Source organism: Streptomyces sp. NPDC093591 (assembly GCF_044764885.1).
Classification (GTDB): domain Bacteria; phylum Actinomycetota; class Actinomycetes; order Streptomycetales; family Streptomycetaceae; genus Streptomyces.
Genome location: NZ_JBIWIY010000009.1, coordinates 168,590 through 226,260 on the forward strand (window position 1 = coordinate 168,590; position 57,671 = coordinate 226,260).

A 57,671-nucleotide genomic window follows, 5' to 3' on the forward strand; every position below is an offset into this window, starting at 1 on the left:
CTCATCCCGCTGTGGGACATCGACCTCGCGGTCGCGGAGATCCACCGCAACGCGGCGCGCGGGGTGCGCGCGGTGACGTTCAGTGAGATCCCGACGTACCTCGGGCTGCCGTCCATCCACTCCGGCTACTGGGACCCGTTCTTCGCGGCCTGCGAGGAGACCGGCACGGTCGTCAACATGCACATCGGGTCCTCCTCCCAGATGCCGGCCGCCTCCCCCGACGCCCCGCCCGCCGTCCAGGCGTCCCTGTCCTTCAACAACGCCATGGCGTCGATGATGGACTTCCTCTTCTCCGGGGTCCTGGTGAAGTTCCCCCGGCTGAAACTCGCCTACAGCGAGGGCCAGATGGGCTGGATCCCGTACGCCCTCGAACGCGCCGACGACGTCTGGGAGGAGCACCGGGCCTGGGGCGGCGTGAAGGACCTGATCCCGGAGCCGCCGTCGACGTACTACTACCGCCAGATCTTCTGCTGCTTCTTCCGCGACAAGCACGGCATCGAGGCCATCGAGACGGTCGGCGTCGACAACGCGACCTTCGAGACGGACTATCCACACGTCGACTCGACCTGGCCGGAGACGAAGAAGGTGGCCGAGGAGCACGTGGGCGGCCTCTCCGACGAGGTGGCCTACAAACTGCTGCGGGGCAACGCGATCCGGATGCTCGACCTGTCCTTCGACCGGTGACTCCGGGGGCCCGACAGGCGGGCCCCAGCCGTCTTCCAGCGCCCCGAGCCGTCTCCGCCGAGCGCGTGCCCAGGACTGCGTCCTCTCCGTCGCCGGGCGGCGGCGGTCACCGGGTCGGCGGGTACTGCCAGTCGAAGGAGGCCAGTGCCCGTGCCCTGGCCTGCGCGACTGCCATGCGAGCCGCTCGTTCCGCGGGGTCCAGGTGGGCCGACTGGCCGGTCGCCTGGCCCTCCCACTTGCGGTAGAGGAGCCCCACCTCGGCCGAGAACCAGCCCCGGCTCACGGAGTTGAGGGCGAGCAGCAGGCCCGTGTCCTCGGAGGCGGGGAGTGCCATCCAGCCGCCGAGGGCGAGCAGGAGGTCCCGGCGGACGCAGAGGGTCGCCGGGTGGACCGGGGCGCGGAAGTCGTTCGCCTTCCAGAAGTCGAGTACGACGCCCCGCTCGACGGGCCCCTCGTCGGGGTCGCCGGGGAAGCCGGCCGTCGTGCCGTCCGGCAGGAGGTCCAGGACCCGGGAGGTCGTCCAGCCGATGGTCCGGTCGGCTTCCAGGACCGCCAGATCCCGGGCGAGAGCACCCGGCGTGAGCTGGTCGTCGGCGTCGAGGATCTTCACGTACTCGCCCTCGGCGTGCGCGAGCGCGATGGTGCGCGCCACGCCGGGGCCCCCTGGCCGGCCCTGGCGGAACGTCACGCGCGCGTCGTCGGGGACGTACGGGCGGACCTGGTCCGTCTTCCCGTCCTCCTGGATCACCCACCGCCACTCCCACCCTGTCGGCAACTCCTGTTCCCGCAACGACTTGTGGGCGTCCGGCAGGAACGCCGCCGAAGGGCCGTGGACGGCCGTGACGATGATGACGCGCCGAGCCACCGCGGCACTCACCACCTTTCCAGGGGAGTGGTGAACACAAGCTCCGCGCGGTCCCCGGGCAGCGTGACCTCGGAGATCTCCACGACGCGGTCGGTGATGTCGTACGACGTCTTGCGCAGCAGGATCACCGGCGCCCCCGGCGGCAGGCCCAGCTCCCACGCCTGCCGAGGCGTCGGCGGCCGCGCGGTGACCCGCTCCTCGACCCGGCCCACCTCGATGCCGACCGTGTGGAGCTGGTTCTGGGTGCCGCCCGGCCAGGGCTCGTGGGCGGCGTCCAGGAGAGCGGGGTTCGCGGCGATCATGGCGCGGACCAGGTAGGAGGTCACGAGGCTGAAGGGGGCGCTCTCGGCCGAGCACCGCGTCCGGTAGGCGCGCTCCAGGAGCGGGGTCCCTTCCGGCACGCCGAACGCGTCCGCCAGTTCCGGGGATGCGGCTACCTCCCGGTACCGCGCGTGGAAGACGAGGTCCCGCATCTGAAGCCCGGTGTCGCGCTCCGTGGCCCCGGTCGCGGCCCGCGTGGCGAGCGGGCGGCGCGCCCGGTCCTTCTCCCACTGGTGCCGGTGGTTGTCGCGGAGCATCGGGGTGCGGGGCCGTCGCAGGTCGTCCACGATCACTTCGTACGCCTTTGGCACAGGATCAGCGTACGACTCCGCGAAGGCCCTCGCCGGGCCGGACAGGCCACCGGGCCGTCGGAACCGCGGACATGAGAAGGCCCGACCGCTGGCGACGGGGGATGCACCAGCGATCGGGCTGAGCCCACAGTAACAAGGCTGTCTGCCTCGCGGGAGCCGCCCGATCGGCTGCGGCCCGAGGTTGTGATCGGGATCACGGAAACCGCTGTCGGTCGCACACCCGTCATGCCACTTGCGTTTCCGCCCGGTCACTGAGCGCATGGAGCGAGGCCGCACCCGCCCTTGCCGGGGTTTGTCGTCTGCTCGGTACCCGGGGGTTCCTCGCCTGCTCGGTCTACCGCGCGCACGGCGGCTCGTACGACAGCCGAGGCAGATACTCATGCCACTTCTCCCGCGTCAGCACGCCCTGTGTGGTCGAGCAGACGCGGCGGATCGCCTGGTCGACGTCGAGATTCCACAGCCGGATGGTGTCGGTACCGCTGGAGACGCCGAGCATGTGGCTCGTCGGGCTGAACGACAGGAAGTTGCCCGTCTTGGCGTTGGGGCTCATCGCCTGGCCGACGGCGGAGGCGCCGGACGGGGAGGTGACGTTCCACAGCCGGACCGTGTTGTCGTTGCCGCCGCTGGCCAGATAGCGCCCGCCCTCGTTGAACGTCAGTGAGACGACCGCTTCGGTGTGGCCGGTGAGGGGGGCACCGTGCGCGGTCGCCTCGCGCGGCTCGGTGACGTCCCAGAGCCGTACGGTGTCGTCGTCGCTGCCGCTGGCCAGCGTTTGGCCGTCGGGGCTGTAGGCGAGCGCGTTGACCGGCCCGGTGTGACCGGTGAGCGGGGAGCCGAGCAGGGTGGGCCGGCGCGGGTCGGTCACCTTCCACAGCCGGATGGTGGCGTCCGCGCTGCCGCTGGCGAGGGTGCGGCCGTCCGGGCTGAAGGCGAGGGAGTTGATGTAGCCGGTGTGCCCGGTGATGGGCGGGCCGAGCGGCACGACATGGGCGGGGTCGCTGACGTCCCACAGCCGGAGGGTGCGTTCGTCCCAGGCGGTGGCCAGCGTGCGCCCGTCCGGGCTGTACGCCAGCGCGTCGGGGCCCATGAACCGGGTGCGCAGCATGATGGGGGAGTCGTAGGCGACCGGGCGTGCCGGGTCGCCCACATTCCACAGGCGCACACTCTGCTCGCCCGTCGTCACCGCGAGCGTGCGGCCGTCGGGCGAGAACACCTGGGAGCGCTGGCCGGTGTCCCCGGGCAGGAACGGCTTGCTCAGCGCCACAGGCCGGGCGGGTTTCCGTACGTCCCACAGCCGGATACGTCCGTCCCGCGCGGCCGTGGCGAGCACCTTGCCGTCCGGGCGGAACGCCCCGTTGCCGCCGATCATGTCCGCCGTCGGTATCGACCACAGCCGGACCTTGCTGTCGCCGCTGCCGGTGGCGAGCGTACGGCCGTCGGGACTGAACCCGAGCGCGTACATCTCCCCACTGGCGCCCGCGAGGGGCTCGCCGACCTGGGAGGGGTACTCCCGGTCGCTGACGTTCCACAGGCTCGCGGTGCTGTCCGCGCTGGCGGCCGCGAGCATGGTGCCGGCGGGGTTGAAGGCCACCGACCAGATGGGGCCGGTGTGTCCGGTGAGCGGGGAGCCCAGCTGGCTGCCGTGACGGGGATCGGAGACGTCCCACAGCCGGATCGTGTCGTCCGAGCTGCCGCTCGCGAGGGTGCGGCCGTCCGGGCTGAAGGCGACGGAGTGCACCAGGGCCGTGTGCCCGGTCAGCGTGGAAAGCGCCTTCGGCCGGGCCGGTTCGGACACGTCCCACAGCCGGATCGTCTTGTCGTCGCCCCCGGCCGCAAGTGTGTCGCCGTCCGGGCTGAACGCCACGGACCGCACGGCGGCCCCGGCCCCGGTCAGCGTGGCCGACACCTCGGGCCGCTCCGGATCCGCCACGTTCCACAACCGCACGGTCCGGTCCTCGCTGACCGAGGCGAGCGTACGGCCGTCCGGGCTGAAGGCGATCAGGTAGATCGTGCCCTCGTGGCCGGTCAGGGGCGCGCCCAGCGGCCGCGGCCGACTCGGATCCCGTACGTCCCACAGCCGGACCGTGCCGTCGTCGCCGGCGCTGGCGAGCGTGCGGCCGTCCGGGCTGAAGACCGCGCTGCTCACCCAGCTCTTGTGCCCGGTCAGGGGCTTGCCCAGCGGTTTGGGCCGCTCCCGGTCGGACACGTCCCACAGCCGTACCGTCCGGTCGTAGCTGGCGGTGGCCAGGAGCTTTCCGTTCGGGCTGAACGTGGTGAGGTAGACGGCGCCGGTGTGGCCGAGCAGGGGCGTGGCCAGCGGGGCGTTCACGATCGAGATCAGCCGGCTGTTGGTGTCCTCGTCGTCCGGGCGCAGCCGGTGGGCGACCAGGTCGAGCTGGGCGGACAGCGACGGGTCCGAGTACTGGAAGCGGTCGGCCTCGGCGAGCACCTGCGCGAACAGGGCGTCGTCCCGCTGCTGCCAGGCGACCACCGCCGAGCCGACGGCCACCATCGCCAGCGCGACCAGCGCAGCCACCGCACCCCGGCTGATCCAGACCGTGCGCCGACGCAGCCGGACCGCGGCGGCCAGGAACTCCATCGCGCTCCGGGTCAGAAAGGTGTCGTCGGCCGACCGCGCCCAGCTGTGCGCCTGACCCAGCCGGGAGCCCCGGTAGAGCAGTGACGAGTCACGCCCGGACTCCTCCCAGGCCCGGCCGTCCTCCTCCAGCCGCTGGCGCAGCAGATTGCCCTGCCGGTCGTCGTCGATCCAGTCCCGCAGCCGGGGCCAGGCGTGGAGCAGCGCCTCGTGCGTGATCTCCACGGTCTCCGCGTCCAGTGTCACGAGCCGGGCCCGCACCAGCGCCTCGAGCGACTCCTCCGTCTTGCCCGGATCCGTCGACTCCGCCGCCAGCTGCCGCCGCGTCCCCCGCCTGCGCGTCGCCTGTGTGTCCTCGCCCAGCCGCACCAGCCTGAGCAGCAGCAGCCGCGCGGCCGTACGCGCCGCCGGATCGAGCCCGGACCAGGCACGCTCGGCGGTGGCGGCGACGGCTCCCTGGATCCCCCCGGCCGCGCGATACCCGGCCAGCGTCAGCCGCCCCGCCTTGCGCCGCTGCCAGGTGGCGAGCAGCGCGTGCGACAGCAACGGCAACACGCCCACGTGATGCGTCCCCCGCGGCCCGTCCGCACTCACCTCCCGCACGATCAGCTCCGCCAGCCCCGGCTCCAACTCCAGCCCCACGGCCTTGGCCGGCCCGGTCACCGCCTCCCGCAACTCCGCGGTGGTGAGCGGCCCGAGCACCATGTGCCGGTGCTGCAAGGCGTCGGCCAGCTCCGGGTGCCCCAGGCACTGCTCGTAGAAGTCGGCGCGTATACCGAGGACGACGAGCGCGGGAGCCGGACCACCGGGTTCGACGGGGGTGCAGGCGGCGTGGAGGAGCTGGATGAAGGTACGGCGGTCCGCTTCGTCGGGGCAGAGGGTGAAGGTCTCTTCGAACTGGTCGACGATGAGGACGGGTGGGGTGGGAGGGGGCGTGGGGGGAGGGGCAGCGGTGGATGTGGGGGTGGATGCCGGGGTGGATGCGGAGCCGGGTGTGAGTGTGAGGGCGGGGGCTTCGCGCCGGGCCCAGGCGAGGACGGCAGCGCGTGTGGCCTGCACGAAGTCGGTGGAGAGCTCTTCGCCGCCGGGTTCCTCGGCCTCCGCCGACTCGCCGTTTCCTTCTTCGGCCCGGGCCACGGACCCGTGTTCCCACCTGCCCTCGTGCTCTGAGGACGCGTCCTCGTCCCCTGGGGAAGTGACGACGTCCGCGAGGTCCGGAATACGACGGGTCAGCTCGGCGAGCGGATCGGCGCCCGGTACGAGCTGGGCCACCGCGCTCGACCGGCCACTCTCACCGCTCAGCGCACCGTTCTGCAGGGCCGGTACCAGGCCGGCGTTCAGCAGCGAGGACTTACCGGCGCCCGAGGCACCGACGAGCATGACCAGGCCGCCGGTCTTCCCCGCCGCGCGGAGCTGGGCGACCAGGGAAGCCGTACTCCGCTCCCGGCCGAAGAACCAGCCGGCGTCCTGCTGCCGGTACGAGGCCAGCCCCCGATACGGACACACCCCACCGGCAACGGCGGGGACCTCGACCGGAGCCTGCTCCTCCTCTTCCCCGGCGGTCGCCCGCTCCCACAGCCGCTGCCACTGGCCCAGGTCGTACAGCCCGGCGGACACGGGCACAGGACGCGCGCGCCGAGCCTGGGGGATCAGGACATGCAGTACGGCTTGGAGAGCGGCGAACTGGGCAGGCACGTTCTTGGCCCGGCGCCAGTCACTGATCCGCTGGGCGGAGACCCGTACGGGCCGCCCGCGCTCATCGACCCGCTGAAGCCGGACGACCGCCTCGGCCACGCTCTTCAGCGGAGGATTGCCGGCCTCCTTGTAGAGCAGCGCGAGCCGTTCCGCGAAGGCTGTACGTGCCCCCGCATCGGAACTCAAGGCCTCCACTCCCTTACCTCCGCCGCACCTGGACATCCGGACCGGAAAACTCACTTTATACGGCTGACCTGCGGCAAAGGTGGGTTCCGGAGACCGGACGCTCCTCCCGGGCACCCTCGACTGGCAGGATCACGACGCAAGTGCGCATCACTCGCGCGTCGCTCAGGCAGGCCACCAGCCCAGAGCTCGGAGAGACCACTCATGGCGCCGCAAGTTCTCGGTCACCTTCGGCAGGATCCGCTTCCGCCGGATCCCCTCCCGCAGGATCCGCGAACACCTCGCGCCTCCCCTGTCCTGCTCGATCCACACTGACCCGCCACGTATCTACACGGCAGGTTCCGCGGATCGACACCGCCCCCGTCTTCCGGCACCGGTCCCCACGAGGGGAGGGACCGGTGCCGGACGACGGGGTATTTCATTGCACGGCGGCGTATTTCACCGCACAGCGGGGTATTACACCGCACAGCGGGGTATTACACCGCACAGCGGGGTATTACACCGCGCTTCGTTGTGCCGGCGAATCTGCGCCGCTTGCGCCGCTCCCCGCAGCCAGGCGGTCGGGCCCGCGTAGGAGGCAGGGCTCGTGGCGAAGCGGGACCATGCTTCGTCGTCGCACGAGACCGTCGCGGGCGTTGCCCGCCGGGGGGCAGGGCCCGTGCCTTCTCCACAGCCATCCGGACCGGCGGAGAGCCCGACCCCGCCTCTGCGACAACGGTACGGAGAAACTCGATGGGCAGGCCGGAGCACGGCTCGTCAGCGGTCATGCAATCCCCCTCACGGATTGGCCGGCGTGCGTAACCCATAGTGACCCATACCTCTGACAACGCAGGTGAAAGGCTGAACAGTGGCCGAACAGGGATCCGCGAACGGGCCCATTCCCCCGCGCGGAACAGCTGCCTCCTGCCAAGCTCGGGTACGTGACGTACGTAGTGACCGTGGACACCTGCATCCCGGAGGGCACTCCGGAGATGGACCCACTTCAACGAGCGGGCGCCGTGGCGCTCATCGAGGACGGATTCGTCTCCGTCAAGTCCGTTGAAGGGCCTGACGGAGTCGAAGTCGATCTCGTCGACAGCATCGTGGCCGTCTACCCGGGCGGCGCTCTGCTCAAGGTCATCGTGGACGCGCCGGCGCTGGAATTCGCCGAGGACGCGGTGCAGGCGCTGGTGGACGAGTTGCTGGAGCGCTCCGAGCTGCTGGCGGACTGGAAGATCGAACGGTGCGAGGTCGAACTCCACCCGGGTCTGGCCAAGGAGAGCCTCGACGCAGCCGACGGCCCCGACGCCCCGCCCGACGACCCGGCCGCCCGCAAGGCCCGGCACACCGAGAGCGCGCGCACCGAGAGCGCGGCCGACAGCTACGCCACCGAGGCGAAAGCCACGGCCGTGCGAAGCCGGATGCTGGGGTTGGCGGACGAACTGCGAGCGTTCTCCCCGGTGATGTTCGGTGCGTTTGACGTCGATGCCGAGGACCAGGAAGACGGGGGCCGGGACGGAGGCGAGGGCGGGGACAGGAAGGTCGCCGTCCCGCCGGAGAGCGCCCGACTCGCTGCCGGCGCCTTGGTCCACGCGATGGGCATCCTGGTGGACGAGCTGTTCGAAGACGTACATGTCCTGACGCAGGAGGACACCAACGTCGCGGAATGCGAGGGCCCGCTGTGGCACCTGGAGCGCCTGCCCGACCGGTACGCCCTCCGCTACGACGCCCGGTTCGCCCGCCGCTTCCTGACGACCGTGATCGCCCTGACCACCCGCTTCACCGACGGCAGCTTCCAGCGGCTCAGCTGCGTGGCCGAGGAACTCGCCCTGAGGTTCCTGCTGGGCGGGGCGACCACGACTCTGGAGCTGTACGGGCTTCTCGACGACGACGTGTCGGCCGCCCTGGAGGCGTTCGCCGACAACGTGTACGAGGACATGGATCACGAGTGGCTCTACGACGACCCGTCGGACGGAGTCGACGAAGGAACTATGGGAGCTACTGGCGCGGCTCTCGGCATCGCGCCCATGGCGTTCGGGTCGTGGTTCACCCCGTTCGACGAAGGCAGATACGTTCACCCGTCGGCGACGGACGACGCCCCCGACGCGCCGCCGCAATAAAGCCCCCCCCGCGGGGAGGCCATGGAACCGGGTTCCAGTCGAACCAGTCCAGGGACTCGGCGCCGAGCTATTCGCGGTCCCCTCGGGACATCCGCATACAGCCCCACGTACCAAACGCCACAAACAGCGTCGAGAGGATGGCGATCATGACTGCGTAGGATCCCGGCTCCCAGGACTCTTCCGGGCTGGCCACCCCCTTGGGATCGTACCGAACCCGCAAGACTTCACCCCGCCCTACTCCGTCCTCGCAGCCATCAGACTCCTTGAGATCAGGCGCGATCTCCTGCCCATTCGGCTTCTGCAAGGTGCACTGACGGGTCTTGTTGGAGTTGTCATTCTCAACCGCCACGACCTTGGCCTCGACCCAACGGCCGCGCTCCTTCAACGCCGCATCCTCACCCGCTGCTTGTGACACAAAACCCAGCACGGACCCGGTGACAAGTGGCAGCAGGAGTTGCCATGCCAACTTCCGCTGTATGTAGGGGGTACGCCGAATTGCGAAGATGGGTACCACAAACGAGGCGAATGGGATGAGGAACCATCCCAGCACAAGAGCTGCACCATCGCTGATCCACGGAGCCAGCGGGACCACGGGTGCCAACCACATGAGCCCGATGATCGCGGCCACACACGCGAGGTAGAACAACAGCCAGCGCAGCAATACCGATCGGCCTTCCTGCGCTTGCTTCTCGGAAGCACCCCCCACGACGACCGCGAACTCGCCTTCCTGGCGCGTCATTTACTAGACCTACTCCCTGTTCGCTGCTCAGAGTTCAGATACAAGCTGCGTGTACGTCCTTCGGCACCCCGAAGTTGTCAGCACGCGAGCCGAAACCGGGATCACCCGCTCCTTCAGGACTCTTCCCTCGCCGTCAATCGACTGCGATCCCGTCCCTATGCACGACGACTTTCAGAAGGCGGGCGAATTCGTCGAACGCGTCGATATTGGCGGACACCCAGCTGAGGTTGTCGCTGACCGTGCGCATGGACAGGTCGATGCCACAGGAGTCGACACGCCATCCGTAGTTGACCGACATGCAGAGAACTTCGCTCTGCTTGTGCACGTACTGCCGGATGGACCGCAGCCCCTTTCCTAGGTTTTCGGTGGTGAAATCCACGATGTGGGGGTCTTGCACGGCTCCGGGCTGGTTACGTTGCACCAGTGTGTCCAGGACCGGCTCCGCCGGCCCTTCAGACCGGAGCGCGTAGAAGAAGAACGGCAAGGGCTCCCTGCGAAGATCCGGGACGTACGCGAACAAGTACTGCATGGGGATCCTCTGCGGAAACCGCTCAGAGATCCCTTCGAGCCAGCGCGCCAGCTCCTTCACCTGCGCCTTGTCGCGAGGGCCACCGTGGTGCAGGTCCCAGTGCAACTCGGCGTACCTCTTCACCCACTTCCGCCGCTGCCGGCCGGCGCCCCTCCCCTCAAGGATGGGGAGGGGAATCCATTCATCCGGGAAGGCTCCGTCGGTGAAGTCGAGTTCGTACCGAATACTAATGCTGCCCTCCAGCGGAAGGTGGTCATGACGTCGTCGAAGAGGTCGGTAAGGTCAGGATCACGAGGTCTGCCAGGCATCCGCTTCCTCATCCGGGCTGATCCGGATCGTGCGGGCGAATTCGTCGACATCGTCGAGCGCCTTGAGGATCCGGCCGGCGTCTGGATCGGCCAGGATGATCAGGACGTCTGCGGCTTCCGTGTCCTTCTCGTAGCGCCAGGCATAACGGAGGCCGACGTGGACCTCGTTGCTGTCCTCGTCCTGGTAGTAGCGCAGCACTCGCAAGCCGGATCCCAGATGCGGGGAGTCGAATTCCTCGACGATGGGGGGCTCGATGGCGTAGCTCGCATCGGCGTGGGTCAGGGCGCGCAGCGCCGTTTCCCGGTCCTCGCCTTCCTCGATCTCCACCAGGTCGACATACGCCGGCAGCGGGATGTCCCTCGGGTGCGGGAGGTGCAGGAGTACTTCGAACCCCGGAAAGGCAGCGGGTGCCCTTTCCGCGTACATCAGGAGGATGTTGGCAACTAGGTCGACTTCGCCCGGTTCCGGCTTCTCAGTCGCGAAATCCTCCCACCAGGCTTCGGCGAAATAGCGTGCCCACGCCTCGGGCGTTTGCGCTTCCGCGATGTCCTCGAGTCCTGGTTCCGGCCACATGAGGGGAATGCGAATCCAAGGGCCCAGGGTCATCGCGTGCTTGACGTTGAGCCAGCTCATTCATAACTCCACTTGAAGGTTCCGACCACCGCGTCGAACAACTCGACCAGCACTCCCGTGAACTCACTGTCGAGGTCGCCGTCGCCGGGTGTGGAGAAGTTGATACTGATCCAGCGACCGGGGTCGTCCGCTACGGAGATCACGTAGTCGACCCGGCGGGCCGGCATGGCGGCCTGCCGTACGGCTTCGGGCGCTGATCGCAGCTGTTCCGCGTCCGGAACGGATTGGTAGGAGCGACGGAGGGCGGGTGCCCCCGCCACTTCGACCCTGGTCACCGATCCGTCAGGGCCGTCCTCACCGGCCAGTTGGGCGAGCACTTCCTCCGGCGGCGCTGCACGGTCCTGGCCGAGCGGCATCTCGGCCACGATGAACGAGGCCATGAGGAAGATCCCTCCGCGCGGGAGCACGGGCACGTAGAGGTCAAGGCCGCCGTTCCTCCTGGCAGCACGGGCCTGCTTCTCGATCTGACGGCGCATGTCCAGACGGAATCGCATGGCGTCGTCCCGGGGGATGCCCTCCGGGACTTGCTCCATGTGCGAGAAAAAGACGTTCTCGAGCGCTTCCTTTGTGCCGTTGCGCAGGGGGATACGAATCCATCCGGGTGGCAGGACCAACTCGTACCCACAGGGAGCGGTCCCCTCGACGGGGGGTGGCTGCCGCTCCAGATCGGACAGGCTCACGTGGCCGCCTGCTTCTTCAGCTGCCGGTCGCCCACCAGGATCGCCAGGCTGCAGAGCATCGAAATCACGGCCAGCCAGCTGTAGCCGAGGGCCCCGATAATGTTCCAGATCAGGTACATGGCGGCAACGATCTTGACCGTCTGGGAGAAGTTGGAGCCCATCCGCGGGTTACGGATCAGTTCGCGGTTCCTGACGAACAGGACCAGCATGAGCACGGGTGAAATCATCAACGGCCATGCGACGTAACCGTAGGTGAGCCAGTCCATGTCGCCGTACTTGCTGCCGAGGTCCTGGAAGGCAAAGCAAAGGATCGGCACCAAAGTACACGCAGCAAGGAATTTCATGGCCCGGGATTCTTCGGGGCTTTTCGCCGGTACTCTTGCCACTGTCTTCGACTCCTTACAAGTTTCACTTCGGATTGCGCACATGTCCGGTTGCTGTCGGCCGCGCCTCACGCAGGTGTGGTCACCAGCGGCTCCCGACTTCAAGTGTCAGGACATCCTTGGCGTTGCCGTACTGCTCGGAGTAGGGGCCCTTTTCTCCGAGTTTGTCTCCCACGTCCACCGTGGTGGCCGCTCCGTAGTTCAGCTTGAATTTCAGTGCGGCCTTTTCCATCGCGTCGGCCGCCTTCGCCACATCGGGATTTCCGCTGAATTCGGCGCGCATGCTCTTGGCGAACTTGCTCGCGCTGGCGACCTCCCCCTCGCCACTCAACAGACGGTCCAGTCGGGTTGTCGTGGGCCGCGTTTCCCTCGACCCGATCTGGCGCAGTGCGTCCTTCGCGCGAACTGCTTTGGCGCCGCGGGCCGAGTCGGCTCCGTACCTCATGATGTTCTTGTCGAGCAGCTTTCGCAGATTCGCATACCGCTGGAATCGCCCTGCCCTGCTGGTGGCCTTGAGTGCCGTATACGCGACCTTCACGCCCTTCATCGCGACTGCGCCGAGCCCCAGCGTCGCCAGCGCGAAGACGTCCATGGCGACGTCTGTCCAGCTCCCTTCACCAGCGAGAGCCAATGCCGTGTGCCCAACACCGACGAGCACGGTGAAACCGATGGCAGCCGCCGTGAGAGCAGTCGCCAGCCATCCGACCGGCGTGAACAGAAGGAGAGCGATCCCGATGAACGTCGCTGCCCAACTCAGCACTTCCACAACAGCTTTGATCGTATCCGCGTTCTCGTGCACCCAGTCCTTGAAGTTCTCCCAGCCACTGTCCTTGATGACATCCGAGATGTCTTCGCCGATGTTCCTGGCGTACCGCTCCGCGCTGGCGTCGCGATCCGAGATGACGTCGTTCAACTGCTTGCGGTACGAAGCCAGGTGGCTGTCGGGGTCGGAGTCTTCCGGCGGCTGCTTGTCGCCGTCGTTCTTCGCCTCGGCTTCCTTCTTCTTCACCTCGGCCGCGTGTTCCTCATCGGCCTGCTTTGCGGCCCTGAGGATCCCGTCAGCGCGCTCCTGGTAACCCTCAAGGTCGTTGGCCCAGTTGCCCAGGTCGCCGACGACGCGTTCGTAACGCCCCGCCGTCTCACGAAAGTGCTTCTCCAGATCGCCGGACTTCTCACGGATTTTGTCGGCGTACTTCCCCTGCAGGGCATCGCCGTCCGCGGCCTTGCGCAGAATGGCTGCCTGGTCGCGGAGGGTCTTGGCAAGGTCCTTCATCCGCGAGACCTCGTGCCGGATGTCCTCCGGATCGCCGGGGACCGGGTCCTTCTCTGCCAGCGGATGCCAGTCGACCGGTCGCCGCCTTCCCCTACCTGTTGCCATCGCTTACTTTCCCCCGCTTTTCCCGTTTTTCTCGGTCGCGTTCTTCAGGTCGAGGTCCTGCTTCTCGAAGCTCTTGAGCGCGGTCTCTACGTGCTTCCCCAAGTCATGGACGTTCTCCAGTAGTTCGCGTCGATAGTTGTCCCAGTTGGTGACGAATTCATCCATTTTTCCGGCGATGCTGTCGTGGCCCCAGATATCGCGTATGTCATCGCGGTGTTTGTCGATGCCCTCCAGGACCTTCCTGATGTCCCGGAGATTGCTCTTCGAAGATCCCAGCAGCGTGTAGTCGACAACCAGCCGGTCGTGGCCGCCCATATGTCCCCTCCCTTTGCCTTACGTGGTCAACAGGCTCACGTTGCGGCTCAACCCATCGGCACAGTCACCGTGAACGCCTCCCCACTCCCCAGATGCAGCAGCCCCTTCCCCGGCGTCACCGGCCCGCCCACCGCGCTCCGGCTCAGGCGTACGCCGATGAGTTCGCCGCTGGAGGTGTCCTGCGGGGACAGGAGCAGGCCGCGCTTGGACTTCTTCAGGTCGACCTGCCAGCCGCTGAAGCCCGAGCAGACGTCGTCCTCGTCGCCGGCGATGACGATGCCGATGCCGCGGTCGGCGCCCGTCGAGATCAGCTTCTTGAACTCGTCCTCCGCGTCGCAGTCCTCCAGCAACTCGCCGTCGTCGATCAGGACGACGATCGGACGCTCCACGGACGCCGTCGCCACGGCCTCCCGCAGCTCGTCCTCCTCGATGTCGCTGCCCGTGAAGACCGCCAGCACACCCTTGTGGCCCTGCAGTTCGCGCAGTGGGGAGGGGCGGGGGGCGGCGATGACCAGGCGTGCGGCGCGGCGGCCCACGTACGTGGCCGCCAGGTTCATCAGCACGGTCGAGCGACCCGACTTCGCCGGGCCCGCGATGACGAAGCCCGGCACGCCCTGCGCCAGGTCCGGGCCGAAGGCCGTCAGATCGTCGCCGCCGACGCCCACCAGGCCCCACATGCGCGAGGCGGCCGCCGCCGGATCGACGTGCTGCCACGCCTGGTTGAAGGTGATGCGGCTGGGAAGCGAGTCCACCCGGAACGGCCGCATGGCCCGCGGCACCGACGCGTCCCGGTGGGCCGCCCACTCTCCGATGGCCACCAGGGCCGCGTTCTGGCCCTGCCCGGTGGCGTCCTCGCTCAGCAGCGCGAACTGGATCTCCGTACCCGTCTCGTTGCGGAACGCGCGCCCCGGCGGGATCTCGTCCGGCACCTTGCGGCTGTTGATGCCCAGCATCGAGAAGTCGGTACGGTCCGCGAGGCGCAGGCCGAACTTGTCCTCCGTCAGCGAGGAGATCCGGCCGGTCAGCAGTTGCCGGTCGCCCGTGATCACCAAGTGGATGCCTACGCTGGCCCCTTCGCGCATCAAGGTCAGCAACTCGTCGGTCAGCTCGCCGTGTTCGAGCTCGCCGAGGGAGGTGACCCAGCCCTCCCAGCGGTCGAGCAGCAGCACGATGTGCGGCAGCCGCCCGCCCTCCGCGGTCCCGGCGCGCTGCTCGCCGATGTCCGCGAAGCCGTACTGGGCCAGCAGCTCCTGCCGCCTGCCCGCCTCCGCCGAAAGACGGCGGACCAGGCGGACCGCCCGCTCGCTCTGGTTGCGGCCCACCACCGCACCGCAGTGCGGCAGCTTGGTCAGGGCGTTCAGCGCGCCGTTGCCGCAGTCGATGCCGTACAGGTGGACGTCGGCGCAGGAGAGGGTGCGGGCCAGGGAGCCCGCGATCGTACGCAGCACCTGGGAGCGGCCGCTGCGGGGCGCACCCGCGATGAGCAGGTGGCCGAAGGTGGCGAAGTCGATCGCGACCGCGCGGCGAGCCTGGCTCGACGGCAGGTCCTCGATGCCGTACGCCGCCGCGGGCAGTACGCCGAGCCCCTGCACCGGCGGCAGGTCCTGCGGCAGCAGGGTCTCCGCGAGGGCCGGCAGCCACGGGCTGTGCTGCTGTGGGATGCGCAGGTGCGCGTTGGCCTCCCGGACGGCGTCGACGAGGACCTTCAGGTCGGTGATCTCCTCTTCCTCGCTCTTCGCGGCCGCGGGCTTCGCCAGCGCCGCACGGCCCAGGCCGGCCCAGTCGAGCTCCCCGGTCCACGGGGCGACGGCCATCGGGTCCGCGGTGCCGGGGCGGCGGCCGCCGACACGGCCGGACTGGAAGGGGATGAGGGAGGCCGCGCCGGTGCGCACGTAGGCGCGGCCCGGGGTGTTCTTGGAGATGTTGCCGGCCTCGGGCGAATCGATGACGTCCGTCGACTCGCCGCCGTCGGTGACCCGCAGGGCGATACGGAGGTTGGTGTTGGCCCGGATCTCCGGCGAGACCACGCCGGACGGCCGCTGGGTGGCCAGCATCAGGTGGATGCCGAGGGAACGGCCGCGCTGGGCGATGTTGACCAGGCCGGTGACGAAGTCCGGCAGATCGCGGACCATGGACGCGAACTCGTCGATGACCAGCAGCAGTCGGGGCAGCGGCGCCATACCCGGATTACGCCGCACCAGGTCCTGGTAGTCCTCGATGTCCTTCGCCCCGACCTGCGCCAGGATGTGCTCGCGGCGGTGCAGCTCGGCGCCGAGCGACTCCAGGGCGCGCTCGACGAGGTGGGCGTCGAGGTCGGTGACCATGCCGACGGTGTGCGGCAGGTGGACGCAGTCCTTGAACGCGCTGCCGCCCTTGTAGTCGACGAGCACGAAGGTCATGTTCTCCGGCGTGTTCGCCACCGCGAGCGCGGCGACGATCGTCTGCAGCAGCTCGGACTTGCCGGAACCCGTCGTACCGGCGATGAGGCCGTGCGGTCCGTCCTTGCGGATGTCGATGCCGAAGGGCCCGTCGTACGACTCACCGACCACCGCCAGCGTGGACTGCCCGCCGGTCTGCCAGCGGGCGACCACCGCGGCGGCCGTCGGCGGCTCCATCCCGATGACGTCGAGGAGTCGGCTGGCGTCCGGCAGTGCGCTGTCCGTCGCCTCGCCGCTGATGTCGCGCAGTGGGGCGAGCGCCCGGGCCACCCGGGCGCACCAGGCCGGCGAGACGAAGTCGGGCCGTACGCCCAGGATCTTGGCCGCGCCCTCCTGCTGCACGCGCAGCCGCAGCACGGAGGGGTCGATCTGCTCCGCGGCCGTCGGCGCCACGGGCGTGTGGGCGCCGCTCTGGTTGTCGAGGGAGAGCAGCACGGCGGCGGTGTTGGTCAGCGCCGCATTGGCGGACACGGCCGACTTCTTCCGCTTCCCCTTCCCCTTACGGCGCGACCGGCCGCCCTCGGCCGCCGCCTTCTTCCGCTCCTCCGCCTCGGCGGCCTGCCGCAGCGCTTCGAGAGCGTCGCTCGCGCCGCCGCCGGCCTTCTGCTCGTGCCGGGCGTGCCGGGCGGTGCGCGGTTCCGCGATCACGATGCCCTTGCACTCACCCGGCAGGAAGCGCTCCTCGGCGTCCAGGCAGATCGCGTACATCGATACGGCCGGGCCTTCCTGCAGCAGCCGTACGACGCCGGGCATCGAGCGCAGCCGACGCGAGCCGTCCCAGACGACGACGATGTCGGGGTCGGAGAAGCCCACCTGACCGCGGTTCTCCTGGGCGGCCTTCTGTCTCGCCTCGAGGATCTGGGTGAGTTCGCCGATCCGGGCGCCGACGGTCTCGGCGTCGTTGCCTATGAGGACGTTGGCGTCCTGCGCGGTCGGACGGGCGTGCGGCAGCCAGCGCACCCAGTCCCAGCCGGCCTGCGCGTTCACCTCGGTGAGTACGTAGAACTGCACGTCCAGCGGGCTGTGCAGGGCGGCCGCCTGCGTCACGGCCCACCGCGCCAGGCTGCGCGCGGTGTCGTCGGGCCCCGCGAAGCCGATGACACCGAGCCGGCCCAGGTGCAGGGCGACGGGGGTGTCGGCGATGTCCCAGGTGACCTGGCGGCGGTGGTCGTCCTGCTCAGGGTCGTCGAGGACTACGGCGGAAGGCAGCCGGCCGGTGCCCACCCGCAGCAGCAGGTGGTCGGCGTCGCTGCGGCGGCGCTCCCACAGACGGGTGCGGGGGCCGGTGGCGTTGGCCCAGATGGTGCCGGGGTCCGGGTGGTCGAGGAGCCGGTCGCCGCGCTCCAGGACCAGCGCCTCCTGCGCGTCGCGCTCGATCCGCGCCTTGTGCTCCTCGTACTCCTTGACCTGCTTGGCGTGGGACTTGCGGCCGTGCTTCTTGTCCCAGAAATAGTTGGCGATCATGATCACCGGGCTGAAGAGCGCGATCAGCAGGTACGTCATGCGCCCCATCACCAACGCCATGGTGACGGCCATGGCGAGCGGTGACAGCGCCATCAGCCAGGGCAGCGGCCGGGCCTCGAACTCCTTCGGGGGCGCCGGCAGGCGGAACTTGGTGGTGCGCTCCGGCGGGCGCAGCCGCGGCGGGCGGTTGTAGTCGAGCCCGGAGCCGTCGTCGGACCACTTGAGGGCCGCGTCCGGTGGCGTGTAATGGGCCACGTCGAGCAGGGTGTTGCCGATGGCGAGCTGGGAGCCGACGCGCAGCTGCTGTCCTTCGAGCGGCTTGCCGTCGACGAGCACCTCGAGACTGGTCTCCTTGCCATGAGGCGCCGCACCCGGCCGGCCCGGCTGGCCGCTCGGCTGCCTGCCCTCGTGCACGGTCAGGCGGAGGTCGTCCGCGGAGACGACGTAGAGCGTCAGCGCGCGCGGCGGGAACTCCGGGTCGTCGATGACCAGTTGGCAGTTCGGGCCGGAGCCCATGTCGTACCGGCCGACACCGAGCCGGTACACGGCGCCGGCGTCGGGCCCGCCGGCAACCCGGATCTCGATGAGACCGGGCTGCTCGCCGGGCAGCGTGCCGGACGGGTCGTCCAGGCTCACCACCGCGCCGTCGCGCAGCGGGGAGGTGGCGACGGTGTGGGCGGGATCCACTTGGTAGTTGTCGACGTAGAGCACCGGACCGGGCTGTCCGGCGAGCGAGCCGTGCCCGACCCCGCCCCGCACGCGGGCTGCCAGCTCTCGGGCGACGGCGTCGATACGGGTCTCCGGGTCGGCATCGAGGACGAGGTCTTTGCTGGCGTTCGCACGGGGGTCGACGACGGTCAGCTTCAAGCGCACTTAGCTCCTCCTCGGAATGCCTCTCTACGAGGGCGAGAATATCGTCTCGGCAAAGTTGGCCGTGCACTCGCGGCATGTCCCAACAACGTTCCACATTAAGGAGATTCGATGACCGTTGTGACTGCGCTTATCTGAGCCTCTGGGGCCCGGCAACTAGGATGCTCAAAGGCGTGTGCCGAACCGGTGCGCGCCTCATGTATGCCGGGAGGGGGACCTCGCGGTCGTCAACGAAAGGGGAGCGCCATGGCCAAGGACCTCGATGTCACATATGAGGACATGCGGGCCGCCGCGAAGAAGATGAACCGCGAGAAGGAGCGCATCGAGGAGAAGCTCCAGGACCTGAAGACCTACATCGACAGCCTGCTTGAGAACGGCTTCGTCACCCGGCAGGCGTCGAAGAAGTTCGGCCAGGACTTCGAGGAGTTCAAGCAGGGCATGTCGAAGACCAACGAGGGTCTCGACGGCTTGGCTCAGTACCTGGAGAAGGCGGCGGATTCCTTCGAGAACCTCGACATGGAGCTCGGCAAGTAATTCGGCGACTGTCGCGGTCGATCCTGCCTGTGCAACAGTGCCGGGCGTGAGGGTGGTGCCGGCCTGGATTGGCCAGCGGCACCCTCATTTTTTTCTTTCACGGCATGGCGTAAGAGGTGTAAAGGACGGCCGGGTCATCGCCCCGAAACCTTGCCAGGAATTTCTCCATTCTCATTACATCCCTTACGGCACGTACACACGGTGTTCACGTGCGCAAAGTGTCGCCGCATGCAGAGCAGCCCGTAGCCCCCGGCCTATGGCTCGCAGTGTGGTGGCCGGGGACCGGCGAGACGGAGGTCCGACAGGAGCTGGTGAGCCAGGTCGAAGGGCTGGTTGCGCGGGCCGTGGGGTACGGCGGCGGCGGATTCGAGGCTGCGCTGTGCCGCGAGAGCTCTCGGCCCGACCAGGCCGGTGAGCCGGTGATGCCGCCACAGAGGAGTGGGCCGGCGAGCGTCGACCACGATGAGGTCGGGCCGACGCCAGATGACCAGCGCCCAGGCTCCGCCGCCCGAGTCCGAGCCGGCCCAGGCTCCGACCAGGGGCGCGTCCTCGGCGGCGCCGACTGCTTCGAGTGCTACCAGCGCGGGGTTGCTGAAGCGGCCGCTGACGTGGAGGAGCAGCTTCCCGTGGCGGTGTACGTCGCGGTTCTTCTCGGTGAGAGTCCATACGGCGTCGGCGAGGGGATCGTCCTGGACGACGTCCGCCGCGACATCGAGAACCGCCGCTTGGTCGACGGACGGGCCGAAGGCCGCGTCGAGCAGCGCCGTGTACTCCGTGACGTACGCGGAATCCACTGCCGGAAGCAGATGGCCGACTGCCTGGGAGGCTTCGTTGAAAGCGAGGGTCTCAGGGGTGATTTCGTAGCGTGGGGCGTGGCTTCGCAGTACGGCGAGGGCCACCGCGGCGAGGCTGCCGACCTGGGGTTCGATCCGCTCGGGAAGATCGTTTCGGTTCAGTGCGCGGACGGCCTTGGAGAGCAGTGGCAGCCAGTCGGTGTCTGCTGGAGGCCAGGCGCCCGCTGCGACGGTCCACAGGGTCAGCCGGACGACGAGCATGCGTTCCGGAGGCCCCAGGTGGGGAGCGAGGGCAACGAGGCGTTCCACCCAGCGGCGGTATCGGCGGCGGACCTCCTGGTCGGCCTGCCGGAGGTCAGGCAGGGTGGCGGTGCCCGCTTCGGAACCCGCTGCTTCGGGGGCCTGCTCCGCCGCCGCCTCGGCGTCGTCCTCGTCAAGGGCGGCTTCGATGTCGTCGGTGAACCGCTCGTCCCAGGAGACGGGCAGCAGGTCCTGAAAGGGCGTAGCGGTGTCGGTGGGCAGGGGGAGCCCCAGTGCGAAGCGCGTGAGCGGGTGCCCGACGCGCCCGGCGCATTCGTCCAGATATTGCTCCCAGCCGTCTTCGTCGCCGTCCAGCCGGGCCGTCGCGGCCGTACCGCCCGTGCTGCTGCCCGCCGATGCGCCCGCTGGGGTGGGGGTCAGTCCCGTGCGGAGGGTTTCCAGGTCGCCCAGAAAGCGTTCGGCGAGCCGGGGGTCCGCGAACAGGTCGGGTGGCCGTGTCGTGGGGGCCTGGGACTGGGCCGGGGTCATGCGGCGCAGCGCGCGGTCAGGGTCGACGACGAACACGATGTTGCCGAACCGCGGTACACCGTCGCTGTCGACGACGACCAGGCGCACTCGGCTGCCCGCATCCGCCGGAGCCGTCACCGTCAGCGTGGTCTGGCCGGGAGGGACGTCGGCTATGCGCTCCCATGCCTCCGGCGGTGCTGCCGCCTGAGACAACTCCAGGTGAGCGGTGGTTGAGAGTTGCCGGGCCATGCTGATCTCCAGGCCGCCCGACACACGTAGGGCACCGAGCAGCATCGGTCCACTCCCGGCGGCGGGGCGGGGGAGGGGCGTTGCCGTGCGCAGCCGGGTGGCGGGTTCTTCGGTGCCGTCCGGAAGGAGGGTGGCGGGGACGGGGGTGATGACGCCGAGTTCGCAGTTGCCGCCCTCACCTTGGGAAAGCAGCAGGGCCGCAGCGGAAAGGTTCGGGCTGCCCGTCAGGGCCCACCGTTGTCCCTCAAAGGCCCACTCGACGAGTTTCCCGTGGCGGTACCGCTGGTCGTTGTCGCTGATGACGCGTCCGTCGTACTCCTTCACCAGGGCGGCGACCGACGGGCCGTCGAGGTCGCTGAGTCCGGGCTGGTAGGCGAGGGTGAACCGGCTCGGACGGAAGCGTTCGAGCAGTTGTCGCAGTGCCTGGGAGCGCTGGTCGTAGAAGGGCGCGAACACGGCCAGTTCGTCGACGGGCCCGTGCGGCAGCTGATCGATGATGGGTGAGTGCAGGCTGCTGACGACGCGGACCTGCGGCGCCGTGGGTGTCCTTTCGCGGTGAAGCCGGTCCAGCAGCGCCGCGACCCGCCCCAGCGCCTGTGGCACACCGGCGGAGAACCTCACCTTCTCCGGCAGGTCGCGCAGCCATGCCGACAGCTCCGGGACCGCGGCGGGACTCCGCTCGCCGTCCACCCGCAGAACGGTCCACAGTTCGGCGTTGGCCTGCCAGCCTGCCAGCGTGGTGTTGCCGGAGCCTAGGGCGATGGTGGCATGCTCCGGTCCGGCGAGGACCATCAGCTTGGGGTGGAACGCGGCACCGTGTGCGTATGCCAGACCGGCGAGATAGCTGCGGCCGGCCCGCCGGACGGACCGGGGATCGTTCCGGGCCATGGAGACATCTCCCGCCACCGTGACGCGTGCGCCGGTGGCCTGGGTGACGCCGAGGGCGACCTCCTCGAAGAACCCGAGATCCGCCGTGAAACTGAGGAAGAGCGCTTCCTCCAGGCTCTGTCCGCCCGTTCGCTCCTCGTCGAGGATGAGGGTCAGCGGCGAGGCGAACGCGGTGGGTGGCTCCACCAGTCCCGGCGCCGGTGCGGTCTCAGTCAACGAGAGCCCTCCCGCCACTGGTCACTGACCAGTGCTGGTCGTCGTAGCGCAGTACACCGCAGGTGGCCAGGACCGTCCCGAGCTGGTCCAGCCGGAGGCCGACGTCACCGCGCCCCTCCTGGCTCGTCCGATAGAGCAGTCCGCCCCGCTCATGCAGCCGGGTCGGTAACCACAGCGTGCCGTCGGCGCGGCGACGGGCCTTGGCCAGCGCGATCCGCTGCGACCGCGCCACCAGGTCGTAGGTGAGTCGGCGGGCGACATCGCGCAGTTTCATGGGCCGGGCTTCGTCAAGCCGCCGCTGGACCCATTCCGGGCCGAGCTCGACACCGCGCCGGCCGAGGAACGCGTCCCGGACCCGGCCGGTGAGCTCGTCCACCCGACGGCCACCGGCGGCGAGCACCCGCAGCTCGGTGAGGGGCAAGGGATCGCCCGCCCCCCGCAGGTCGTGCTCGGCGGGCAACGGCGCCCCGGTCGTGCTCTGCGTCGCGGGAAGGGAGGACAAGAACGCGTCCACCGTCATGTCGGGCAGCTCCGCGGCGAAGCGTTCGGCCACCTCCTCGATCGGTAGCAGCCCGTCGACCTGCTCCACGAGCCAGGACCACAGGCGGCGCCACGCTCCGACGGAGTAGTTCCGCAGCACTACTCCGCGCCAGGCAGGAGCCGCGTCGATTCCGCTGGTCACGGCATCGGCGGTCAGGAAGTCGCCGAAGGCGAGCACGTGCCCGATGTCGCGGGTGAAATACCGGACGGGATGGGTGGCGACCACACGAGCCAGAAGCCGAATCGTCTGCCGCCGTGTCGCCGAGCGGGAGCCTGCTTCGGCCGGCGCGCCGGGCTCGCACATCAGGTTCGCCAGCCACGCCCCGTCAGGGTGCTCGCCGCCCACGCACACGCACAGCCGGTCGCCGAAAGAGACGAGATCATCCACGTTCAGCGTGTCCTCGGCGGCCAGCTCGAGCAGCCCGCCCAGTCCGGCTCGTAGTGCCGACGTCTCGAGCCGCGGTCCGGGAACCGGCATGGGGCCTGCGCCGAGGATGCCGAGCGCGACCTCGGATCCGGCGTACGGCCCCCAGAACCCCCATGAGTTGCGTACGTACCCGTCCTTGCCCGGGACCTCGGCCTCGGACATGGCGATCGTCCCGGCGTGCAGCCGCCGGGCCAGGGCATCGACTCCATGAGCACGCGGCAGCCACTCCAGAGCCTGCGGATGATGCGCGAACGACACGGCGGCCAACGCCACTTCAGCGCGGCGCAGCAGCGTCTGGGCGGCCGGGACCGTCAGGTCTGCCGCATCGGCCTGCGCCGCGATCAGCCCGTGCAGAGCGTAGTAACGCGCGTGCGGCGTCACCGCGGTCACCCCGGGCACCAGGTGATCGACCATGCGCATCACATGCCGCTCCACCGACAGCGGATAACGGCCGGCGGCGATGTCCAGCCCAGGACGGCTCCAGCCCGGGCCGTCCACGAGCTCCGGTGCCCGCCCCTCCCCGCCGACGGCGGTCACGCGCTCGACCTCCGGACCGGGAGGAGCGGAACGTCGCCGGCCGGTGGGTGATGCCGCGCGGCGAGCACTCCGCGGCAAGGCGCTCCTGCCGCCCCTGCGGGCGAGGTGGTTGGCGAGGAACGGGGCTGACTTACTCCGGCTGCACTGCGGCCGCGCTCGACCATTTCCCGCCGCCACCCCCTCGATGCCGTTCAGTCGTTCAGTCGGGAAACTGATCCATCATTCTGGCGCATCTCCGCGGGAGCCGACGGCACTTCGGATGCCGCAGCCGCACCCTGTACCGGCTCCGGGGGTGCCTCCCAGTGCCGATACGCGATGTTCGATGGCTTGGACGCGGACCAGCCGGGCAGGGGCCACGCGGATTCTGGACGTCCCTGAGAACCTCGATGTACCGCGGTCCAGGTCACCGGACGCGTAAATGGCGGCCCGGGTGGCGGCGGGGTGGCTCGCCGGCCAGATCCCCCGGCGGAAGAGACAGCGGCGACCGCGGAAGAGCACCACTGCCGTGGCGGCGACCATCACGTCGCCCGCGGCGTCGGGTACGACTTCGCAGGTGAGCGACTCCAGTTCGCAGCCCCGTCGTTCGCACAGATCCTGGACAGCCCGGCGGGCGGACCGCAGGAATACGTCCGTGCATTCCCGTGGTCCGCCCCAGCCGGCGTCGTCGTCAGTCACTGCAGTTGTGCTGCTGCATCAACGCCAGAACGCCATGGCGCGGACTCCGAGAGAAGCCCCGCAGCCGGGACCATCCCTTCAACGGATGTACTTCGCCGGCTTGGTGGCGGCGTTGAGCAGGAATTCCAGGGGGCCTCGCCGGAAGAAGCGGGACCAGATCGCGGCAAACACGATCGCGCCGAGGATGAACATGAGCAGGGGCACCCAGGACTGCTGGGTGCTGGTCCCGGTGGGCAGGGACAGCACGGACTGTGCGAGGAAGTGGCCGACGTAGGCGGTCAGGGACATGGTGCCCACGGCGATGACCGGTTTCGCCAGGCGGGGCAGTCGCGGCAGGCGGTCCATCGCCACCGTCGCGCCCACGATCACGAGGATCGCGACTCCGACGCTGCCGATGATGTCGAACGTGGTGCCGCTGTGCGGCCCGGCCGTCAGGAGCATCGACGCCGGCATGTCGGGGAACGACCCGCCGTCGACGGGCATCGACCCGGAACCGCCGGACGACGACGACCCGCCTTCCGCGAGGCTCCTCAACGCGCCCTTGCCGGCCAGCAGCAGGGACATGCCGTAGGCGGCCACGGTGAGGGCGGCACCGAGCGCGGCCAGGCGCCGCTGGACAGTGCCGCAGGACAGGTCGAGGCGGCCCAGTGCCATGCCGGCGATCACGAACGACATCCATGTGAGCGCCGGGTAGAAGCCGGTGAGCAGCAGATCGAGCACTCCCACCTCGCTGAGGCGGCGGAGCGGGTCGTAGGCGTTGATGCTCTGCTGGACCGACTCACTCAACAGCGAGTTCAGGGCGAACGCCAGCTGCGGTGTGACGAGGGCGAGCGCGGCCGCGATGATCGCGAGGGTCCTGGCCGACAGGCGTACCAGGGGCAGGGCCAGGAGGAAGTAGACCCCGTAGAAGCCGAGGATGATCACTCCTCCGTACTCCCGCGCCATCGCGGTGCCCAGCGCCAGCAGGATCACGGCGCGGATCGCGATACGGGCCTTCGCCTGCCGGCCGGCCAGGCCGGTCTTCGGCTCGCGGCGGCCGGCGAGCAGCATCAGTGAGAACCCGGCGAGGGTGGCGAACAGAACCGACGAGTGACCATCCGATATGTACCGGATCCAGCTGGCGACGCCGTCCGTGGCCGACAGCGGGGGGCCGATGTGCACGACGTACATGCCGAACACCGCCAGCGCGCGGGCCAGGTCCACCCCGACGAGGCGTCCCACCGAGGCGCCGGGCGAGGCAGGCACGGCGGACTCGGGGGAGGTGCGGGGCGGCGGAGGCGAGTTCTCCTGCGGAGCTGACGTCTCCGGAAGCGGCTGCGACTTTGTCATACGGAGAACCTCGCGCGGACGTCCGGGGGCGGACCATCCGGCAGTCATCGGTAACGGCCCCGCCGGTCGGCGGGTACCGCCCTGCCGACCGGCGGAGTCTCGTCCCGACCGGTCCGGCGCAACGGGACGGCTGTCTACTTCAGCCACTCGGCGGGGGTGGACCCGACGGTTGCCGGATGGGCGCGAGGCGGCCGGGCTTCCAGGCTGGAGGCATGACACACCTTGCGCGACACGCGGAGCCCGGCACTCCGCGGTCATCGGCCGACGTGCCGGGCCGTGACGCCGTCCCCGGCAGGGGCGACTTTCTGGAGTTCCTCGGCCTGACACTGGCGGCCGGCGCCTTCGTCCTGTGCGTCGTCCGCCCTGAGGTCTCCGAGGCGTTGTTGCGCACCCTCGCCGCGACGACAGCCGGATTCGTCCACTGAGCCGACACCTGCTCACGCCCTGGCGCGCCGGACCGCTGATGCGGTGGCCGGCCGACAGCAGAAGAAGAGGAACTTCGTGAACACCGCGTCCGCCCCGACGACGGATGAAACGTCCCTGTCCGCGCGAGAGACGGTCAAGGCACTGGGTGCTTATGTCCGGCGGCACCGGATGGGCCGTCGCTCTCGGCCTGCTGTGCGCCCTGGTCGGGGCCGCCGGCAGCTGGCGGCAACCCAGCTCCTGGCCCCCGCGCGCTGACCCACCCACACGCGGGATGGTCCGGTCGTCCACTGCCGTCCTCCCGGCCGGACGACCACACGCGTCGACACCCACGAATGACCAAGACCGCGAAAGGCCCTGCACGTTCGGCGGCGTGTACGGGCTCCTGGTGCGGGCCTCGGCTGGTGGCGTTCCCAGGGCATCGAGTACGTCGCCTTCGGAGCCCGCACCGTCCTGCTGCTGTGCTGGCGCCTGCTCGCGTGCCGGGCAGCAGGCCGCACACGGGGATGAGCCGTCCCCGCTGACGGAGGCCACAGGCGTCGGTGCGCCCGCGGGCGAGATCCCGCTCGTCAGCCGGACGACCGAGGACTCAGCACCCTCCTGAAGGTCCCCGGGAAGGTACGACCGGGGCTGTGACCCGGTGAGCCGGCGCAAGCCGACGGGCCGGCATGAGGCCCTGGTCGGTCAGTCCGCACTGAGCGGAATCCGCAGCCGCACCCGGTAGCCGCCCTCCGCGGTCGGGCCCGCCTCCAGGGTGCCGTGCAGGATGTCGGCCCGTTCCCGCAGACCGACCAGGCCCTGCCGTGAACCGGGCAGGGGCAGGGAAGGACGCGTGGGCGGGCTGTTGGTGACGGTCACTCCGATGTCGTCGCCGTCCTGCCACAGTTCCACGCGGGCCGTGGCGCCGGGGGCGTGCTTGCGGACGTTGGTCAACGCCTCCTGCACCGTCCGGTAGAGGGCCCGTTGCGCGGGTGTGCCCACGGCGGGCGGAAGCTCACCCGTCAACTGCGCCTGCGTACCACCTGATTCGACCAGCTTGTGCAGGTCGGCCAGTGTGGGCTGCGGAGTCAGCTCGGTGGCGTGGCCGCCGGAGGCGCGCAGCAGCGTGACCATGGTGCGCAGTTCGTCGAGCGTGGTCACGCTCAGCGAACGGATTGTCCGGGCAGCCTCTTTGGCCTCCGCCTCCTTCGTGGCGACTTGCAGGGCCCCGGCCCGCACGGCGATCAGGCTGACCTGGTGGGAGACCACGTCGTGCATCTCGCGCGCCAGTTGGGCGCGTTCACGGGCGAGCACCGCCTGGGCATGCAGTGCCCGCTCATGCTCCTTGGCGTCCTCGATCTCAGCCAGTCTCCGCGCCAAGTCGCCGCGCGCCTGGACGAGTTGACCGAACAGGACCGGTGCGGCGGCCGTCGCCAGGCCGTACACGAAGAAGACCAGCGTCATGGTCCGGTCGACCTCGGCCAGGGGCCACGGAGTACTGCTCGCGACGGCGGACAGGGCGACGCACCCCGCGAGGAGACGGCGGTTGCGGGAGCGTTCGGCCAGGGTGAACAGCGCCACGAGCACAGCGACGGCGACATCCTGCATCAGCGCGATGGGCAGGGTGAGCAGGAACACGCCGAGCGGGAACCTGCGCCGGAAAGCCAACCCGGCGCAGCCGACCGCGGCCAGCACGACGCCAAGCCGCGTGTGGTCCCACATGTTCAGCCATGCGTCCACGGCCGCCACCGCCACCAGGACGATGTCGACGACCGGCGCGGGCACACGCTGCCACAGCGCGCGTGCGCGGCTCAACGTCCGGCCTCCGGCCGTGGGCGCTCATCGAGCAGTCCGGCCCGCTGCGCCAGCAGCGCGGCCTGCACCCTGCTGGCCACCCGCAGCTTGGTGAGGATCGCGCTGACGTGATCCTTGACCGTGCCTGCACCCAGGTGGATGCGCGCCCCGATGTCGGCGTTCGACAGGCCCTCCGCCACCAGGACGAGGACGTCACGCTCGCGGGCGGTGAGGAGCCGGACGCGGGCCGCCTCCTCGTCGACGGCCGCTCCGGTGCCGGGGTGGCTGTGCAGCAGCGTCCGCGACGCCTTGGGGGACAGCACCACACCGCCCGCGGCCAGGGTGCGCACCAGGTGAGCGAGCTGCTCCGGCTCGGTGTCCTTGAGCAGGAAACCGGCCGCGCCGCAGTGCAGCGCGGTCAGGATGTACTCGTCGGCGTCGAACGTGGTCAGCATCGCCACCACCGGAGCGTCCGGCATCGTCCGCAGCTCGCGCAGCACGGTGAGCCCGTCGACGTCCGGCATCCGGATGTCCAGCAGCACCACGTCCGGCCGCTCCCGGCGGACGGTCTCCACCGCGTCGCCGCCCCTCGCCGTCGCGACGACCTCGATGTCCTCGGCCGCGCCCAGAATGAGTTGGAAGCCCGACCGGACGAGTGCCTCGTCGTCCACCACCGCTACCCGGATCACGCGCGCTCCGCCTCATCTTCATCCATGCCGTGCAACCCACGCCGCCTCGACCCTAAATCCCCACAGAGCCCCCGCAGCCCGACGAACGGCAGCTCCAGCCACACGGCGGGGTATCACCCTCCAGTCGGCAGGGACACCCCGGCCTTCTGCCGGATACTCCATGATCGGCCCGGTCGCCGGCCTGAGTGGCATGACACATCACGCGGAGCCCCCGCCGAGCGCCGCATCGCCCCCTGCACGCGGGCGCGGTGATCGGTCCATGTGGGCCCCGCCCCGGGCCAGGACGGCGTCTCGGCTTCCTGATGGAGTCGGCGGAGGGCCGCTCCTCCGCCCTGATCGGCTGCGGCGTCATGGGTTTTCTCGTTACTCCACAGCGCGACTCCACAGCGCGGCCGATGAGTTTGTGGCTCCCGGCCGGTCCAAGCTCGTGACACCTCAGGAAAGGACACCGCCATGTCGGAGCTTCTCGTCGACTTCATCACCTCCCTCGACGGCTACGCATCGGGAGAAGGATGGCCCGGGTTCTGGGGCCTCGAGGGCCCGGAGTACCTCGCATGGCTCGGCGAGCAGCCCGAGGCCACCTACCTGATGGGAGCGAACACCTACCGCCTGATGTCGGGCTTCGCCGCAGGCGAGGTCCCGCAGGGCCAAGACGAGTTCAGGCCCGAGGAAGAGGCGTCCGTCGACGAGCTCACGCAAGCGTCCAAGGTGGTGTTCTCCTCCTCACTCGAGGAACCACTGACGTGGGCCAATTCCACGCTCGTCCGCGACGATGCCGTCGATACGGTCCGCGCCATGAAGTCGAGTGACTCGGGGCTCCTCAGCACGATCGGCAGCCTCAGCCTGTGCCGGTCCCTGCTACGAGCCGGACTCGTCGACCGCTTCCGGGTCGTGATGTTCCCGGTGATCACCGGGGCCACGGGCGAAGAACGCATCTACGACGGCTATCCGGACGTTGCCCTCGAGATGATCGAGCACCGCACCTTCGACGGCCGCACCCAGATGGTCGAGTACAAGCCGCGCGTGCTCGAGCACCCACCCCTCGTCGTCCCCGCATGACGTCGCCCCGTCCGCCGGTCTGGACAGCCGCCAGTGCGGCGCCGGCGGGCGCGGAGCAAGACCTGAGGGGGCAAACGGCCAACGTCAGGACGCCCGGCCGAGGGGTGCGTATTCCTGGGAGTGGGGGTTGGTTTGCCGCGATGGTGGCGGCGACTGGCGCGGCCAAGGCGCTCTCCGTCCAGGCGTGAGCAAGGAGGGCATGAGCAGCTCCAGGAGGCGGCGAGGAATCTGCCGAAGCACACCTGCGACCGGATTTCTCCCAAACGATCTCCAGAAACCGAATGAGGGTCGGGCGGGGCCGACACCTGCGGGTCTGGCCTTTCCACTGGTCAGGGCCTTGGTATTGAGCGGGCTCGCAGGGCGCCGGGAGGACTGGGGGAGCGGATCGGCTCCCAAATGGCTCCCGGAGTTGCACGGCGATCTCGGAGTCCCGCTGACACGGACCGCGCTCTGCGGTCCGTCGCAACGTGGGCTGAGGCCGAGCTCTGGCTCCTCCTCTGCTGCCCATGGTGTGCTCGGCGGTCCGCGAGTGTCAGGACTGGTTCGACCCGCTAGCGATACATTCGATCATGTATATTGATACACTGCGCAGTGTATATGGAGGTGGGGCTCATGAGTAGAACCGTCATCGATCTCGACGACGACGCCCTGGAAGCCGCAGCGAAGGAGCTGGGCACTTCCACGAAGCGGGACACCATCAACACCGCCCTACGGGAGATCGTGGCCCGCAACCGGCGCCTGCGCGCCCTGCACGAACTGCAGGATCTCGCGGATGAAGGCGCTCTCGATGTCGAACTCCTCCTGGACAAGCGCAACTATCGAGGTGGTTCCGCCCGGTGAGCGTGGCCGACTACCTCGTCGATACGTCGGCCCTGGCGCGCTTTCTGCTGCGTCAGGCAACCGAAGAGTGGGAGCAGCGGATGGGTGCCGGGCTGATCGCACTGTGCGACCTCACCGAACTGGAGGTCCTCTACTCCGCGCGTTCCGCGAAAGACCGCGAGGCCATCCAAGAACTACTGAACCAGTTCACCTGGTGTCCCATGCCCGACGGCATCTACAGGCGTGCCCGCGTCGTCCAGCGCGAGCTTACCGCCAAGGGTGAGCACCGCAGTGCCGGAGCCGGCGACCTCCTCGTGGCCGCAACCGCGGAAGAAGCAGGACTCACACTGCTGCACTACGACCGCGACTTCGAAACCATCGCCCGCGCCACCGGGCAGCCCGCCCGAATGGTCGACCTCAGGTAGTTGGTCAGATCCCCGAGATCCTCCGCCACCGCAGACACCCGACCTCCGCCATGGGCTGCTGGTCGCCGACTGCCCCCTGCCGTGGAGCTATCCAGCACCCTGTACCCGGCGTCGCCTCCAACGCGCTGGCCCTCCGGGAGCCAGAATCCGCACTCGGTTCCCAAATGGGAGAAGGGCGGCGCGTTCGCCCAGCTCACCGACCGCTGTGGGGCTGTACGACAGCAGTGGGGCGTGGGGCCACAATGACGATTATTGTCTGCGGCCATGAGCTCCGCCTTCCGCTGCACCGCGGGCTCAAGTGGTTCTCACCTGACTGTCGTCGTCTGGTACTCGGCCGGTTTCCATGTGTGGCTCAGGGCGCATGGCGCCTAGTTCGCAAGGTCGCGTCGTTGCAGACGGCGACGTTGCTGAGGCAATCCGCGGGTGCTCGGGCAGCTCCGGTGGGACGGCTGGGAGCCGGTCGGCAAGCCCGGCGACGCCGGACAGCCTCCAGCGCACGCTCGAAACTGGACGAGCAGCGATCCGACCAGCAGGTGGTGCTCAACGCCTCCAAGGAAGAACTCCGGGCAGGTACGCGGCGATCGGCGCGGACGCGGGTCCGCGCCGCCCCGGGAGGAACGGCGCGGACTTCCGTCATTCGTCGTCACTTGCCTGGTGAGACCGGGATCATCCCGGAGGTTCCGTCCCCGCCGCGTTCGATGGCGTCGGCACGATGCCTGGCAGTGGGGCCATCACCCAGTGCGCGTCCTCCCAGGTGATCGTCTCGGTGACCCGGACAGGTTTGTGCTCGGCACGCGCGGTGCCGGTCACGGCCACTGTCCACACGCGCTCGAACTCCGAGGTGCGGGTCCACCGGACATCCCAGTCCTGTCCGCCGTACGCCTTGATCCGGGCGTGGGCGTCCCGCGAAGCCTGGGGGTGGGCGTCGAGCAGCCGGGCGAGCCCGTCCTGGTCCGAAGCGTTGAGGAACCCTACGTAGTCCTTCAGGAAGCGGTCCTGGTCGGCAAGGTCAGGAGACTTCGCCGTCTCGGAGCCGTCTCCGCCGCCGCACGCCGTGAGAAGTACCGCACAGAGGATGGCCATCAGCAGTCCGGCGCGACGCCGCCACCAACGGTGTCCGCCTCCGTCAGGTGCGGAAGGCGTAATACGTCGCGTTCGGGTACTGCGCCACAAGGCTCCTCACCGACTTCCGGTAGGTGTTGGACGAATGGTAGGTCAGGTAGGGGACCCCGCCACTCCTGTACGTGGTGATCATGGAGTGGTCCTTGGACCGGTTGCCGGTGAAGTCCATCTGAAGGATGTCCCCGACTCCCAGCTTGTAGACGTTGTCCAGGTTGTAGGCCCGGTCGCTGTACAGCGCAAACGAAGCCCAGTAGTTGACGTTGACCCAGGATGTCGTCTGGTTCGAGGAGTTGTACCACCAGTTCTTGTAACTCTTGTACCAGCCGCTGTCGTTCTTCCAGCCGCCCGCCCGCAGCGCCTGGCTGATGAAGTTGGTGCAGTCGCCCCCGACGTTGTTGAACTTTCGGTAACTGGAGTTGTAGTTCTTCCAGTACTTCTCCGCGTACTTCGCCATTGCGCTGTAGCTGTAACCCGCCCTGGCGTCGGCCTTGGCGTCGGCATCGACGCGGGGCTGCGTGGCGCCCGCCGCCGATTCCTCGGGCGCAGGGCCGTCGATCTCGGGCTCGCCGCCCTCGTCGATCGGCTCCTGCGCCGGGTCGGCGGACGTGGGGCCGCTGCTCCCGGCGGTGTCCACCGCCGAGTTGACCGCGGCCGGCCCTCCATCGTCGAGAGGCGTGATTCCGGTCATTTCCCACGTGCCGTCCGGGGCGGCGACGAAGGTCAGCTCATGCTTTGCCTGGAACCCGGTGGTCGGCGGCTCGTCGCCGTGGATCTTCTTGTACGTGAGCATCGTGGTCTCGGTGACCTGGGCAGTCGCCCGGTCGCCCGTTACCTTGACCTCTTCCACGTCGACTTCGGTTTCGGCCGCCGTGTACGCCTCTTCCAGAGCGGCAAGCCTCACCTTGCGATCGCGCAGGACATCCGCCGAGGTGTCCTCCTTGCCTGCCAGACGGCCAGTGACATGCACGTCGCCCTTCAGGGGCAGTGCCGCGCCGGCCCGTCGGGCCGCCTGAGGTCCGTCCAGGAGTGCGGAAGTCCGTCTGGTCAGGACGGTGTCCGCGAGGGCGGCGAAGTCATCGGTGGTCTCGGCATCCACGGTACGTGCCGCCACTGCCGTGTCCTGATCGGCGTCGCCCGCAGCCTGCGCTACCGCGGCGGGCGGCAATCCAGCCAGCAGAGTGGCACCGAGCGCCAGTGCGGTGGCGCGTCTGTATCTCCCGTTTCTCACTACATTCCCCCAACTTGGGCCTCAAGTAGGCCAGTCAGGAGAAATATTGGCACCGCTGACCCCTTCGGGTGCGACTTTTTCGCACACGCGTTCCCTGATGTCGGGGTTCGGCTTCGGATTCCGCAGGGCTGCGCGCGAGCATTGGGCCGGCGCCTCGATGAGTAGCGACGACCAGCCAAGCCGCGGCTGCGACAAGGGCGCACCACACGTACTTGCCCCGGTGGCCGTTCCTGGCTGGCGGTTGCCAGCCTCATGGATCGGCGTGGGTCCGGATCAGACCGAGCCCGGGCCTGCATCCGCATCGATGAGAGCGGTCAACTCGCATTGCTGCTAGGAAGGTTCAGGTCTCCATCGCACACCCCGATGCGCAGCGTTCCGGTCGCCCCGCGACCAAGAACCGGTGTGGTGTCCTTGGATGTTGGAGACCAACTCCGTTGCGAGGAACTCCGCGGGTCGACCAGGCGGATCAGGCCGTGCTTGGTGGTGCCCGCTGATCGGTGGCCCGGAGAGGCGCTGGCGGGTCAGCTGATCCAGATGCCTTCGGGCGAGAGGCGGCGTGCGAGGCGCTGACCGAGGTCACTGATCGGGGTCGACCAGGACGCATCGGCGACCTGGCAGCCGAAGTCGTCGGCGAGTGCCCGCACGAGCGTGGCGCCGACGCCGTGGCGGCGATAGGTATCCGCGACCCAGATCAGGTTGATGCGAGGGGGCAGGGTGTCGTCCTGGTCTGGATCGCTCCCTAGCTTTCCAGTCGGGCCAGCGTTCCAACGGCGATGCCGGCTTCCTTGGCGAGCCGATCCCGCGACCACCCTCGGCCCTCCCGCAACGCTCGCACGCGCTGGGCGAGTGCTCGGGCGTGGTCGTGGGAACGCGCTGAGTGGCGGCTTGCCAGTGCTGTGATCCTAAGAGCGGTTGAGGCGGGCGGGCATGGAGTTCCCGGCCGGCTACGGGGCTGGATTCGCGAGCGCACAGGTCAGAGTGCCCTCAGTCGTCGTAGTGCAGACGGCCTCAGCAGGCACGCCCTGGGAGAACCCGACCAAGATCTTCTCCCAGATTTCTCCCAAAGGAACTCCAGAAACCCGTCAGGGGCCTGATCCACTTGGTGGATCAGGCCCCTGACCTGGTGTTTCTCTGTCGGGGTGGCGGGATTTGAACCCACGACCTCTTCGTCCCGAACGAAGCGCGCTGCCAAGCTGCGCTACACCCCGATGTCACTGCTTGTCGCGGCGACGACGTTTACTCTAGCCCACTGGTGGCTGGAGACGAAATCCGGTTTTCGCGCGGTGATGGAGGCGGTGGCGGAGCGGATTGGGGCGGGTGTGATCGAGGGCCACCAGGAGGATGGCCAGGGCGTAGATGGCGAGGCCGATGAGGAGGGCGTTGGCCAGGACGCTCCGGTAGCCGTGCCGGCCCACGTCGAGGAACGGGTAGAGGTAACGGGCCGGCGTGCCGGGGACGAGAAGCTCGCCCCGGATGAGAGTGAACGCCAGGTACGCGAGGGGGTAGACCAGCCAGGTCGCTGCCTGACGCAGGTGCAAGTGGCCGGTGGCCGTCAGGAGCAGCCAGTCCAGCAGGGCCGCCAGGGGCGTCACCGTATGCAGGACCTGGGTCGTGACCGCGTGCCAGCCTGTCGGGGCGGTGGCCTCGCCGGTCAGGACGCCGGGCAGCGTGAAAGGGCTCGACGGGTTCGCCAGGAGCAGGTGGTAGACCAGGCTCGTGACCAGGGCGTAGAGCAGCGTGGCGCCTGTCAGTGCCGACGGTAGGGGGCGGCGGGCGGTCCAGGCGCGGCGGGCCGCCAGGGTGAAGACCAGGGCCAGCAGGACGTTGGCCTGGATCGCGAAGTGGCTCAGGGTGGACAGGGGACTGCCGAGGGTCAGTTCCACGGCGACCGCGGCGGTTGCGGCCAGGGCGATCAGCAGGCGGTACGCGGCGACCAAGGGGCGGCGTACGGGGGGCATCACCGCGGTGGCGGGGACGTGGGAGGGCAGCAGCGTGGGCATGCCCGGTATCGCGGGGAGGTCCGGCATGTCCCTGGGTATCGGGGCGGTCATGCCCTCACGCTAAGCAGGGTGGACAAAAGGGGCGATGCGGGTGGGCTGGGCGGGTTACGCCGAGCCGTCTCTACCTCCGCCCCACAAGTACCCGCCGCGCCCTACCGCCTGCCCCAGCGCCGCCAACCACTCCGGCTCTACCGAGCGCCCCGCCAACCACTCCGCCCCCAGCGACTACCCCGCACCCAGCAACTACCCCGCCATCACCGACGACCCCACTCACCAACTACTTCGGTCCCACCAACTACTCCGGCCTCACCAACTACTCCCGCCCCACCAACGTCAACAACGTCACCTCCGGCGGGCAAGCGAAGCGGAACGGGGTATAGCGGTTCGCGCCGCAGCCCGCCGAGACGTGCAGGTATGCCGTACGACCCTCCGCCGTATGCGTCGACAGGCCCTTCACGCGGTCCGTGTCCAGGTCGCAGTTGGTGACCAGGGCGCCGTAGAAGGGGATGCAGACCTGGCCGCCGTGGGTGTGGCCGGCCAGGATCAGGGGGTAGTCGTCGGCCGCGTACGCGTCCAGCACCCGCAGGTACGGCGCGTGCACCACGCCCATCGCGAAGTCGGCGGCGCCCGAGGGCCCGCCGGCCACCTGCTCGTACCGGTCCCTCTTGATGTGCGGGTCGTCCAGGCCGGTGAGCTCCACGGACACGCCCTCGACCTTCAGCGTCCCGCGTGTGTTCGTCAGGTTGAGCCAGCCCGCGCCGTCGAAGCCGTCACGCAGGTCCTCCCACGGGTTGTGGATCGCGCCGACGACGGGCGGGTTGCCGTTCAGGCCGTGGCGGCCCTGGACCTTCTCCAGCAGATAGCGGGCGGGGTTGCGCGGCTTCGGGCCGTAGTAGTCGTTGGAGCCGAAGACGTACGCGCCCGGGAACTCCATCAGCGGACCCAGCGCGTCCAGGACCTCCGGCACGGCCTCCGGGTCGGAGAGGTTGTCACCGGTGTTGATCACGAAGTCGGGGCGCAGGCCGGCAAGCGAGCGCAGCCAGCGCTGCTTCTTGCGCTGACCGCCGACCATGTGGATGTCGGAGACCTGGAGCACCCGCAGTGGACGCATACCGGCGGGCAGGACGGGGACGGTCACCCGTCGCAGGCGGAAGGAACGGGCCTCGTAACCCGCCGAGTACAGCAGACCGGCGGCGCCAACCGCCGTGATTCCCAGGGGTACTCCGTATCGCGCGCGCATACGACCATCGTGTCAGACCGCGGGAGCGCCCCGTGCCCGGCCGCCCTGCGCCGTTCCCCGTACGACCCTGAGCGCAGCCCCTTGAAATCAACGGGCGTTCCGCACGCCACACCTGCGACAATCGACGTCATGACCACGCTCAAGTCGAAGCTGCAGGAAGACCTCAACGCCGCGATCAAGGAGCGCGACGAGCTCCGCTCCTCGACGCTCCGGCTGACGCTCGCCGCGATCACCAAGGAGGAGGTCGCGGGCAAGGAGAAGCGCGAGCTCTCCGACGACGAGGTGCAGAAGGTGATCACCCGCGAGGCGAAGAAGCGCCGCGAGGCCGCCGACGCGTTCGCGCAGGGTGGTCGTGCCGAGCAGGCCGAGCGGGAGAAGGCGGAGGGCGAGGTCCTCGCCGCGTACCTGCCGAAGCAGCTCAGCGACGACGAGCTGAACCAGATCGTCGCCCAGGCCGTGGAAGAGGCCAAGGCGGCCGGGGCCGAGGGCCCGCGCGCCATGGGCGCCGTCATGAAGATCGTGAACCCGAAGGTCGCGGGCCAGGCGGAGGGCGGCCGCGTGGCAGCGGCGGTCAAGAAGCTGCTGGCCGGCTGACACCCACGGCACGGGTGCAGCAGCCGACGGCTGCGAACGCCCCGCGCACGACCGGCCCTGTACGGCAGACGGCCCCTGTCCCTCGTACGACCGACACGAAGTCCTCGTACGAAGGGACAGGGGCCGTCCCTGTCTCAGCCGTCCCTGTGTGAAGGGCGCCCGTCAGTCACGCCCCCCGTTGCCGTTCCCGTTCGTCTGGCCCTGCCACCAGCCCTCCGGGAGCGTGAAGGTCGGTGTCGGCGTCGTGCCGCCGTCCGTGCCGCCGGTGTTTCCGCCGCCGACCAGGCCGCCGATCAGGTTGTCGTCGCCGTTGTCCCCGTCGTTGCCGCCGTTCTGGTTGCCGTTGCCGTCGTCGTCGCCGTCTCCGTCGCCCCGGTCGGGCTTGTCGTCCGGGATGTGGACGGGGTTGAACTGCTCGACGGGCTTGCCATCGAGGGCGCCGGTCATGGCGTCCCGCCAGATCGGGCCCGGGACCCGGCCGCCGTAGACCAGGTCGTGGTACTGGCCGCCGATGTAGATGTTGCGCATCTTGACCTTCTGGGTGGCACTGCCGACCCAGACGGCGCCCGAGAGGTTCGGGGTGTAGCCGACGAACCAGGCGTTGCGGCGCTCGTCGGTCGTACCCGTCTTACCGGCGCTCTGGCGGTCGGTGAGACCGGCCTCCTTACCCGTACCGGAGTCGACCACGCCCTGCAGCAGGCTGCTGATGGTGTCCGCGGTCTGCTCGGACATCGCCCGTGAGCACGTCGACTTGGGCACCTCCAGCGACTTCTGCTCCCCGCCGACCTTCTGCGAGATCGACTCGATGGCGATCGGCGTGCAGTACATGCCGCGGGAGGCGAAGGCGGCGTACGCGCTCGCCATCGTCAGCGGGGAGAGGCCGATGGAGCCAAGGGCGATGGCGGGCGTCTCGGGGAGCTTGTCGCCGTTGCCCTGGCGGACCTGGAGCTTGTCGGTGATGTTGACCACCGGGCACAGGCCGATGTCGGCGATCATCTGCACGAAGTAGGTGTTGACCGACAGCTCCATCGCCTTCTTCAGACGGTAGGGGCCGCGCTCCGACTCGCTCTCGTTCTCCAGCTTCTCGTTGTTCTGATTGGTCCACGGCGTGCTGTCGCACTTCTGCACCGGGCTCGGATAGGGCATCTCGTACGGCGACGAGTACTCCTGCGTCGGCGGCCGGCCCTCCTCCAGCGCGGCCGCCGCGACGAACGGCTTGAACGTCGAACCGGTCGGGAAGCCGAAGTTGGAGCCGCCGTACGCCGAGTCGACCGAGTAGTTGAGCTCGGTCTCGTTCTTGCCGTAGCCGTACGGCTTCGACTGGCCCATGCCGAGGATCTTGCCGGTGCCGGGCTCGACCAGGGTGGCCGCGGCCGCGACCTTGTCCGTCTGGTTGACGTGGTCCTTGAGCGAGGCCTGGACCGACTCCTGGGCCTGCGGGTCCAGGGTCGTCGTGATGGTCAGGCCGCCCTGGTTCCAGATCTTGGCGCGGGTCTCGCGGTTCTTGCCGAAGACCGGGTCGCTGACGAAGACCTTCTCGACGTACTTGCAGAAGAAGCTGGCGCCCTTGACCGCGGTGATGCAGCCGTTCTTGGGCTTGCTGACCTTCAGGCCGAGCGGGGTCTCCTTGGCCTTGTCGGCCTCCGCCTGGGAGACGTCGCCGAGGTCGGCCATGCGCTGCAGGACGACGTTGCGCCGCCTGGTGGCCTCCGCCTCGTCGTTGACCGGGTCGTAGCGGCTCGGCGACTGGACGATGCCGGCGAGCAGCGCGGCTTCCTGCAGCTTGAGGTCCTTGGCGGACTTGGAGAAGTAGCGCTGGGCGGCGGCCTCGACGCCGTACGCCTGCTGGCCGAAGAACGTGATGTTCAGGTAGTTCTCGAGGATCTTCTTCTTGCCGAGCTCCTCCTCGACCTGGATCGCGTACTTCAGCTCCTTGATCTTGCGGCCGATGGTCTGCTGGGTGGCTTGGGCGACCTTCGTCGCGTCGTCGCCGGCCTCCTCGACGAAGACGTTCTTCACGTACTGCTGGGTGAGCGTGGACGCACCCTCGCTGACACCACCGCTCTGGGCGTTGCGGTTGAGGGCGCGCAGGACGCCCTTCAGGTCGACCGCGCCGTGCTGGTAGAAGCGGGCGTCCTCGATCGCGACGATCGCCTGCTGCATGTACGGCGAGATGTCCTTGAGGTCGACCACCGTGCGGTCGCGCGAGTAGACCGTGGCGATCGTGCCGCCCTTGGCGTCCAGGATCGTGGTGCGCTGACTCAGCGGCGGCGTCTTGAGGTTGGCCGGGAGTTCGTCGAAACTCTCGACCGATCCCTTGGCGGCAAGTCCCAGCGCGCCGACGGCGGGCAGTGCGATGCCGGCCAGCACGGCTCCCGCGAGCACACTGACACCGAGGAACTTGGCGGCCTGCTGAGTGGCCGACAGGCCACCGCCTGAGCGCTTCTTTGGCATGGGGGCAGCCTAAACCGTAGAGATGAGCGAACCGAGGGCCGACCGTGCGGGAGCACGCGACGGGCACCGCGACGGGCACGGCGGGCTGACGTAAGCCATGGCACGGCAAAGTCAGCCGTCCACCTTCGCATTTCCCGGACAGGCGTGCAGGCCTTGGCCTAAGCTGCTCTCAACTGTCACAGCAGTGCGGCCACGTATCAATACGTCCGGCGACCCCGAATCGTTGCGGAGGTTCCCCACTTTTTTGGTGGGCGCGTGTCCGAATCCGCCTTGTGTGTCATCCGGCGTCCGTTGTGACTCAACTGAACTGTCCCGGTTTGCCAGGAAAGTCACGCATGTCGCCAGCTCACTCCCCCGGGTGATCTGCCGCTTACCCATAGTCCGTTCGGGCCATTCAAGATTGGGCCCGAAGGGGGTGTTGCGCTGTGCCCACCTTCCGTAACGTCCTCAACTGGCGGCGGTGAATATGCCGCTGCCGCCGTGGGGGAGCCTCGATTCGGGAGAGGACGGCGCCGGTATGGGCTGGGTAGTCGACTGGAGTGCGCAGGCGGCCTGCCGCACTACCGATCCGGATGAACTGTTCGTTCAGGGAGCAGCGCAGAACAGGGCCAAGGCGGTGTGCACCGGATGCCCGGTGCGCACGGAGTGCCTGGCGGATGCGCTGGACAATCGCGTCGAGTTCGGCGTGTGGGGAGGCATGACGGAGCGGGAGCGCCGCGCACTGCTGCGCAGGCGACCAACGGTGACCTCCTGGCGCCGGCTGCTGGAGACGGCGCGTACGGAGTACGAGCGCGGGGCGGGCATCCTGCCGCTCGACGACGACGAGGTGTACGAGAACTACGCGGCGGTGAGCTGAGGGGGCCCACCGGGTCCCCCCGCACCTTGCGGACGGGGTCTGCCCTCGGGCGGACCCAACAGGTCTCCCTCAGGCGCCGACCGCGGGATCAGGCAGCTCCGGCCGATTGGCCGCGAGCCGGTGCCCGATGTCCCGCAGTCCCGCGAGGTCATGCACATCGCCGGGCAGCGCGGCCACTTCGGCCACCGCCACCTCGGGGTGGAGCGCGGTGAAGCGGTCACGCGTGCGCTGCTCGCGGGAGAGCAGTTGCATCCGCTCGGCGTGCAGCCTCAACAGGCCTGCTGTGAGCTGGTCGACGGACCGCTCCAGATGCGGGGTGCCACTCTGTGGCTCGTCCGTGGCCGCGGTTCGCTCCAGGTCCGTGACGGCGGGGGAGCCTTCGTCGGGAGCGGGTGCCTCGGAAGCGGCCGATTCTGAACTGTCGTATGTGTCGGGGGAGTTACGAAGTCCAGCTTTCCCGCCCTCCTGATCCACAATGCGGGGCTCTTCAAGATTTTCCGCGGCGGCGAGCGCCCGCTCGGCGGACAGCCGGTCGGCGCCGCTGCCGTGGACCCGGTTGAGCACCAGGCCGGCGAGCGGCATGTCCTCGGCGGCCAGCCGCTCCACGAAGTACGCGGCCTCACGCAGCGCGTCCCGCTCCGGGGCCGCCACGACGAGGAACGCCGTCCCGGGTGCCTGAAGCAGCTTGTACGTCGCGTCCGCGCGTGTACGAAAGCCGCCGAACATCGAGTCCATCGCGGCCACGAACGTCTGGACGTCCTTCAGCAGCTGCCCGCCCAGCAGCTTGCCCAGCGCCCCCGTCATCATCGACATGCCGACGTTCAGGAACTTCATCCCCGCGCGCCCGCCGACCTTCGCCGGGGCCAGCAGTACGCGGATCAGCTTGCCGTCCAGGAACGAGCCGAGCCGCTTGGGCGCGTCCAGGAAGTCCAGCGCCGAGCGGGACGGCGGCGTGTCGACGACGATGAGATCCCACTCGTCCCTGGCCCGCAGCTGGCCCAGCTTCTCCATCGCCATGTACTCCTGCGTGCCCGCGAAGCCCGCCGAGAGCGACTGGTAGAAGGGGTTGCCCAGGATCGCGGACGCCCGCTCGGGGTCCGCGTGCGCCTCGACGATCTCGTCGAAGGTGCGCTTCATGTCGAGCATCATCGCGTGCAGCTCGCCGTCACCCTCGACGCCCTTCACCCGGCGCGGGGTGTTGTCCAGCGAGTCGATGCCCATGGACTGGGCGAGCCGGCGGGCCGGGTCGATGGTCAGCACGACCACTTTCCGTCCCCGCTCGGCGGCCCGCAGCCCCAGCGCCGCCGCGGTCGTGGTCTTGCCGACGCCGCCCGAGCCGCAGCACACCACGATGCGGGTCTTCGGGTCGTCGAGCAGCGGGTCGAGGTCGAGCACGCGCGCGGGGGAGAGATGAGCGGGGTGGTGCGGCTGGCGGGCGGCGTCGTGCGCGTGGGCGGGTTCCGGACTCATGACATCCCCTGCTTCCGACGTACCGCGTACGGCTCCCGATAGGTGAACGAACTCATGACAGGCCCTGTTCCCGAAGCTCGCCCGCGAGTTCGTACAGGCCCGCCAGATCCATGCCCTCGGCCAGCAGGGGCAGTTCGTGCACCGGCAGCCCCAACTCCTCCAGGACCGCCCGCTGCTCGTGCTCCAGCGCGTGCCGCTCGGCGTACTCGCCGGCCTGCGCCAGCAGCGGGTCCACCAGGCGCTCGGCGTTCCCGCCGCGCCGCGCCCCGCCCAGCCCGGCCGAGGACAGCGACTTGGCCATGGCGGCGCGCGGCACACTGCGTACGAGTTCCAGGTCGGTCGCGTCCAACACCTCGGGCCGCACCATGTTCACGATGATCCGCCCCACCGGAAGCCGCGCCGCCCGCAGCTCGGCGATCCCGTCCGCGGTCTCCTGGACGGGCATCTCCTCCAGCAGCGTGACCAGGTGCACGGCCGTCTCCGCCGACTTCAGCACCCGCATCACGGCCTGCGCCTGATTGTGTATCGGCCCGATCTTGGCGAGCCCGGCGACCTCGTCGTTGACGTTGAGGAAGCGGGTGATGCGCCCGGTGGGGGGCGCGTCCATGACCACGTAGTCGTAGACGAACCGTCCGCTCTTCTCCTTCCGCCGCACCGCCTCACACGCCTTGCCGGTCAGGAGTACGTCCCTCAGTCCCGGCGCGATGGTGGTGGCGAAGTCGATGGCGCCGAGCTTTTTCAGGGCCCGGCCGGCGCCGCCCATCTTGTAGAACATCTGGAGGTAGTCCAGAAGGGCCAGTTCGGGGTCGATGGCGAGGGCGTACACCTCCCCGCCCCCTGGAGCGACGGCGATCTTCCGCTCCTCATAGGGCAGCGCCTCTGTCTCGAAGAGCTGCGCGATGCCCTGCCTGCCCTCGACCTCGACGAGAAGCGTCCGCTTCCCCTCGGTGGCGAGGGCGAGCGCGAGCGCGGCGGCGACCGTGGTCTTTCCGGTCCCGCCCTTGCCGCTGACGACCTGGAGCCTGCTCACGCCTTCGAGCCTAACCAGTCGCCGCGCGAGTCACGCGGCAGCCTGTGGACAACCTGACAGCGGTCGGCCGCATGGACCCCCGCGGGCAACGGATAAAGTCGGCCACATGACCAAGTGGGAATACTCAACCGTGCCGCTGCTCGTCCACGCCACGAAGCAGATTCTGGACACCTGGGGCGAGGACGGCTGGGAGCTCGTCCAGGTCGTGCCCGGGCCGAACAACCCCGAGCAGCTCGTGGCCTACCTGAAGCGGGAGAAGCAGGCGTGAGCGCCGTCGAGGCGAAGCTCGCGGAGCTGGGCCTGACGCTTCCGGAGGTGGTGCCTCCGCTGGCGGCGTACCAGCCGGCCGTGCAGTCGGGCGTGTACGTCTACACCGCCGGCCAGCTCCCCATGGTGGAGGGCAAGCTTCCGGTCACCGGCAAGGTGGGCGCGGAGGTGACGCCGGAGGAGGCCAAGGAACTGGCGCGTACCTGCGCGCTGAACGCGCTGGCCGCCGTCAAGTCCGTAGCGGGCGACCTGGACCGCATCGCGCGCGTGGTGAAGGTGGTCGGCTTCGTGGCCTCGGCCTCGGACTTCACCGGCCAGCCGGGCGTCATCAACGGCGCGAGCGAACTTCTGGCCGAGGTCCTCGGCGACAAGGGCGTTCACGCGCGCAGCGCGGTGGGCGTGGCCGTGCTTCCGCTGGACGCGCCGGTGGAGGTCGAGGTCCAGGTGGAGCTGACGGAGGCGTAGGCCTTCGGTGGCGGGGGCGGCCTGTCCCAGCCGCAGAAATATGCGCCGCCCCCGACCTTCTGGCAGGGCACAGTGGCCCCATGGCCGAAATCGCTCTCCGCAGAGGGCTCGACGCTCACGGGTACATCGCGCGCGAAGGCTCCCTCGCGCGCGTCCCGCACGCCTTCCGTCCGGTCGTCGCCACCGCGCGCGACCGCCTGGTGGAGGTGTTCGGGGCGCGGATGCACAGCGCCTACCTCTACGGGTCGATTCCGCGCGGCACCGCGCGCGTGGGGCGCAGCGACCTGGATCTGCTGGTCGCCCTGCACGCGGAGCCGACCGACGCGGACCGGGTGGACGCGCGCCTGCTCGACGAGGCGCTGGACCACGAGTTCGCGCAGATCGACGGGGCCGGGACACTGCTGGACAGCCGCGGGCGGCTGCTGAGCGACCTGGAGACGTACGACCTCGGGTGGTTCGTGGCCTGCCTCTGTACGCCCCTGCTGGGGGAGGACCTCGCCGAGTACCTGCCGCGCTACCGGCCCGACTCGCTGCTCGCGCGCGAGACCAACGGCGATCTCGGCCTCCTGCTGCCTCGGTGGCGCGAGCGGATCGCCGACGCCGGCGACAGCGAGGACGCATGCAGGCCGCTCGTGCGGTTCATGTCGCGGCGCCTGGTGCGGACCGGGTTCACTCTCGTCATGCCGCGTTGGGGCGGGTGGACGAGCGATCTGCGGGAGATGGCGGAGGCCTTCGCGTCGTACTACCCCGCCCAGGCCGAGCGGATGCGGGCGGCGGCCGTGCTGGGGTACGAGCCGACGGGCGACGCGGGCGTCCTGCGGGCGTACGTCGACGACCTCGGGCCGTGGCTCGTGGACGAGTACGCGCGCGTGCACGGGGTCAAGGCGCCGAGGCCTCAGGAGGCGTAGGCACGGGCCAGGCCCCGCGACGCCGGGATGATCCGAACGGCAGGGCCTAGATGAGGCCGTGCTCCTCCAGGTAGTCCAGCTGCGCCCGCACCGACAGTTCGGCCGCCGGCCACAGGGAGCGGTCCACGTCCGCGTACACATGGGCGACGATCTCGGCCGGGGTGGCGTAGCCGTCCTCGACGGCCGTCTCGACCTGGGCGAGGCGGTGGGCGCGGTGGGCGAGGTAGAACTCGACGGCGCCCTGGGCGTCTTCCAGGACCGGCCCGTGGCCGGGGAGGACGGTGTGCACGCCGTCGTCGACCGTGAGGGACCTGAGCCGCCGTAGCGAGTCCAGGTAGTCGCCCAGGCGGCCGTCGGGGTGCGCCACGACCGTCGTACCGCGTCCCAGGATCGTGTCGCCGGTCACCACGGCGCGGTCGGCCGGGAGGTGGAAGGAGAGGGAGTCGGCGGTGTGGCCCGGCGTCGGAACGACGCGCAGCTCCAGCCCGCCGACGCTCACCACGTCCCCGGCCCCCAGCCCCTCGTCGCCGAGCCGCAGCGCCGGGTCGAGGGCACGCACGCGCGTGCCGGTCAGCTCGGCGAAGCGGACGGCGCCCTCGGCGTGGTCCGGGTGGCCGTGGGTGAGCAGGGTCAGGGCGACGCGCTTGCCGGCCTTCTCCGCTGTGGCGACGACGTTGCGCAGGTGTCCGTCGTCCAGCGGGCCCGGGTCGACGACGACGGCCAGGTCGGAGTCCGGCTCGGAGAGGATCCAGGTGTTGGTGCCGTCCAGGGTCATCGCGGAGGGGTTGGGCGCGAGGACGTTGACGGCGCGGGGGGTGGCGGGGCCGGTGAGGACCCCGCCTCGCGGCTGGCCGGGGAGGGCTGCTGCGTCCGTCATGCGAGGGGGCCTTCCAGAGCTGTGGGCAGTGCGGGTGCCGCCGGCGCCGCGGGCACGGTCATGCGGGAGCTCCGCCGGCCGGGATGTGCTTGGTGAACTCGTCGTGGCCCGGCCAGGACAGCACGATCTCGCCGTCATCGAGGCGGGCCTGGGCCAGTACGGCGGTCAGATCCCGGCCGGGGGCGGCGGCGAGGGCGTCGGCGGCGCTGTCGTACGGGGTCAGCTGGCGCAGGGTCGCGATGGTGGGCGGCATCATCAACAGCTCGCCCTTGTCGTACGAGGCGGCTGCGTCGGCGGGGCGGATCCACACCGTACGGTCGGCCTCCGTGGAGGCGTTGCGGGTGCGCTGGCCCTGAGGGAGGGCGGCGACGAAGAACCAGGTGTCGTAGCGGCGGGGCTCGAACTCCGGGGTGATCCAGCGGGTCCAGGCGCCCAGGAGGTCCGAGCGCAGGGCCAGTCCACGGCGGTCCAGGAACTCGGCGAACGACAGGTCTCGGGCGACCAGGGCGGCACGGTCGGCCTCCCAGTCCTCGCCGGTGGTGTCGCCGACGACGGAATCGTCGGTGGGCCCGGCGAGCAGGACGCCCGCCTCCTCGTACGTCTCCCGTACGGCCGCACAGACGATGGCCTGGGCCGCCCCCTCATCGACGCCGAGCCTGAGCGCCCACCACGCGCGCGTGGGGCCCGCCCAGCGGATCCGGTGCTCGTCGCGGGGATCGACACCGCCGCCCGGATAGGCGTACGCCCCGCCGGCGAAGGCCATGGAGGCGCGGCGGCGCAGCATGTGCACGGTCGGCCCGGCGTCGGTGTCCCTGAGCAGCATGACGGTGGCCGCGCGCTTCGGAACGACGGGGGTCAGGCTCCCTTCCGCGAGCGCACGGATGCGGTCCGGCCACTCCGGTGGGTACCACTGCCCGTTTGCCATGGGCGGAGGCTATCTCCTGGTGCGCGGATGTTCGAGGGGTGGCCGCATGCGGCGAGGCCCCGCCTCGTGGTGAGACGGGACCTCGACGTTCTACGACGTGGACGCTGACCGGACGCCTGGGTCGGCCGCGCCTACCGCGACCGCTTGGCCAGCCGCTCCACGTCGAGCAGGATCACCGCACGCGCCTCCAGGCGGAGCCACCCGCGCTGCGCGAAGTCGGCCAGCGCCTTGTTGACCGTCTCGCGGGAGGCGCCGACCAGCTGGGCCAGCTCCTCCTGGGTGAGGTCGTGGACGACGTGGATGCCCTCTTCGGACTGCACGCCGAAGCGGCGGGAGAGGTCGAGGAGCGCGCGGGCCACACGACCGGGGACGTCCGAGAAGACGAGGTCGGACATCGCGTCGTTGGTGCGGCGCAGGCGGCGCGCGACGGCGCGCAGCAGCGCGGTGGCCACCTCGGGGCGGGCGTTCAGCCAGGGCTGGAGGTCGCCGTGGCCCAGACCCAGCAGCTTGACCTCGGTCAGCGCGGTGGCGGTCGCCGTACGCGGACCCGGGTCGAAGAGGGACAGCTCACCGATGAGCTCGCCGGGACCGACGACGGCCAGCATGTTCTCGCGGCCGTCGGGTGAGGTGCGGTGGAGCTTCACCTTGCCCTCGGTGACGACGTAGAGCCGGTCACCGGGGTCGCCCTCGTGAAACAGGGAGTCACCGCGTGCGAGGGTCACCTCACTCATGGAGGCGCGGAGCTCCGCGGACTGCTCGTCATCGAGCGCCGCGAAGAGCGGGTTGCGCCGCAGAACGTCGTCCACGAGTTCTCTCCTTGTCGACCTGCTCAGGGGATCTTGCTCCCCCGCGTACCAGGGGACCGTGGTGCCCATTTTGCCGGACAGTCCAAACAGTGTGATCTGTCACAAGGATGCCGCACAGGTGTCCCGGGGTACGCGGCAGGGGTCCAATTGGGGGCCGATCTTCAGGGTCCGGGGCGGATGTCGGTGCCGGGCTTTAGGCTGGCCGGGTGTCCAAATCGCCGGTGAGAGCACAGGCCAAGGGGGCTGGGCGGGTGGTTGTACGTCGCGATTCCGCTGTGGGCGAACAGAACCCCGGTGGCGGAAGGAAAACCGCAAAAGCGGCGAAAGGGGCGCCGGGTGCGGCGTCGGCGAGTGGCGAGAAAGCGGCGGTGAAGAGGACGTCGACCGCGAAGAAGGCCGCGCCGGCGAAGAGGACGGCGGCCGCCAAGAAAGCGGCGACTCCCAAGAAGGCGACGACCGCCAAGGAGGCGCCGGCCGCCAAGAAGGCAGCCACCGCCAAGAAGGCGTCGGCCGCTAAGAAAGCACCCACCGCCAAGAAGGCGACGGCGATTGCGAAAAAGGTGACCACGAAGCAGGCGATCACCAAGAAACCCGCCATCGCCCCCATAAAGGCCACCGCCGCGGTAAAGGGCGCCTCCCCCGTCAAAACCGTCACCCCGAAGCCCCCCACGGCCGAGTCCCGCACCGCGCTCGTGCGCCGAGCCCGCCGTATCAACCGCGAGCTCGCCGAGGTCTTCCCGTACGCCCACCCCGAGCTGGACTTCGACAACCCCTTCCAGCTCCTGGTCGCCACGGTCCTGTCCGCCCAGACCACCGACCTGCGGGTCAACCAGACGACTCCCGCGCTCTTCACCAAGTACCCCACCCCCGAGGACCTGGCCGCCGCGAACCCCGAGGAGGTGGAGGAGATCCTCCGTCCATGCGGGTTCTTCCGGGCCAAGACCAAGTCGGTGATGGGCCTGTCGAAGGCGCTGGTGGAGAACCACGGCGGCGAGGTCCCGGGCCGGCTCGAGGACCTGGTCAAGCTGCCCGGCGTCGGCCGCAAGACCGCCTTCGTCGTCCTCGGCAACGCCTTCGGCCACCCCGGCATCACCGTGGACACGCACTTCCAGCGGCTGGTGCGGCGCTGGCAGTGGACCGAGCAGACCGACCCGGACAAGATCGAGGCCGAGATCGGCGCGCTGTTCCCCAAGAGCGACTGGACGGACCTCTCGCACCACGTGATCTGGCACGGCCGCCGTATCTGCCACGCCCGCAAGCCCGCGTGCGGCGCCTGCCCCATCGCACCGCTCTGCCCGGCGTACGGCGAGGGCGAGACGGACCCCGAGAAGGCGAAGAAGCTCCTCAAGTACGAGAAGGGCGGCTTCCCCGGCCAGCGCCTCAAGCCCCCGCAGTCCTACCTGGACGCGGGCGGCAGGCCCGCCCCGCCGCTGGGGGCCGGATGACCGTGGGGACCGAAACGGTCGGGGCGCCGCGACGCGGTCGTAGGGCCGGGGCGGAGCGCTCCGGGTGTCGGCCGTTGTGTGGTCGTACGGCCCGGGCGGAACGATCTCGGTGCCCTCGGGCGTTGGAATCGGCAGAACGACGGGGGTGGCGATGACGCGCGCGAGCGGTACGCAGGACGGGCCGGTGGTGCTGAGCAAGAAGGGGCTGCCGGACTGGCTGGATCCGGTGGTGCGGGTCGTGGAGACGGTCGAGCCGTTGCAGCTGAGCCGGTTCCTGCCGCCGAAGAGCGGCGCGGGGCGCCAGTCCGCCGTACTGATCCTCTTCGGCGAGGGCGACCAAGGACCCGAGCTGCTGCTCATGGAGCGGGCCAGCTCGCTGCGTTCGCACGCCGGGCAGCCCTCCTTCCCGGGCGGCGCCCTCGACCCCGAGGACGGTGACCCGAAGGCCGACGGGCCGCTGCGAGCCGCGCTGCGCGAGGCCGAGGAGGAGACCGGGCTCGATCCCGGCGGCGTCCAGCTCTTCGGCGTGCTGCCCAAGCTGTACATCCCGGTCAGCGGCTTCGTCGTCACGCCCGTGCTGGGCTGGTGGCGCGAGCCGAGCCCGGTCGACGTCGTCGATCCGAACGAGACGGCACGCGTCTTCACCGTTCCCGTGGCGGATCTCACGAACCCGGACAACCGCGCCACCACCGTCCATCCCAGCGGCCACCGAGGTCCGGCATTTCTGGTCGAATCGGCCCTGGTCTGGGGTTTCACGGCCGGAATCATCGACCGTCTGCTCCATTTCTCGGGCTGGGAGCGGCCCTGGGACCGGGAGAAGCAGGTCCCGCTCGATTGGCGGTCATGACAGGGTGTCTGCCGTGCTGTGTTGCCCGGGGCGCTCCTGCCCCCGGTCCCCCCGGCCGTCCTGTGGTGATCGGAAAGTGACGAGGCGAGGCCTGAAGCAGTGAACGTGGTGGACATCCTGTTGCTGGTCGCCGCCGTGTGGTTCGCGATCGTGGGCTATCGCCAGGGCTTCGTCGTCGGCATCCTCTCGGTGATCGGGTTCCTCGGCGGCGGCCTGGTGGCCGTGTACCTCCTTCCGGTCATCTGGAACACGCTGACCGACAACGCGGAGGTGAGCACGACCGCCGCCGTCGTCGCGGTCGTCGTCATCATCATCTGCGCCTCCGTCGGCCAGGCCCTGACCACCCACCTCGGCAACAAGCTGCGCCGGTACATCACCTGGTCCCCGGCCCGCGCCCTGGACGCCACCGGCGGCGCCCTCGTCAATGTCGTCGCCATGCTCCTGGTGGCCTGGCTGATCGGTTCCGCCCTCGGGCAGACCACGCTGCCGGGGATGGGCAAGGAGGTCCGCAGCTCCAAGGTGCTGCTGGGCGTCTCCGAGGCGCTGCCCGACCAGGCCGACACCTGGTTCAAGGACTACACATCGGTCCTCGCGCAGAACGGCTTCCCCCAGGTCTTCAGCCCGTTCGCCAACGAGCCGATCAAGGAGGTCGCGCCGCCCGACCCGGCTCTCGCGGGCAGCCCGGTGGCCACCCGCGCCAAGCGCTCCATCGTCAAGGTGATGGGCACGGCGACGAGTTGCGGCAAGGTCCTGGAGGGCACCGGCTTCGTCTTCGCGGACCGCCGCGTCATGACCAACGCGCATGTGGTCGGCGGCGTCGACGAGCCCACCGTCCAGATAGGCGGTGAGGGCAAGCGGTACGACGCCACGGTCGTCCTCTACGACTGGGAGCGCGACATCGCCGTACTCGATGTGCCGGACATGAAGGCGCCCGCTCTGCAGTTCACGGCCACCGACGCCGAGAGCGGCGACAGCGCGATCATCGCGGGCTTCCCGGAGAACGGCTCGTACGACGTGCGTTCCGCGCGGGTGCGCGGGCGCCTGCCGGCCAACGGTCCGGACATCTATCACCGGGGCACCGTGCACCGTGATGTCTACTCGCTGTACGCGACCGTCCGCCAGGGCAACTCCGGCGGCCCGCTCCTCACGCCCGACGGCAAGGTGTACGGCGTGGTCTTCGCCAAGTCCCTCGACGACGCCGAGACCGGCTACGCGCTCACGGCGGACGAGATCCAGGAGGACATCGTCAAGGGCCGTACCGCCAACCAGCAGGTGGACAGCGACAGCTGCGCGCTCTGAGGGTCGGTCGAGTTCAGCCGCGCGGGTGGCGCAGGCGTACCGAGACCCAGCGGGCCCGGCGGCGCAGAATGCGCGGAATGCCCACCCGGGGGTCTGCGCCCGGCATCTGCGGGGCGCTGCCTCGCTGGTGGGGGCTCAGCCCATTGGCCGAGCGGCGATTGCGTGCTGCGTCACTGTAGTCGTGCGTCCAGCCCATACCCCGACGTCTGCCCCTGCCCCAAGGTCGATAACCGCCTCCAGGGCCCCCAATTGGCCTATGCGCCAGGCAATTGGCTGTTCGTAGGACACGTGTTCAGTTCCGGATACCGGGCGCATCGGCGCGGTCACCGATCGGGTTCGGGGTCTTTCAGCCAATTGATCAGTTCGGTCGAGAACGCGACCGGGTCCTCCTCGTGGGGGAAGTGCCCCAGCCCGTCGAACAGCCGCCAGCGGTAGGGCGCTTCGACGTACTCGCCCGAACCGGCCGCGCTGCGCGTGCGCATGACGGGGTCGAGGGAGCCGTGCAGATGGAGCGTCGGCACGCGCACCGGTCGCTTCATGCGCCGGTTGAACTGGATGCCGTCGGGGCGGGCCAGCGAGCGCACCATCCAACGGTACGGCTCGATGGAGCAGTGCGCCGTCGACGGGATGCAGATCGCGCGGCGGTACGCCTCCACCGCCTCGTCGTCCGGCAGGCGTGGGCCCGACCAGTCCCGGATCAGCCGGGCGACGAGGGCACCGTCGTCGGCCGTGAGCTGCCGCTCGGGAATCCAGGGCCGCTGAAACCCCCAGATGTAGGAGCTCGCACTCGTCTGCTTGACGTCCGAGAGCATCGCAGAGCGCCAGCGCCTGGGGTGCGGCATGGACGTGACCGCGAGCCGCCGTACGAGCTTGGGGCGCATCACGGCGGCCGTCCACGCCAGGTATCCGCCCAGGTCGTGGCCGACCAGCGCGGCGTCGGGCTCGCCGAGTGAGCGGATCACGCCGGTGATGTCGAGGGCGAGGTTGGCCGGGTCGTAACCGCGCGGTGTACGGTCGCTGCCGCCGACGCCCCTGAGGTCCATGGCGACGGCCCTGAAGCCCGCGTCGGCGAGGTCGACGAGCTGGTGCCGCCAGGTCCACCAGAACTGCGGGAAGCCGTGCAGCAGCAGCACCAGCGGGCCGTCGCCCATCTCCGCGATGTGGAAGCGCGCACCATTGGCGGCCACGTCCCGGTGCGTCACCTCTTTCCCGCCGGGGACGTCCAGTCGTACGACCGAGGCAGGTGGTTGCGCCGAAGGGGTGGCGGGATCCGTCATGACGACGAGCGTGCCACAGCCTCGATGGCCGCGGGCGCCCGGTCCTGAAGCTCCGGCGTCGTCGCCGGGCCCGGACGGGGGTGCGGCTTGGCCTTCTGCAGGACGCCCGCCGTCTCCTTCATCGAGGCGGCGACCTTCTGCGGACCCTTGCTCTTCTTGGCCTTCTTCGCGAAGACGACGCCGATCAGCACGAGGACGAGTGCGACGAGCACGTTCGCGGCGAAGGACAGCAGGAAGCAGATCGCGAGGTTCCAGTCGCTCCAGGTCCGAATGCCGTACGCCAGGGCGAAGTTCAGCATCGGCAGGGAGAACACCAGCACCGCACCGGCCAGCGTGAACGCGCCGCCGCTCGTCGCGCCGCGCTTGACGTCCTGCTTGAGCTGCGCTTTCGCCAGTGCGATCTCGTCGTGCACCAGCGCCGACATCTCGGTCGTCGCCGAGGCGAACAGCTGGCCGATGCTGCGTTCGGCGCCGACCGGGCTGCCGTCGGGTGCGCTCATCGCGGTCTCCCTCGTAGTTACGGTTCCGTCTTCTGCCTGACTGGGTACGGTTCCGTCTTTTGTACCGTCCCGTCAGATCATGCCCGACGGTGCTCCTCCTCGCTTGCCCTGCCCGCCACTTCGGCAAGCGCGTGGCGTGCGGCGGTCTTCTCCTCGGCGATACGGCGGTGCTCGGCGGCCTTGCGCTCGTGAATGGCGGCCATGCGCAGGTGGTACTCCGGTTCGTCCTGCTCGTAGATGTCCGGAATGCCGCTGGCGTCCTCGTCGAGCTCCTCGGCCTCGACCATCCTGCGGTACTTGGCGTTCCGTATCTTCAGCAGCACGGTCGCCAGGATCGCCGCGGTGAGGGAGCCGACGAGTACGGCGGCCTTGATCTCGTCGGTCATCGCGGCGTCGCCCTCGAAGGCGAGTTCGCCGATGAGCAGCGAGACGGTGAAGCCGATGCCGGCGAGGGTCGCGACGGCGAACACGTCCGCCCACTCCAGGTCGTCGCTGAGCGAGGCCCTGGTGAAACGTGCCGTCAGCCAGGTACCGCCGAAGATGCCGAGCGTCTTGCCGACGACCAGCCCGAGGACGACACCGAGCGTCTCCGGCTGGGTGAACACATCGCCGAGCGCGCCGCCGGAGATGGTCACACCGGCGCTGAACAGCGCGAACAGCGGCACGGCCAGGCCGGCCGACAGGGGGCGTACGAGGTGCTCGATGTGCTCACCGGGGGAGTGCGGCTCGTCCTCGTGCCGGGTGCAGCGCAGCATCAGCCCCATCGCCACGCCGGCGATGGTGGCGTGGACGCCGCTGTTGTACATCAGCCCCCAGATCACGAGGGCGAGCGGGACGTACACGTACCAGCCGCGTACGCCCTTCCTCAGCAGCAGCCAGAAGACGGCCAGGCCGACGACGGCGCCGCCGAGCGCGGCGAAGTTGATCTGGTCGGTGAAGAAGATCGCGATGATCAGGATCGCGAACAGGTCGTCGACGACGGCGAGCGTGAGCAGGAAGGCGCGCAGCGCGCTCGGCAGGGAGGTGCCGATGACGGCCAGCACGGCGAGCGCGAAGGCGATGTCGGTGGCCGTGGGCACGGCCCAGCCCTGCAGTGAGCCGCCGCCGGTGACGTTGGTCAGCGTGTAGACCAGCGCGGGCACCGCCATCCCGCACAGCGCCGCGACGACCGGCAGGGCGGCCGCCTTGGGGTCCTTGAGGTCGCCGGCGACCAGCTCACGCTTGAGCTCGATCCCGGCGACGAAGAAGAAGATCGCGAGGAGTCCGTCGGCGGCCCAGTGCTCGATGGACAGGTTCAGGCCGAGGGCCTCGGGGCCGAGGTGGAAGTGGCCGACGCTCTCGTAGCTGTCGTGCAGCACGGGGACGTTCGCCCAGAGCAGCGCGGTGATCGCGGCGACGAGCAGCAGCACACCACCGACGGTCTCGGTACGCAGCGCCTCCGCGACGAAGTTCCGCTCGGGGAGGGACAGCCGTCCGAAGACCTTGCGGACGGGAGTGGGGGTGCGGGGCGCGGCCACGAGGGGGACCTCCGGTCGGTGGGCAGGACAGAGCACATGCCGACCAGACTTCCCGGCGCACCTGAGGTTGAGCTTGTTTTGCTTAGCTTATCTAAGGGTGCGCCGGAGTGCATCCGCCCAGCTCCACCGTACGTAGCCGAAGGGCACCCGGCGCGCTTGTCGCCGAGTGCCCTCGAAGGCCGAACCCAGTCCTGGCCGGGCTCAGTCCTCGCTGGGTGCGGCGGGGAGCTTGGCCTGGATGAGGTCCATGACCGTCGAGTCGGTCAGCGTCGTGACATCACCGAGCTGGCGGTTCTCGGCGACGTCCCGCAGCAGCCGGCGCATGATCTTGCCGGAGCGGGTCTTGGGCAGCTCGGCCACCGGCAGGATCCGCTTGGGCTTGGCGATCGGGCCGAGGGTGGCGCCCACGTGGTCGCGCAGGGCGCTGACGAGGCCCTCGTCCTCGGCGTTCGCCGTGCCGCGCAGGATGACGAAGGCGACGATGGCCTGCCCGGTGGTCTCGTCGGCGGCGCCGACGACGGCCGCTTCCGCGACGGAGGGGTGGGAGACCAGGGCGGACTCGACCTCGGTGGTGGAGATGTTGTGGCCCGACACGAGCATGACGTCGTCGACGCGCCCGAGGAGCCAGATGTCCCCGTCGTCGTCCTTCTTCGCCCCGTCACCGGCGAAGTACTTGCCCTCGAAGCGCGACCAGTACGTGTCGAGGAAGCGCTGGTCGTCGCCCCAGATGGTGCGCAGCATCGACGGCCACGGCTCGGTCAGGACGAGGTAGCCGCCCCCGCCGTTCGGAACCTCGTTGGCCTCGTCGTCGACGACGGTCGCGGAGATACCGGGCAGCGGCGTCTGCGCGGAACCGGGCTTGGTCGCGGTGACGCCCGGCAGCGGGGAGATCATCATCGCGCCGGTCTCGGTCTGCCACCAGGTGTCCACGATCGGCGTGGTGTCGGCGCCGATGTGCTTGCGGTACCAGATCCACGCCTCGGGGTTGATCGGCTCACCGACCGAGCCGAGGATCCGCAGGGAGGACAGGTCGAACTTCGCGGGGATGTCGTCGCCCCACTTCATGAACGTACGGATGGCGGTCGGCGCCGTGTACAGGATCGTCACCCCGTACTTCTGCACGATCTCCCAGAAACGGCCCTGGTGCGGGGTGTCCGGCGTGCCCTCGTACATGACCTGCGTCGCGCCGTTGGCCAGCGGCCCGTACACGATGTATGAGTGCCCGGTGACCCAGCCGACGTCGGCGGTGCACCAGTACACGTCCGTCTCCGGCTTGAGGTCGAAGACGGCGTGGTGGGTGTAGGCGGCCTGGGTGAGGTAGCCGCCGGAGGTGTGCAGGATGCCCTTCGGCTTCCCCGTCGTCCCGGACGTGTAGAGGATGAACAGCGGCTGCTCGGCGTTGAACGCCTCGGGGGTGTGCTCGGCGGACTGCCGCTCGACGATCTCGTGCCACCAGACGTCACGGCTGTCGTCCCAGGCGACGTCCTGGCCGGTACGCCGTACGACGAGCACGTGCTCGACGTTGTCCACCTTGCCGATCGCCTCGTCCACGGCCGGCTTGAGCGCGGACGGCTTGCCGCGCCGGTAGCCGCCGTCGGAGGTGATGACGACCTTGGCGTCCGCGTCCTGGATGCGGGTGGCGAGGGCGTCCGCCGAGAAGCCGCCGAACACGACGGAGTGCGCGGCGCCGATACGGGCGCACGCCAGCATCGCGACCGCCGTCTCGGGGATCATCGGCATGTAGACGGCGACCCGGTCGCCCTTCTGAACTCCCAGCTCCAGCAGGGCGTTGGCGGCCTTGGAGACCTCGTCCTTGAGCTCGGCGTAGGTGATCGCGCGGCTGTCGCCGGGCTCGCCCTCGAAGTGGATGGCGACCCGGTCACCGAGCCCGGCCTCCACGTGCCGGTCCACGCAGTTGTACGCGACGTTCAGCTCGCCGTCCTTGAACCACTTCGCGAACGGCGGGTTCGACCAGTCCAGCGTCTCCGTCGGCTCCTTGGCCCAGGTCAGCCGACGGGCCTGCTCGGCCCAGAAGCCGAGCCTGTCAGCCTTGGCCTGTTCATACGCCTCCGCAGTGACGTTGGCGCCTGCTGCCAGGTCGGCGGAGGGTGCGAACCTGCGCTCTTCCTTGAGCAGGTTGGCCAGGCTTTCGTTGCTCACGACATCTCCCTTTCCCAGGGTGTCCGTTGTGTCCCAGGCCACAGCTCATCAGACCCGGGGGCCCGATGACAAGGGTCGACGGAAAATTGGTTTAGACCTATCGGCAGGGGGTTGGGCCGGGGTGGCCCGGAGGTTCTTTCGGAACCGGGGTCATCCGTTCCCACGGACGCCGCACGGACGCGGTTCAGCTCTGTAATCCCTTTCACATTCCGGATCACACTCCGGCCCGGCGCAGGTGAAAGGGCCCGTCAACCCGCATCCCTCAGGTTCGGGGTCGTGGCCCCTTCACAAGAGGCCGCGGCCCCGCGCCGAGCGGGGCCGCGTACCTCTCCGCGTCACGCCGACAGATCCGCCACTCCCACGTCGTCGAACACCTCGTCGTCGTTCCCCTCGGTGAGCAGATACGCCTGCGCCTCGCCCACGTGGAAGTACATCCCGTGCAACTCCAACACCCCAGCCCGCAGGGCTTGGGCCACCGACTCGTGGGCGCGCAGGTGCTCCAACTGCTGGACCACGTTGGTCAGACAGAGCTGCTCGACCGCGTCCGCCGGCGCCCGACCGGCGAGTCTGGCCCACGGCCGGCTCTCGTCGGACAGCCGCTCCAGGCTCGGCAGCCCGTGCCTCAGCCACCGCCGGAGCGGGGTCTGCGGACCACCGGGCTCGGAGTTCAGCAACGCCTGCATGGCCCCGCACCCGGAGTGCCCACACACCGTGATGGACCGCACCTGCAGCACGTCCACCGCGTACTCGATCGCCGCCGCCACCGAGTCGTCGCCGCTCTCCTGGCCGGGAAGCGGGATGAGGTTGCCGACGTTGCGCACCACGAACAGGTCGCCTGGACCACTGGAGGTGATCATCGACGTGACCAGCCGTGAATCCGCGCAGGTCAGGAACAGCTGGGAGGGCTGCTGCCCCTCACGCGCCAGCCGCGCCAGCTCACTGCGCACCAGGGGCGCGGTGTTGCGCTGGAACGCGCTGATGCCGCGTGCCAGTTGATGTGCGCTCGGTCGACTCCCTTCGGCTCCACCGGACCCGTCGGCTCTGCTCTCAACGGGGCGGCCGGACCGGGCGGGCCCTTCGGCGCCGTCGGCCTCTCCAACCGCGTCGAGCTCGCCCGCGGCTTTGGAGGCGTCGGCGTCGCAGGACACGCCGTCGGCCCTGTCGCTCTCGCTTTCGCTTTCGCCGGTCCCGGTCGCCTGCGTGTCCCTGGGGTGTCCGTCCTGGGAGGTCACGGACTCCGGGATCTCGCACTGGTGGTTGCGCCAGGCCGTCCAGGGGTGGCACCGGCAGTCGGCCGACTCGGCGGCGTTCCCGGCGTCGAGATGGAGGCCGACCGGTCCCGTCGGCTCGCCGATCCGGACCCCGGCCCTGCGGCCGATCAGCTCGACGGAGCCGCCGTGCGCGGTGTGCGTGTTCTGCCAGTCCTGCAGTGATTCGTACGCCGCGTGGTCCATGAACGAACCGTCCAACTCCACGACGACCTCAGCGCCTTGGGGTACGAGATGCAGGGCCCGGCTGAGCCGTGGCACCGCGAGGAACGTCAGCTGTCCTCGTACATGTACGTGATGGACTCCTTCCTTCTCGTCATGCGTGATCCGGGTGCGGGTGAGGCGGTGCAGGGCGACGGCGACGGCCATGGCGATCCCCACAGCCACGCCCTCCAGGACGCCGAAGAACACCACGCCGAGGGTGGTGACGGCGTACACCAGCACCTCTCGGTGGCGGGTCACCGTGCGGATGTGGTGCA

At 69.5% G+C, this 57,671-nt stretch carries 48 protein-coding genes, 1 tRNA gene and 1 pseudogene (2 of these 50 running past the window's edge); 15 read left to right on the plus strand and 35 right to left on the minus strand.

Going from position 1 to position 57,671, the window contains the following annotated elements:
• On the plus strand, positions 1-684 hold the 3' portion of the coding sequence (locus ACIREI_RS20690; RefSeq protein WP_403334644.1) for an amidohydrolase family protein. It extends 546 nt beyond the left edge of the window; 684 of the gene's 1,230 nt are visible here — the last part of the coding sequence; its start codon lies off the left edge, out of view; it ends in the stop codon at positions 682-684.
• A 106-nt stretch (positions 685-790) separates the two neighbouring features.
• Here ACIREI_RS20690 and ACIREI_RS20695 read toward each other — a convergent pair whose 3' ends face one another.
• The 3 genes from ACIREI_RS20695 to ACIREI_RS20705 all read right to left on the minus strand — a co-directional run bounded on the left by ACIREI_RS20695 (position 791) and on the right by ACIREI_RS20705 (position 6,667).
• A complete protein-coding gene (locus ACIREI_RS20695) occupies positions 791-1,549 on the minus strand; it encodes a glycosyltransferase family 2 protein (RefSeq protein ID WP_403334646.1) in 759 nt (252 codons plus the stop codon).
• A gap of 8 nt (positions 1,550-1,557) precedes the next feature.
• Positions 1,558-2,181, minus strand: a complete 624-nt coding sequence (locus tag ACIREI_RS20700) for a UTRA domain-containing protein (protein WP_403334648.1) — start codon at positions 2,179-2,181, stop codon at positions 1,558-1,560.
• 334 nt (positions 2,182-2,515) lie between these two features.
• Positions 2,516-6,667, minus strand: coding sequence for an AAA family ATPase (locus ACIREI_RS20705; protein WP_403334650.1), 4,152 nt, complete (start codon positions 6,665-6,667; stop codon positions 2,516-2,518).
• 908 nt (positions 6,668-7,575) lie between these two features.
• On the opposite strand from ACIREI_RS20705, the gene ACIREI_RS20710 reads away from it, so the two are divergent.
• A complete protein-coding gene (locus tag ACIREI_RS20710; protein ID WP_403334652.1) occupies positions 7,576-8,754 on the plus strand; it encodes a hypothetical protein in 1,179 nt (392 codons plus the stop codon).
• Between the two features lie 67 nt (positions 8,755-8,821).
• Here the strand turns inward: ACIREI_RS20710 and ACIREI_RS20715 are convergent, their stop codons facing one another.
• The 8 genes from ACIREI_RS20715 to ACIREI_RS20750 form a co-directional block, all read right to left on the minus strand.
• Positions 8,822-9,493 carry a hypothetical protein gene (locus ACIREI_RS20715; protein WP_403334654.1) on the minus strand — a complete coding sequence of 224 codons (672 nt, stop codon included), beginning with the start codon at positions 9,491-9,493 and terminating at the stop codon, positions 8,822-8,824.
• A 133-nt stretch (positions 9,494-9,626) separates the two neighbouring features.
• Positions 9,627-10,127, minus strand: a complete 501-nt coding sequence (locus ACIREI_RS20720; RefSeq protein ID WP_403334656.1) for a hypothetical protein — start codon at positions 10,125-10,127, stop codon at positions 9,627-9,629.
• Positions 10,128-10,310: 183 nt separating this feature from the next.
• The gene (locus ACIREI_RS20725) at positions 10,311-10,964 is read right to left on the minus strand and encodes a hypothetical protein (RefSeq protein ID WP_403334658.1); all 654 of its coding nucleotides are present in this window, start codon (positions 10,962-10,964) and stop codon (positions 10,311-10,313) included.
• Positions 10,961-11,644: a hypothetical protein gene (locus ACIREI_RS20730; protein WP_403334660.1), complete on the minus strand. Its 684-nt coding sequence runs from the start codon at positions 11,642-11,644 to the stop codon at positions 10,961-10,963. The genes ACIREI_RS20725 and ACIREI_RS20730 overlap by 4 nt, the downstream gene beginning before the upstream one ends.
• On the minus strand, positions 11,641-12,030 hold the full coding sequence (locus tag ACIREI_RS20735) for a hypothetical protein (protein WP_403334662.1): 390 nt from the start codon (positions 12,028-12,030) through the stop codon (positions 11,641-11,643). The genes ACIREI_RS20730 and ACIREI_RS20735 overlap by 4 nt, the downstream gene beginning before the upstream one ends.
• 79 nt (positions 12,031-12,109) lie before the next feature.
• Positions 12,110-13,405 (minus strand): putative T7SS-secreted protein, encoded by a 1,296-nt coding sequence (locus tag ACIREI_RS20740; protein WP_403334664.1) that lies wholly within the window; start codon positions 13,403-13,405, stop codon positions 12,110-12,112.
• 3 nt (positions 13,406-13,408) lie between these two features.
• Positions 13,409-13,720 carry a hypothetical protein gene (locus ACIREI_RS20745; protein ID WP_403334666.1) on the minus strand — a complete coding sequence of 104 codons (312 nt, stop codon included), beginning with the start codon at positions 13,718-13,720 and terminating at the stop codon, positions 13,409-13,411.
• A gap of 47 nt (positions 13,721-13,767) precedes the next feature.
• Positions 13,768-18,495 (minus strand): FtsK/SpoIIIE domain-containing protein, encoded by a 4,728-nt coding sequence (locus tag ACIREI_RS20750; RefSeq protein ID WP_403334668.1) that lies wholly within the window; start codon positions 18,493-18,495, stop codon positions 13,768-13,770.
• Between the two features lie 243 nt (positions 18,496-18,738).
• Here ACIREI_RS20750 and ACIREI_RS20755 point away from each other — a divergent pair, with 243 nt between their 5' ends.
• Positions 18,739-19,026, plus strand: coding sequence for a WXG100 family type VII secretion target (locus ACIREI_RS20755; protein ID WP_403334670.1), 288 nt, complete (start codon positions 18,739-18,741; stop codon positions 19,024-19,026).
• Between the two features lie 254 nt (positions 19,027-19,280).
• Here ACIREI_RS20755 and ACIREI_RS20760 read toward each other — a convergent pair whose 3' ends face one another.
• The 3 genes from ACIREI_RS20760 to ACIREI_RS20770 all read right to left on the minus strand — a co-directional run bounded on the left by ACIREI_RS20760 (position 19,281) and on the right by ACIREI_RS20770 (position 25,449).
• On the minus strand, positions 19,281-21,941 hold the full coding sequence (locus ACIREI_RS20760; protein WP_403334672.1) for a hypothetical protein: 2,661 nt from the start codon (positions 21,939-21,941) through the stop codon (positions 19,281-19,283).
• Positions 21,934-23,445: a hypothetical protein gene (locus tag ACIREI_RS20765; protein ID WP_403334674.1), complete on the minus strand. Its 1,512-nt coding sequence runs from the start codon at positions 23,443-23,445 to the stop codon at positions 21,934-21,936. The genes ACIREI_RS20760 and ACIREI_RS20765 overlap by 8 nt, the downstream gene beginning before the upstream one ends.
• Positions 23,446-24,198: 753 nt before the next feature.
• Complete coding sequence (locus ACIREI_RS20770) at positions 24,199-25,449, minus strand: DUF418 domain-containing protein (RefSeq protein WP_403334676.1); 1,251 nt, start codon at positions 25,447-25,449, stop codon at positions 24,199-24,201.
• Positions 25,450-25,661: 212 nt separating this feature from the next.
• Between ACIREI_RS20770 and ACIREI_RS20775 the strand changes: the two genes are divergently transcribed.
• Complete coding sequence (locus tag ACIREI_RS20775) at positions 25,662-25,874, plus strand: hypothetical protein (protein WP_403334678.1); 213 nt, start codon at positions 25,662-25,664, stop codon at positions 25,872-25,874.
• 682 nt (positions 25,875-26,556) lie between these two features.
• On the opposite strand, the gene ACIREI_RS20780 is transcribed toward ACIREI_RS20775, so the two are convergent.
• Together ACIREI_RS20780 and ACIREI_RS20785 are read right to left on the minus strand one after the other, a co-directional pair.
• Positions 26,557-27,666, minus strand: coding sequence for a sensor histidine kinase (locus tag ACIREI_RS20780; protein WP_403334680.1), 1,110 nt, complete (start codon positions 27,664-27,666; stop codon positions 26,557-26,559).
• Complete coding sequence (locus ACIREI_RS20785; RefSeq protein ID WP_403334682.1) at positions 27,663-28,334, minus strand: response regulator; 672 nt, start codon at positions 28,332-28,334, stop codon at positions 27,663-27,665. Before ACIREI_RS20785 ends, ACIREI_RS20780 begins: the two co-directional genes overlap by 4 nt.
• A 453-nt stretch (positions 28,335-28,787) precedes the next feature.
• On the opposite strand from ACIREI_RS20785, the gene ACIREI_RS20790 reads away from it, so the two are divergent.
• From ACIREI_RS20790 to ACIREI_RS20800, 3 genes are all read left to right on the plus strand, one after another.
• Positions 28,788-29,393, plus strand: a complete 606-nt coding sequence (locus ACIREI_RS20790; protein WP_403334684.1) for a dihydrofolate reductase family protein — start codon at positions 28,788-28,790, stop codon at positions 29,391-29,393.
• 612 nt (positions 29,394-30,005) lie between these two features.
• Positions 30,006-30,233, plus strand: a complete 228-nt coding sequence (locus tag ACIREI_RS20795) for a type II toxin-antitoxin system VapB family antitoxin (protein WP_151785147.1) — start codon at positions 30,006-30,008, stop codon at positions 30,231-30,233.
• Positions 30,230-30,637 (plus strand): PIN domain nuclease, encoded by a 408-nt coding sequence (locus tag ACIREI_RS20800; RefSeq protein ID WP_403334686.1) that lies wholly within the window; start codon positions 30,230-30,232, stop codon positions 30,635-30,637. Before ACIREI_RS20795 ends, ACIREI_RS20800 begins: the two co-directional genes overlap by 4 nt.
• Before the next feature lie 666 nt (positions 30,638-31,303).
• On the opposite strand, the gene ACIREI_RS20805 is transcribed toward ACIREI_RS20800, so the two are convergent.
• From ACIREI_RS20805 to ACIREI_RS20835, 7 genes and pseudogenes are all read right to left on the minus strand, one after another.
• On the minus strand, positions 31,304-31,720 hold the full coding sequence (locus tag ACIREI_RS20805) for a hypothetical protein (RefSeq protein ID WP_403334688.1): 417 nt from the start codon (positions 31,718-31,720) through the stop codon (positions 31,304-31,306).
• A gap of 43 nt (positions 31,721-31,763) precedes the next feature.
• The gene (locus ACIREI_RS20810; RefSeq protein WP_403334690.1) at positions 31,764-32,870 is read right to left on the minus strand and encodes an amidase domain-containing protein; all 1,107 of its coding nucleotides are present in this window, start codon (positions 32,868-32,870) and stop codon (positions 31,764-31,766) included.
• A gap of 638 nt (positions 32,871-33,508) precedes the next feature.
• Positions 33,509-33,796 carry a hypothetical protein gene (locus tag ACIREI_RS20815; protein WP_403335129.1) on the minus strand — a complete coding sequence of 96 codons (288 nt, stop codon included), beginning with the start codon at positions 33,794-33,796 and terminating at the stop codon, positions 33,509-33,511.
• Positions 33,730-33,879 (minus strand): annotated as a pseudogene (locus tag ACIREI_RS20820) (helix-turn-helix domain-containing protein); the annotation flags it as partial. The gene ACIREI_RS20815 and the pseudogene ACIREI_RS20820, both read right to left, overlap by 67 nt.
• Positions 33,880-34,121: 242 nt before the next feature.
• A tRNA-Pro gene (locus ACIREI_RS20825) sits at positions 34,122-34,195 on the minus strand.
• A 33-nt stretch (positions 34,196-34,228) separates the two neighbouring features.
• Entirely contained in the window at positions 34,229-35,038 is an 810-nt protein-coding gene (locus tag ACIREI_RS20830) for a Pr6Pr family membrane protein (protein WP_403334692.1), read from the minus strand.
• Positions 35,039-35,300: 262 nt separating this feature from the next.
• Positions 35,301-36,227 (minus strand): metallophosphoesterase, encoded by a 927-nt coding sequence (locus ACIREI_RS20835; protein ID WP_403334694.1) that lies wholly within the window; start codon positions 36,225-36,227, stop codon positions 35,301-35,303.
• Between the two features lie 129 nt (positions 36,228-36,356).
• On the opposite strand from ACIREI_RS20835, the gene ACIREI_RS20840 reads away from it, so the two are divergent.
• Positions 36,357-36,821, plus strand: coding sequence for a GatB/YqeY domain-containing protein (locus ACIREI_RS20840; protein ID WP_031482673.1), 465 nt, complete (start codon positions 36,357-36,359; stop codon positions 36,819-36,821).
• A 162-nt stretch (positions 36,822-36,983) separates the two neighbouring features.
• Here the strand turns inward: ACIREI_RS20840 and ACIREI_RS20845 are convergent, their stop codons facing one another.
• Positions 36,984-39,275 (minus strand): transglycosylase domain-containing protein, encoded by a 2,292-nt coding sequence (locus ACIREI_RS20845; RefSeq protein ID WP_403334696.1) that lies wholly within the window; start codon positions 39,273-39,275, stop codon positions 36,984-36,986.
• Positions 39,276-39,792: 517 nt separating this feature from the next.
• Between ACIREI_RS20845 and wblA the strand changes: the two genes are divergently transcribed.
• On the plus strand, positions 39,793-40,131 hold the full coding sequence (gene wblA / locus ACIREI_RS20850; protein WP_062697668.1) for a transcriptional regulator WblA: 339 nt from the start codon (positions 39,793-39,795) through the stop codon (positions 40,129-40,131).
• Positions 40,132-40,200: 69 nt separating this feature from the next.
• Here the strand turns inward: wblA and ACIREI_RS20855 are convergent, their stop codons facing one another.
• Positions 40,201-41,601 (minus strand): ArsA family ATPase, encoded by a 1,401-nt coding sequence (locus tag ACIREI_RS20855; protein WP_403334697.1) that lies wholly within the window; start codon positions 41,599-41,601, stop codon positions 40,201-40,203.
• A 52-nt stretch (positions 41,602-41,653) separates the two neighbouring features.
• Positions 41,654-42,631 carry an ArsA-related P-loop ATPase gene (locus ACIREI_RS20860; protein WP_301998431.1) on the minus strand — a complete coding sequence of 326 codons (978 nt, stop codon included), beginning with the start codon at positions 42,629-42,631 and terminating at the stop codon, positions 41,654-41,656.
• 106 nt (positions 42,632-42,737) lie between these two features.
• Between ACIREI_RS20860 and ACIREI_RS20865 the strand changes: the two genes are divergently transcribed.
• The 3 genes from ACIREI_RS20865 (at position 42,738) to ACIREI_RS20875 (ending at position 44,271) form a co-directional block, all read left to right on the plus strand.
• The gene (locus tag ACIREI_RS20865) at positions 42,738-42,899 is read left to right on the plus strand and encodes a DUF4177 domain-containing protein (RefSeq protein WP_019355547.1); all 162 of its coding nucleotides are present in this window, start codon (positions 42,738-42,740) and stop codon (positions 42,897-42,899) included.
• Positions 42,896-43,363: a RidA family protein gene (locus tag ACIREI_RS20870; protein WP_128433686.1), complete on the plus strand. Its 468-nt coding sequence runs from the start codon at positions 42,896-42,898 to the stop codon at positions 43,361-43,363. The genes ACIREI_RS20865 and ACIREI_RS20870 overlap by 4 nt, the downstream gene beginning before the upstream one ends.
• 80 nt (positions 43,364-43,443) lie before the next feature.
• Positions 43,444-44,271: a nucleotidyltransferase gene (locus tag ACIREI_RS20875; RefSeq protein WP_403334700.1), complete on the plus strand. Its 828-nt coding sequence runs from the start codon at positions 43,444-43,446 to the stop codon at positions 44,269-44,271.
• Between the two features lie 46 nt (positions 44,272-44,317).
• Here ACIREI_RS20875 and ACIREI_RS20880 read toward each other — a convergent pair whose 3' ends face one another.
• The 3 genes from ACIREI_RS20880 to ACIREI_RS20890 form a co-directional block, all read right to left on the minus strand.
• Complete coding sequence (locus ACIREI_RS20880; RefSeq protein ID WP_403334702.1) at positions 44,318-45,148, minus strand: MBL fold metallo-hydrolase; 831 nt, start codon at positions 45,146-45,148, stop codon at positions 44,318-44,320.
• A 58-nt stretch (positions 45,149-45,206) separates the two neighbouring features.
• The gene (locus tag ACIREI_RS20885; RefSeq protein WP_403334704.1) at positions 45,207-46,073 is read right to left on the minus strand and encodes an NUDIX hydrolase; all 867 of its coding nucleotides are present in this window, start codon (positions 46,071-46,073) and stop codon (positions 45,207-45,209) included.
• A 131-nt stretch (positions 46,074-46,204) separates the two neighbouring features.
• Positions 46,205-46,879, minus strand: coding sequence for a Crp/Fnr family transcriptional regulator (locus ACIREI_RS20890; RefSeq protein ID WP_015658871.1), 675 nt, complete (start codon positions 46,877-46,879; stop codon positions 46,205-46,207).
• A gap of 368 nt (positions 46,880-47,247) precedes the next feature.
• On the opposite strand from ACIREI_RS20890, the gene nth reads away from it, so the two are divergent.
• From nth to ACIREI_RS20905, 3 genes are all read left to right on the plus strand, one after another.
• The gene (gene nth, locus ACIREI_RS20895) at positions 47,248-48,324 is read left to right on the plus strand and encodes an endonuclease III (protein ID WP_403334706.1); all 1,077 of its coding nucleotides are present in this window, start codon (positions 47,248-47,250) and stop codon (positions 48,322-48,324) included.
• A gap of 151 nt (positions 48,325-48,475) precedes the next feature.
• Entirely contained in the window at positions 48,476-49,171 is a 696-nt protein-coding gene (locus tag ACIREI_RS20900) for an NUDIX hydrolase (protein ID WP_403334708.1), read from the plus strand.
• Between the two features lie 99 nt (positions 49,172-49,270).
• Positions 49,271-50,470: a MarP family serine protease gene (locus ACIREI_RS20905; RefSeq protein ID WP_403334710.1), complete on the plus strand. Its 1,200-nt coding sequence runs from the start codon at positions 49,271-49,273 to the stop codon at positions 50,468-50,470.
• Positions 50,471-50,483: 13 nt separating this feature from the next.
• On the opposite strand, the gene ACIREI_RS20910 is transcribed toward ACIREI_RS20905, so the two are convergent.
• From ACIREI_RS20910 to ACIREI_RS20935, 6 genes are all read right to left on the minus strand, one after another.
• On the minus strand, positions 50,484-50,666 hold the full coding sequence (locus ACIREI_RS20910; protein WP_403334711.1) for a hypothetical protein: 183 nt from the start codon (positions 50,664-50,666) through the stop codon (positions 50,484-50,486).
• 127 nt (positions 50,667-50,793) lie between these two features.
• Positions 50,794-51,747: an alpha/beta fold hydrolase gene (locus tag ACIREI_RS20915; RefSeq protein ID WP_403334713.1), complete on the minus strand. Its 954-nt coding sequence runs from the start codon at positions 51,745-51,747 to the stop codon at positions 50,794-50,796.
• Entirely contained in the window at positions 51,744-52,247 is a 504-nt protein-coding gene (locus ACIREI_RS20920; RefSeq protein WP_403334715.1) for a phage holin family protein, read from the minus strand. The genes ACIREI_RS20915 and ACIREI_RS20920 overlap by 4 nt, the downstream gene beginning before the upstream one ends.
• A gap of 77 nt (positions 52,248-52,324) precedes the next feature.
• Positions 52,325-53,764 (minus strand): Na+/H+ antiporter NhaA, encoded by a 1,440-nt coding sequence (gene nhaA, locus ACIREI_RS20925; protein ID WP_403334717.1) that lies wholly within the window; start codon positions 53,762-53,764, stop codon positions 52,325-52,327.
• Positions 53,765-53,965: 201 nt separating this feature from the next.
• Positions 53,966-55,924 (minus strand): acetate--CoA ligase, encoded by a 1,959-nt coding sequence (gene acs / locus ACIREI_RS20930; protein ID WP_403334719.1) that lies wholly within the window; start codon positions 55,922-55,924, stop codon positions 53,966-53,968.
• Positions 55,925-56,259: 335 nt separating this feature from the next.
• A protein-coding gene (locus ACIREI_RS20935) for a bifunctional SulP family inorganic anion transporter/carbonic anhydrase (RefSeq protein ID WP_403334721.1) crosses the window boundary here: on the minus strand, positions 56,260-57,671 show its 3' portion. Its footprint extends 1,174 nt past the window's final position; the window shows 1,412 of its 2,586 coding nt (coding positions 1,175-2,586); its start codon lies beyond the right edge, outside the window; its stop codon occupies positions 56,260-56,262.

What these genes read in the sequence shown, in the direction of transcription:
- ACIREI_RS20885 (WP_403334704.1), bottom strand. Translation starts at nt 46,073, where the DNA reads ATGGCAAACGGGCAGTGGTACCCACCGGAGTGGCCGGACCGCATCCGT.
- ACIREI_RS20845 (WP_403334696.1), bottom strand. Translation starts at nt 39,275, where the DNA reads ATGCCAAAGAAGCGCTCAGGCGGTGGCCTGTCGGCCACTCAGCAGGCC.
- ACIREI_RS20805 (WP_403334688.1), bottom strand. Translation starts at nt 31,720, where the DNA reads ATGGCCATCCTCTGTGCGGTACTTCTCACGGCGTGCGGCGGCGGAGAC.
- ACIREI_RS20725 (WP_403334658.1), bottom strand. Translation starts at nt 10,964, where the DNA reads ATGAGCTGGCTCAACGTCAAGCACGCGATGACCCTGGGCCCTTGGATT.
- ACIREI_RS20835 (WP_403334694.1), bottom strand. Translation starts at nt 36,227, where the DNA reads ATGCGCGCGCGATACGGAGTACCCCTGGGAATCACGGCGGTTGGCGCC.
- wblA (WP_062697668.1), top strand. Translation starts at nt 39,793, where the DNA reads ATGGGCTGGGTAGTCGACTGGAGTGCGCAGGCGGCCTGCCGCACTACC.
- ACIREI_RS20830 (WP_403334692.1), bottom strand. Translation starts at nt 35,038, where the DNA reads ATGACCGCCCCGATACCCAGGGACATGCCGGACCTCCCCGCGATACCG.
- ACIREI_RS20875 (WP_403334700.1), top strand. Translation starts at nt 43,444, where the DNA reads ATGGCCGAAATCGCTCTCCGCAGAGGGCTCGACGCTCACGGGTACATC.
- ACIREI_RS20790 (WP_403334684.1), top strand. Translation starts at nt 28,788, where the DNA reads ATGTCGGAGCTTCTCGTCGACTTCATCACCTCCCTCGACGGCTACGCA.
- ACIREI_RS20795 (WP_151785147.1), top strand. Translation starts at nt 30,006, where the DNA reads ATGAGTAGAACCGTCATCGATCTCGACGACGACGCCCTGGAAGCCGCA.
- ACIREI_RS20715 (WP_403334654.1), bottom strand. Translation starts at nt 9,493, where the DNA reads ATGACGCGCCAGGAAGGCGAGTTCGCGGTCGTCGTGGGGGGTGCTTCC.
- ACIREI_RS20740 (WP_403334664.1), bottom strand. Translation starts at nt 13,405, where the DNA reads ATGGCAACAGGTAGGGGAAGGCGGCGACCGGTCGACTGGCATCCGCTG.
- ACIREI_RS20910 (WP_403334711.1), bottom strand. Translation starts at nt 50,666, where the DNA reads ATGGGCTGGACGCACGACTACAGTGACGCAGCACGCAATCGCCGCTCG.
- ACIREI_RS20920 (WP_403334715.1), bottom strand. Translation starts at nt 52,247, where the DNA reads ATGAGCGCACCCGACGGCAGCCCGGTCGGCGCCGAACGCAGCATCGGC.
- ACIREI_RS20775 (WP_403334678.1), top strand. Translation starts at nt 25,662, where the DNA reads ATGACACACCTTGCGCGACACGCGGAGCCCGGCACTCCGCGGTCATCG.
- ACIREI_RS20900 (WP_403334708.1), top strand. Translation starts at nt 48,476, where the DNA reads ATGACGCGCGCGAGCGGTACGCAGGACGGGCCGGTGGTGCTGAGCAAG.
- ACIREI_RS20840 (WP_031482673.1), top strand. Translation starts at nt 36,357, where the DNA reads ATGACCACGCTCAAGTCGAAGCTGCAGGAAGACCTCAACGCCGCGATC.
- ACIREI_RS20745 (WP_403334666.1), bottom strand. Translation starts at nt 13,720, where the DNA reads ATGGGCGGCCACGACCGGCTGGTTGTCGACTACACGCTGCTGGGATCT.
- ACIREI_RS20865 (WP_019355547.1), top strand. Translation starts at nt 42,738, where the DNA reads ATGACCAAGTGGGAATACTCAACCGTGCCGCTGCTCGTCCACGCCACG.
- ACIREI_RS20880 (WP_403334702.1), bottom strand. Translation starts at nt 45,148, where the DNA reads ATGACGGACGCAGCAGCCCTCCCCGGCCAGCCGCGAGGCGGGGTCCTC.
- ACIREI_RS20915 (WP_403334713.1), bottom strand. Translation starts at nt 51,747, where the DNA reads ATGACGGATCCCGCCACCCCTTCGGCGCAACCACCTGCCTCGGTCGTA.
- ACIREI_RS20855 (WP_403334697.1), bottom strand. Translation starts at nt 41,601, where the DNA reads ATGAGTCCGGAACCCGCCCACGCGCACGACGCCGCCCGCCAGCCGCAC.
- ACIREI_RS20755 (WP_403334670.1), top strand. Translation starts at nt 18,739, where the DNA reads ATGGCCAAGGACCTCGATGTCACATATGAGGACATGCGGGCCGCCGCG.
- ACIREI_RS20770 (WP_403334676.1), bottom strand. Translation starts at nt 25,449, where the DNA reads ATGACAAAGTCGCAGCCGCTTCCGGAGACGTCAGCTCCGCAGGAGAAC.